Annotated in this window: 51 protein-coding genes, 1 tRNA gene and 4 pseudogenes (2 of these 56 only partly in view); 26 read left to right on the top strand and 30 right to left on the bottom strand. The window is 59.0% G+C overall.

The genetic code is table 11. The annotated features are described in order from the left end of the window. From AACL53_RS16960 to AACL53_RS16945, 4 genes are all read right to left on the bottom strand, one after another. On the bottom strand, positions 1–500 hold the 5' portion of the coding sequence (locus AACL53_RS16960) for a glycerol kinase (RefSeq protein WP_339085726.1). Its footprint begins 937 nt before the window's first position; only the first 500 of its 1,437 coding nucleotides appear in the window; the start codon lies at positions 498–500; its stop codon lies off the left edge, out of view. Next, on the bottom strand, positions 491–1,768 hold the full coding sequence (locus AACL53_RS16955; RefSeq protein WP_339085725.1) for an NAD(P)/FAD-dependent oxidoreductase: 1,278 nt from the start codon (positions 1,766–1,768) through the stop codon (positions 491–493). Before AACL53_RS16955 ends, AACL53_RS16960 begins: the two co-directional genes overlap by 10 nt. Continuing rightward, a complete protein-coding gene (locus AACL53_RS16950) occupies positions 1,768–3,147 on the bottom strand; it encodes an NAD(P)/FAD-dependent oxidoreductase (RefSeq protein ID WP_339085724.1) in 1,380 nt (459 codons plus the stop codon). The genes AACL53_RS16955 and AACL53_RS16950 overlap by 1 nt, the downstream gene beginning before the upstream one ends. Before the next feature lie 103 nt (positions 3,148–3,250). After that, complete coding sequence (locus AACL53_RS16945) at positions 3,251–4,837, bottom strand: amino acid permease (protein ID WP_339085723.1); 1,587 nt, start codon at positions 4,835–4,837, stop codon at positions 3,251–3,253. A 127-nt stretch (positions 4,838–4,964) separates the two neighbouring features. On the opposite strand from AACL53_RS16945, the gene AACL53_RS16940 reads away from it, so the two are divergent. Continuing rightward, complete coding sequence (locus tag AACL53_RS16940; protein ID WP_339085722.1) at positions 4,965–5,741, top strand: DeoR/GlpR family DNA-binding transcription regulator; 777 nt, start codon at positions 4,965–4,967, stop codon at positions 5,739–5,741. 25 nt (positions 5,742–5,766) lie between these two features. Here the strand turns inward: AACL53_RS16940 and AACL53_RS16935 are convergent, their stop codons facing one another. Together AACL53_RS16935 and AACL53_RS16930 are read right to left on the bottom strand one after the other, a co-directional pair. Next, the gene (locus tag AACL53_RS16935) at positions 5,767–6,309 is read right to left on the bottom strand and encodes a peroxiredoxin (protein WP_339085721.1); all 543 of its coding nucleotides are present in this window, start codon (positions 6,307–6,309) and stop codon (positions 5,767–5,769) included. A gap of 94 nt (positions 6,310–6,403) precedes the next feature. Further along, positions 6,404–9,175, bottom strand: coding sequence for a TonB-dependent receptor (locus AACL53_RS16930; protein ID WP_339085720.1), 2,772 nt, complete (start codon positions 9,173–9,175; stop codon positions 6,404–6,406). 610 nt (positions 9,176–9,785) lie between these two features. Here AACL53_RS16930 and AACL53_RS16925 point away from each other — a divergent pair. After that, positions 9,786–10,166 (top strand): hypothetical protein, encoded by a 381-nt coding sequence (locus tag AACL53_RS16925; protein ID WP_339085719.1) that lies wholly within the window; start codon positions 9,786–9,788, stop codon positions 10,164–10,166. Here AACL53_RS16925 and AACL53_RS16920 read toward each other — a convergent pair. The 3 genes and pseudogenes from AACL53_RS16920 to AACL53_RS16910 all read right to left on the bottom strand — a co-directional run. Further along, entirely contained in the window at positions 10,163–11,809 is a 1,647-nt protein-coding gene (locus AACL53_RS16920) for a B12-binding domain-containing radical SAM protein (protein ID WP_339085718.1), read from the bottom strand. The genes AACL53_RS16925 and AACL53_RS16920 overlap by 4 nt on opposite strands. A 79-nt stretch (positions 11,810–11,888) precedes the next feature. Further along, a complete protein-coding gene (locus tag AACL53_RS16915) occupies positions 11,889–12,956 on the bottom strand; it encodes an ROK family protein (protein ID WP_339086969.1) in 1,068 nt (355 codons plus the stop codon). Between the two features lie 306 nt (positions 12,957–13,262). After that, positions 13,263–15,308: pseudogene (locus AACL53_RS16910) on the bottom strand (catalase); the annotation flags it as partial. Positions 15,309–15,601: 293 nt separating this feature from the next. Here AACL53_RS16910 and AACL53_RS16905 point away from each other — a divergent pair. After that, positions 15,602–16,048, top strand: a pseudogene (locus tag AACL53_RS16905) (hypothetical protein); the annotation flags it as partial. A 156-nt stretch (positions 16,049–16,204) separates the two neighbouring features. On the opposite strand, the gene AACL53_RS16900 reads toward AACL53_RS16905, so the two are convergent. From AACL53_RS16900 to AACL53_RS16890, 3 genes are all read right to left on the bottom strand, one after another. Then, positions 16,205–16,816, bottom strand: coding sequence for a hypothetical protein (locus AACL53_RS16900; protein WP_339085717.1), 612 nt, complete (start codon positions 16,814–16,816; stop codon positions 16,205–16,207). A 152-nt stretch (positions 16,817–16,968) separates the two neighbouring features. After that, a complete protein-coding gene (locus tag AACL53_RS16895) occupies positions 16,969–17,862 on the bottom strand; it encodes a helix-turn-helix domain-containing protein (RefSeq protein ID WP_339085716.1) in 894 nt (297 codons plus the stop codon). Between the two features lie 485 nt (positions 17,863–18,347). Next, entirely contained in the window at positions 18,348–18,587 is a 240-nt protein-coding gene (locus AACL53_RS16890) for a hypothetical protein (protein ID WP_339085715.1), read from the bottom strand. Here AACL53_RS16890 and AACL53_RS16885 point away from each other — a divergent pair. From AACL53_RS16885 to AACL53_RS16855, 7 genes and pseudogenes are all read left to right on the top strand, one after another. Next, entirely contained in the window at positions 18,586–19,572 is a 987-nt protein-coding gene (locus tag AACL53_RS16885) for an HlyD family efflux transporter periplasmic adaptor subunit (protein WP_339085714.1), read from the top strand. The genes AACL53_RS16890 and AACL53_RS16885 overlap by 2 nt on opposite strands. Next, positions 19,569–22,340 carry a ribosome-associated ATPase/putative transporter RbbA gene (gene rbbA / locus AACL53_RS16880; protein WP_339085713.1) on the top strand — a complete coding sequence of 924 codons (2,772 nt, stop codon included), beginning with the start codon at positions 19,569–19,571 and terminating at the stop codon, positions 22,338–22,340. The genes AACL53_RS16885 and rbbA overlap by 4 nt, the downstream gene beginning before the upstream one ends. A 1-nt stretch (position 22,341) precedes the next feature. Next, complete coding sequence (locus AACL53_RS16875) at positions 22,342–23,562, top strand: ABC transporter permease (protein ID WP_339085712.1); 1,221 nt, start codon at positions 22,342–22,344, stop codon at positions 23,560–23,562. Positions 23,563–23,680: 118 nt separating this feature from the next. After that, entirely contained in the window at positions 23,681–24,589 is a 909-nt protein-coding gene (locus AACL53_RS16870; protein WP_339085711.1) for a PPK2 family polyphosphate kinase, read from the top strand. A 72-nt stretch (positions 24,590–24,661) separates the two neighbouring features. Beyond that, positions 24,662–24,754: pseudogene (locus AACL53_RS16865) on the top strand (flavin reductase); the annotation flags it as partial. Between the two features lie 345 nt (positions 24,755–25,099). Further along, positions 25,100–26,017 (top strand): response regulator, encoded by a 918-nt coding sequence (locus AACL53_RS16860; protein WP_339085710.1) that lies wholly within the window; start codon positions 25,100–25,102, stop codon positions 26,015–26,017. Positions 26,018–26,393: 376 nt separating this feature from the next. Next, positions 26,394–26,912, top strand: coding sequence for a heme-binding protein (locus AACL53_RS16855; RefSeq protein WP_339085709.1), 519 nt, complete (start codon positions 26,394–26,396; stop codon positions 26,910–26,912). A 260-nt stretch (positions 26,913–27,172) separates the two neighbouring features. On the opposite strand, the gene AACL53_RS16850 is transcribed toward AACL53_RS16855, so the two are convergent. Next, positions 27,173–27,526 (bottom strand): phosphoadenosine phosphosulfate reductase family protein, encoded by a 354-nt coding sequence (locus tag AACL53_RS16850; protein ID WP_339085708.1) that lies wholly within the window; start codon positions 27,524–27,526, stop codon positions 27,173–27,175. 900 nt (positions 27,527–28,426) lie between these two features. Continuing rightward, positions 28,427–29,278: a transposase gene (locus AACL53_RS16845; protein ID WP_339085707.1), complete on the bottom strand. Its 852-nt coding sequence runs from the start codon at positions 29,276–29,278 to the stop codon at positions 28,427–28,429. A gap of 175 nt (positions 29,279–29,453) precedes the next feature. Here AACL53_RS16845 and AACL53_RS16840 point away from each other — a divergent pair, with 175 nt between their 5' ends. The 8 genes from AACL53_RS16840 to AACL53_RS16805 all read left to right on the top strand — a co-directional run bounded on the left by AACL53_RS16840 (position 29,454) and on the right by AACL53_RS16805 (position 36,435). Continuing rightward, positions 29,454–29,816, top strand: coding sequence for a DUF2946 domain-containing protein (locus AACL53_RS16840; RefSeq protein WP_339085706.1), 363 nt, complete (start codon positions 29,454–29,456; stop codon positions 29,814–29,816). 121 nt (positions 29,817–29,937) lie between these two features. Continuing rightward, positions 29,938–32,268 (top strand): TonB-dependent receptor, encoded by a 2,331-nt coding sequence (locus tag AACL53_RS16835; protein WP_339085705.1) that lies wholly within the window; start codon positions 29,938–29,940, stop codon positions 32,266–32,268. Between the two features lie 429 nt (positions 32,269–32,697). Continuing rightward, positions 32,698–33,093: a hypothetical protein gene (locus AACL53_RS16830; protein WP_339085704.1), complete on the top strand. Its 396-nt coding sequence runs from the start codon at positions 32,698–32,700 to the stop codon at positions 33,091–33,093. Positions 33,094–33,202: 109 nt separating this feature from the next. Next, positions 33,203–33,604, top strand: coding sequence for a hypothetical protein (locus tag AACL53_RS16825; RefSeq protein ID WP_339085703.1), 402 nt, complete (start codon positions 33,203–33,205; stop codon positions 33,602–33,604). A 46-nt stretch (positions 33,605–33,650) separates the two neighbouring features. Next, the gene (locus AACL53_RS16820) at positions 33,651–34,589 is read left to right on the top strand and encodes a hypothetical protein (protein ID WP_339085702.1); all 939 of its coding nucleotides are present in this window, start codon (positions 33,651–33,653) and stop codon (positions 34,587–34,589) included. Positions 34,590–34,599: 10 nt separating this feature from the next. Next, positions 34,600–34,959, top strand: a complete 360-nt coding sequence (locus AACL53_RS16815) for a copper resistance protein CopC (RefSeq protein ID WP_339085701.1) — start codon at positions 34,600–34,602, stop codon at positions 34,957–34,959. A 12-nt stretch (positions 34,960–34,971) separates the two neighbouring features. Then, entirely contained in the window at positions 34,972–35,892 is a 921-nt protein-coding gene (gene copD / locus AACL53_RS16810) for a copper homeostasis membrane protein CopD (RefSeq protein WP_339085700.1), read from the top strand. 24 nt (positions 35,893–35,916) lie between these two features. After that, positions 35,917–36,435, top strand: coding sequence for a copper chaperone PCu(A)C (locus tag AACL53_RS16805; protein ID WP_339085698.1), 519 nt, complete (start codon positions 35,917–35,919; stop codon positions 36,433–36,435). A gap of 142 nt (positions 36,436–36,577) precedes the next feature. On the opposite strand, the gene AACL53_RS16800 is transcribed toward AACL53_RS16805, so the two are convergent. After that, positions 36,578–37,090 carry a PepSY domain-containing protein gene (locus tag AACL53_RS16800; RefSeq protein ID WP_339085696.1) on the bottom strand — a complete coding sequence of 171 codons (513 nt, stop codon included), beginning with the start codon at positions 37,088–37,090 and terminating at the stop codon, positions 36,578–36,580. 70 nt (positions 37,091–37,160) lie between these two features. On the opposite strand from AACL53_RS16800, the gene AACL53_RS16795 reads away from it, so the two are divergent. Both AACL53_RS16795 and AACL53_RS16790 read left to right on the top strand, forming a co-directional pair. Next, on the top strand, positions 37,161–37,787 hold the full coding sequence (locus AACL53_RS16795) for a hypothetical protein (RefSeq protein WP_339085695.1): 627 nt from the start codon (positions 37,161–37,163) through the stop codon (positions 37,785–37,787). A gap of 877 nt (positions 37,788–38,664) precedes the next feature. After that, positions 38,665–38,931, top strand: a complete 267-nt coding sequence (locus AACL53_RS16790) for a hypothetical protein (protein WP_339085694.1) — start codon at positions 38,665–38,667, stop codon at positions 38,929–38,931. A gap of 794 nt (positions 38,932–39,725) precedes the next feature. Here the strand turns inward: AACL53_RS16790 and AACL53_RS16785 are convergent. The 4 genes from AACL53_RS16785 to AACL53_RS16770 are packed head-to-tail and all read right to left on the bottom strand — an operon-like array spanning position 39,726 to position 43,229. Beyond that, positions 39,726–40,571 carry a metal ABC transporter permease gene (locus AACL53_RS16785; protein WP_339085692.1) on the bottom strand — a complete coding sequence of 282 codons (846 nt, stop codon included), beginning with the start codon at positions 40,569–40,571 and terminating at the stop codon, positions 39,726–39,728. Further along, positions 40,568–41,425, bottom strand: coding sequence for a metal ABC transporter permease (locus AACL53_RS16780; RefSeq protein WP_339085691.1), 858 nt, complete (start codon positions 41,423–41,425; stop codon positions 40,568–40,570). The genes AACL53_RS16785 and AACL53_RS16780 overlap by 4 nt, the downstream gene beginning before the upstream one ends. Then, complete coding sequence (locus AACL53_RS16775; RefSeq protein WP_339085690.1) at positions 41,425–42,324, bottom strand: manganese/iron ABC transporter ATP-binding protein; 900 nt, start codon at positions 42,322–42,324, stop codon at positions 41,425–41,427. Before AACL53_RS16775 ends, AACL53_RS16780 begins: the two co-directional genes overlap by 1 nt. Further along, positions 42,321–43,229 carry a metal ABC transporter substrate-binding protein gene (locus AACL53_RS16770; protein WP_339085688.1) on the bottom strand — a complete coding sequence of 303 codons (909 nt, stop codon included), beginning with the start codon at positions 43,227–43,229 and terminating at the stop codon, positions 42,321–42,323. The genes AACL53_RS16775 and AACL53_RS16770 overlap by 4 nt, the downstream gene beginning before the upstream one ends. A 503-nt stretch (positions 43,230–43,732) precedes the next feature. Here AACL53_RS16770 and AACL53_RS16765 point away from each other — a divergent pair. Together AACL53_RS16765 and AACL53_RS16760 are read left to right on the top strand one after the other, a co-directional pair. Further along, positions 43,733–45,161, top strand: a pseudogene (locus AACL53_RS16765) (IS1182 family transposase). A gap of 397 nt (positions 45,162–45,558) precedes the next feature. Continuing rightward, positions 45,559–45,744: a hypothetical protein gene (locus tag AACL53_RS16760; RefSeq protein ID WP_339085687.1), complete on the top strand. Its 186-nt coding sequence runs from the start codon at positions 45,559–45,561 to the stop codon at positions 45,742–45,744. 59 nt (positions 45,745–45,803) lie between these two features. Here the strand turns inward: AACL53_RS16760 and AACL53_RS16755 are convergent, their stop codons facing one another. The 4 genes from AACL53_RS16755 to AACL53_RS16740 all read right to left on the bottom strand — a co-directional run bounded on the left by AACL53_RS16755 (position 45,804) and on the right by AACL53_RS16740 (position 47,495). After that, entirely contained in the window at positions 45,804–46,193 is a 390-nt protein-coding gene (locus tag AACL53_RS16755) for a hypothetical protein (protein WP_339085686.1), read from the bottom strand. Positions 46,194–46,208: 15 nt separating this feature from the next. Further along, a complete protein-coding gene (locus AACL53_RS16750; RefSeq protein ID WP_339085685.1) occupies positions 46,209–46,649 on the bottom strand; it encodes a hypothetical protein in 441 nt (146 codons plus the stop codon). 282 nt (positions 46,650–46,931) lie between these two features. Beyond that, positions 46,932–47,008, bottom strand: a tRNA-Arg gene (locus tag AACL53_RS16745). 169 nt (positions 47,009–47,177) lie between these two features. Then, positions 47,178–47,495, bottom strand: coding sequence for a hypothetical protein (locus tag AACL53_RS16740; RefSeq protein ID WP_339085684.1), 318 nt, complete (start codon positions 47,493–47,495; stop codon positions 47,178–47,180). A 255-nt stretch (positions 47,496–47,750) separates the two neighbouring features. On the opposite strand from AACL53_RS16740, the gene polA reads away from it, so the two are divergent. Next, complete coding sequence (gene polA / locus AACL53_RS16735; RefSeq protein ID WP_339085683.1) at positions 47,751–50,735, top strand: DNA polymerase I; 2,985 nt, start codon at positions 47,751–47,753, stop codon at positions 50,733–50,735. Here polA and phaZ read toward each other — a convergent pair whose 3' ends face one another. Next, the gene (phaZ, locus tag AACL53_RS16730) at positions 50,736–52,220 is read right to left on the bottom strand and encodes a polyhydroxyalkanoate depolymerase (protein ID WP_339085682.1); all 1,485 of its coding nucleotides are present in this window, start codon (positions 52,218–52,220) and stop codon (positions 50,736–50,738) included. A gap of 186 nt (positions 52,221–52,406) precedes the next feature. Here phaZ and AACL53_RS16725 point away from each other — a divergent pair, with 186 nt between their 5' ends. After that, entirely contained in the window at positions 52,407–53,708 is a 1,302-nt protein-coding gene (locus AACL53_RS16725) for an NTP/NDP exchange transporter (RefSeq protein ID WP_339085680.1), read from the top strand. A 57-nt stretch (positions 53,709–53,765) separates the two neighbouring features. Here the strand turns inward: AACL53_RS16725 and infA are convergent, their stop codons facing one another. The 3 genes from infA to AACL53_RS16710 all read right to left on the bottom strand — a co-directional run bounded on the left by infA (position 53,766) and on the right by AACL53_RS16710 (position 55,111). Continuing rightward, complete coding sequence (infA, locus tag AACL53_RS16720) at positions 53,766–54,068, bottom strand: translation initiation factor IF-1 (RefSeq protein ID WP_339085679.1); 303 nt, start codon at positions 54,066–54,068, stop codon at positions 53,766–53,768. Positions 54,069–54,161: 93 nt separating this feature from the next. Beyond that, positions 54,162–54,368 carry a cold-shock protein gene (locus tag AACL53_RS16715; protein ID WP_013214405.1) on the bottom strand — a complete coding sequence of 69 codons (207 nt, stop codon included), beginning with the start codon at positions 54,366–54,368 and terminating at the stop codon, positions 54,162–54,164. Between the two features lie 284 nt (positions 54,369–54,652). After that, positions 54,653–55,111 (bottom strand): DUF882 domain-containing protein, encoded by a 459-nt coding sequence (locus AACL53_RS16710; protein ID WP_339085675.1) that lies wholly within the window; start codon positions 55,109–55,111, stop codon positions 54,653–54,655. A 412-nt stretch (positions 55,112–55,523) separates the two neighbouring features. Between AACL53_RS16710 and AACL53_RS16705 the strand changes: the two genes are divergently transcribed. Continuing rightward, a complete protein-coding gene (locus tag AACL53_RS16705; RefSeq protein WP_339085673.1) occupies positions 55,524–55,979 on the top strand; it encodes a hypothetical protein in 456 nt (151 codons plus the stop codon). A 319-nt stretch (positions 55,980–56,298) separates the two neighbouring features. Continuing rightward, positions 56,299–56,541, top strand: a complete 243-nt coding sequence (locus AACL53_RS16700; protein ID WP_339085671.1) for a hypothetical protein — start codon at positions 56,299–56,301, stop codon at positions 56,539–56,541. 33 nt (positions 56,542–56,574) lie between these two features. Here AACL53_RS16700 and AACL53_RS16695 read toward each other — a convergent pair whose 3' ends face one another. From AACL53_RS16695 to fumC, 3 genes are all read right to left on the bottom strand, one after another. Then, positions 56,575–56,805 (bottom strand): ribbon-helix-helix domain-containing protein, encoded by a 231-nt coding sequence (locus AACL53_RS16695; RefSeq protein ID WP_339085670.1) that lies wholly within the window; start codon positions 56,803–56,805, stop codon positions 56,575–56,577. After that, positions 56,806–57,033, bottom strand: a complete 228-nt coding sequence (locus tag AACL53_RS16690) for a DUF4169 family protein (protein WP_339085668.1) — start codon at positions 57,031–57,033, stop codon at positions 56,806–56,808. A 188-nt stretch (positions 57,034–57,221) separates the two neighbouring features. After that, positions 57,222–57,359, bottom strand: the 3' portion of a protein-coding gene (fumC, locus tag AACL53_RS16685) for a class II fumarate hydratase (protein WP_339085667.1). It continues 1,254 nt past the right edge of the window; the window shows 138 of its 1,392 coding nt (coding positions 1,255–1,392); its start codon lies off the right edge, out of view — the gene reads right to left on this strand; it ends in the stop codon at positions 57,222–57,224.

Genomic DNA, 57,359 nt, shown 5'->3' with positions numbered 1-57,359 from the left:
GCGAAGGTTCCGGTCAAGCGTTCGAGGAAGAACGCGTCCGTCGTGCCGAGCCGCAGATGCCCGGCCTCCATGGCGGCCTTCGCCGCCGGAAGCGTGTTGATGATCCAAGCGAGCTTCGAGGCGGAGAAATACGCATCCAACGGCAGCCCGGCCCGCGCGAGTGTCAATGCTTCGGCGCCGGCACCCTTCAGGCGCTCGACGACGTCGGCGGTACGATTGTCCTGCCACACGATGACGGGGGATAACGCCGCGCCTGTTCGCGCATCCCACGCGAGGCAGCTCTCGCCCTGATTGTCGATGCCGATCGCATCGACCGCGCCCGCAGCTTGGAGACAGGCGCGAATATTGCCCAGCAGCTCTTCAGGATCGTGCTCCACCCATCCGGGATGCGGATGGATCTGTTGATGAGTTATGGCGCACGCGATCTCTATCTTGCCGTCCGTGTCGGCGACGAGAACGCGCGTCGAAGTCGTGCCTTGATCGATCGCCGCTACACGCATGTCGCATCGCTCCGGGATGCCGTTGAACGGCTGTTGTCGAAACTGAAAGTGATATCTGTATCGGCCTGACGGAACGCGGCGAGCGGGGCCAAAATCCGGCGCTCGGGTCCCGACGTCATCGGTTGTGTTCTCAATCGCTGACCTTTGCTGTGTGCAACCAATGCGCCGGACACGTCGCCAGTCGCCCGCAATTGGATATGAGGCAATCCGCCAGGCCCACGCACAATGCGTTGCGGCACGACATAGCGGATCCCGTCTCCCGGCGTGAGCGTGATCGCGTTGTCCGGCGACGGCAGCCATCCGCCGAGATCGGCAGCAACGAAGTCCGCGACGCGCACGGCCTCTCGCCACGACCAACCAGCTGTCTCGACCGGATGCAGCACATTGCCCGCAGCGAAAATCCGCGGCTCGCTCGTCCGTGCAAATTGATCGATCGTCGGGCCGCCGGTGCGGCTATCGATGTCGAGCCCCGCGGCGCGGGCGAGCGGCGCGTCGGGCGTAAAACGGCCCGTAAAAAGCACGCCGTCGCATTCGATGTCTTGCCGCTTTCCATCAGCTCCCGATAACGTCACCGCCTCGACGCGGTGCATCCCCCGGATGTCGGTGATGCGAGTTCCGTAATGCACCGGCACGCCGAGCAGACGTGGCAAGCCCATGAAAAGCCGCCGCGTCGTCGGTCCGCTACCCTCCTCGATCATCGCGACCGGACGAGCACCGATCCTGCGGCACGTCAGCAGGCTCGAAAGCGAAACGAGTTCCGTGCCGACGATCACTGGCCTGCGAAAGGGCGCCAGATGTTGAAGATAAGCGTAAGCCTGCAAAGCGCCCGTATTCAGAACGCCGAGCGGCCGGTCGCCCGAAACGAGGCGCGCCGCGCGCGGCGTCTCGCGCACGCCAGTCGCCAGAATAATGCGTTTGGTTGCGATGCGGACGATGCCTTCGCTGCTCGCGCAAGTCGCGACCAAAGGTTTGCTCGTGTCGATCGCGACGACGGTATTGCCAAGCATCAGTTCGACGCCCGCGCGTCGTGCGGCATCCGTCAGGCGCCGCGCGTAAGCGGGTCCGGTCAAAACGCGTCCGAATTCGCGCATGCCGAATGGCGAATGCCCGCAGTGACGGGGAACGCCACCGGCTTCCAGCTCGCGATCGATGACGACTACGCGCGCAAGACCGAGACGCTTCAGTCGCGTCGCCGCCGCAAGGCCCGCAGGTCCGGCGCCGATGACGAGCGCGTCAACGCTCGCGGATCTCTCGGGAAGTACGGCCATCAGGCGGCGTCTCCGACAGCCAGAGGCGATGCAAAATGTCCGGCCGTGAGTTGCGCCAGCCGGGCGTTGCAATAGAAGCCCTGGCATCGGCCCATGCCGCATCGTGTGCGACGCCGGAGGCCACCGAAATTGCCGGGCGGCAGCGGACCCGAAAGAGCCTGCTCAATCTCTCGCAACGTCACCATCTCGCAGTGACAAACGATCTCGCCGTAACCCGCGGATTCCCAGTCGCGCGGTTCGTGCTCAGCGAGATTTGGAACGCGCGGCGTTGCCGGCTCCGCGACGGGCACGTGACGATGCCCCATCTCCTCGTACATTTTGTAAATGTGCTGCGCGATGCCGAGCGATGCGGTCATGCCCGTCGAGCGGATGCCGCCGACCGTGATCCAATTGCGATCTGGAAGCGCGGAGATTCGATAATGTTTCTCTTCTGTCGCGGGGCGAAGCCCTGCGTAAACGGCCGTGATGCCGGCATGCGCCAGTGCAGGTATCATTTCCACGGCGCGCGCGATCAAACCGCGAAGCGTGTCATCGACGACGGTCGCGCGTTCCCGATCCTGCTGCTCTTCGGCTGTCGGCCCGACGAGCAAGTTCCCGAAAGCGGTGCGCGCGAGAACGACGCCTTTGGTGCGTTCTGACGGAACAGGCAGGACGATGGTTCTGAGAAGCGCTGCCGCCGCCTTGTCGAAGACGACGAACTGACCTTTGCGCGGGCGAATTTGAAACGAAGCCGCGCCGAGGAGACGCGCATCGAGCCGGTCGCCAAAAAGTCCGGCGCAATTGATGACGGTCCGCGCCTGCCGCTCCCCGGTGCTCGTCTGCAGCGTCCAGATATCCCCGTCAAAGCTTCCGGAAATCACCTCTGTCGCAAATCGGATTTCGGCGCCGTGGGCCTTGGCTTGCAGCAGATAAGCCAGAAATGGCGACCATGGATCGATCACATGCTCGCCCGGAACCAGCAGAGCTTCGAGCGCACGAGGCGAAAGCTGCGGCTCGCGCGCGCGCATTTCGGACGCCGTCAGCCGCCGCACATCGTGGATGCCGTTTGCGCGCGCCTGCGCCTCGATCCCGTCGAGCGCCGCTTTCTCGGCGTCCGACCAGGCAACGACCATGGCTCCGGTTTCGAGCAACGGGAGATTGAAGCTCTCGCGTATCGCCTGGTATTCGGCATATCCGGCCTGCATACAGCTGAGTTCGACGCTGCCGGGCGGCGCATCGAAGCCGGTGTGCAAAATGGCGCTGTTGGCTTTGCTGGCCCCCGAGAGCAGGTCCGCGCCGCGTTCCAGAAGAACGACTTTTGCCCCCTCGAGAGCGAAACGTCTCGCCATCGCGCAGCCGACGACACCCGCGCCTACGATCGCGACATCTGCGATCGACATATTGCTTTAATCCTTTGCCATTCGGCGTTTTTTTGATTGTGAGCGTCGTAACGGAAACAAAAAGGCCGCGAGTGGTGAACTCGCGGCCTTCGTTATATGGGTCTTAAACGGCTTCGCCGACGGCGCGCTCGGCCGCAGCGATTTCAGCCTGTCGCTTCGTAATTTCGGCTCCGATCGGAGGCCCCTTGAAGCGACGCGATTCGATTCCGAACCACAGCACAACGAGGAGGGCGAGCAGGCCGAGCGCGTAGTTGATGAGAATATCGAATGGCGGCTGGATGCCCGCATACATCAGCACGAGGACGCCCAATATGGTAACGAGCGCCAATGGCTTCGACCAGATGCCGAGGCGGAAAGGCCCGAACTCGGTCCAGGTCTTTCCTTCAGCGAGGAGGCCCGCCGCGATTGGCATCGCGTACGATACGTAGAGGAACAACGCGCAGCCGGCAGCAAGAGCGGCAAAGGCCGGCGAGTAGAGCGTTGCGGCGACCGAAAGCACCGCCCCGAGCCAGATGGCCGGAACCGGCGTTCTCCACGTCGGGCTGACCCTCTTCCACACGCTCGATCCCGGCAGGCCGCCATCGCGGGCGAATGCGAAGATCATGCGCGAGGTCGAGGTGAGACCCGCGAGGGCGCAGATGAAGTTCGCGACCACGATCGAGATGGCAATCACGTCCTTCAGCACCTGCGGCGCAGGCAGGTTGTTAAAGAGGTTGAACCACGCGTTTGCGCCGTCTTTCGCCGTGGCCGCCATATCGGGGCTGGCAAGCACGAACGACAGCGCCATCACGAAGCCGAACACGAGTGACCAGAAGACCGAGTGGATCATGCCGCGCGGCACCGCATTGCGGGCATCGCGGGTTTCTTCAGACGTATGCGCCGACGCGTCGAAGCCCGTGATCGTGTAGAGCGGATAGAGCAGGCCGATGAGGAAGGCGATGAGTGCCGTGCGTGGCTCCGGCACATATCCACCGCCAGCCTCGCCCGTGTTGTTGACGAACGTCGTGACCCGCGAGAAATCCCAGCTCGCTCCCCAGATCAGGAACATTGCGGTCAAAACCACCGCGACGACGAGGATCAGGTAGCCGGAAAAATCCGTGAGTGCAGTGGTGAGCTTGATGCCGAAGTGGTTGCAAACAGCCTGACAAAACGTAATGAGACTGACTGCAATGACCTGAACCAGATAGGCATGGTTATTGTTGGCCGCGACTTGATCGGCCGTCATGCCGGCTGGCAGCGGGTCGGTCGACAGCGTGGTCCATGTCGTGACGTCCATGTGGAAAACGCCGGCGAGAACGAGGTCGCGAAACAGAAGCCATACGCCGACGTTGACCGACGCGACGACGAAGATCAGGCCGAGGAGATTGATCCAAGCCGTTGCCCAACCCCAACCGCGTCCGCCAAGGATGGATGACCAATGATAGAGACCACCAGCCGTCGGGTAGGCTGATGCGATCTGTCCGAGCGATGTCGCAACGACGAGGGCGAAGACGCCGCCCACGATCCAGCCGATGGTTGCCTGGAAACCGCCGCCCGTTCCCATTGCGAGCGGATATGAAGTGATGCCGCCAGCAAGGATGCAGATGATGGAAAACGAAATTGCGAAGTTCGAGAATGCACCCATGCGCCGCGACAGTTCCTGCGCGTAGCCCATCGAATGCAATACTTTGGTATCTTCGTCCTGACCCATTCCCAACCCCCAGTTGTTAACTCGGATCGCCAGCGTCTACATTTTGCCCGTATGGGCGAAATATCTGTGGCATGCTCCAATAGAATGGCTGAACAGTCAAATAAAATGACCGAACGGGCAGAATGCAATGCGGCCTAACATAAGGCGTGAACGGATTGAGCAGATGGTTCGCGAGCGCGAGCGGGTAACCGTCGACGCGCTGGCGGAACTCCTTGGAACTTCAAGAGAAACGATCCGCCGGGATCTGACGGACCTCGCGGAGCGCGGCCGCGTTCGCAAAATTCACGGGGGCGCGACCCTCGCCGAGCCTCGGGGGGCTCCCGAGGCGGACATCGAGGGATCGTTTCAGGGCCGCCTCCTGGAGCATGCCGAGGCCAAGCGCGCCATCGCCCGGCGCGCCATACAACTCTTCGAGCCCGGCGACACCCTGTTTGTCGACACCGGAACGACGACGTTACTGTTTGCGGAAGAACTCGCGATGGCAAGCGGTCTGACCGTCATCACCAATTCCGCGGCGATCGCGGCGCTGGCGGCGCGCGGCGCCTCCAACTCGACATTCCTGATCGGCGGCGAGTACCGTGCTGAAAGCACCGAGAATCTGGGCCCGATGGCCATCGACCAGATCAGCCAGTTTCACGCCATCCACGCAGTGCTTGCCGTCGGCTCGATCGAGACGGTGGGCATCCTCGATTTCGATTTGAGAGAAGCGGATGTCGCGCGCGCGATGATCACGCAATCGCGCTCCGTCACGGTGCTCGCCGACGCTTCGAAGTTCGGCCGTGGCGGCCTCATCAAGGTTGCGCCGCTGGAAGCAGTGCATCGCGTCGTCACCGAATCCGAGCCGCCTCAGGCGATCGCCGATGCCCTCGAAGATGCGGGCGTTTCGATGATCAAGGCCGGCTGAGAGCCAAGGACGAGAGAGCGCGCAACTACTCGTGCTTGGCCTTCCAGCTCTGGATTGCAGCCAGCGTATTTTTCACGTGGTCCGACGGATCGAGCGACGTGTACTCGTACGATATTCGCCCATCGGGCGTGATGACGTAGGATGTGCGGTTTGCATACGGCAGGAAACCCATCATCACGGAATCGTATGCCGTCATGATGTGCTGATCCTTATCGGCCGCGACCGGAAACTTGCTACGGCATTCCGATGTCGAAAACTTATTGAGCGTCGCGATGTCGTCGTTGCTGACGCCAATGACCGACGCGCCGAGGGCGTTGAATTTCGTCATCGCCTCCGCGAATTCGTGCGCTTCGATGGTGCAGCCTGACGTGAAGGCTTGCGGATAGAAATAGACGACTACCGGTCCCTTTTTCAGCGCCTCGGCAAGCGAGAACGTGAACTCCTTGCCGCCTTGTGAGGCATGCGCTTTGAACATCGGCGCCTTGTCGCCGGGCTTCAGCGCCGCCAAAGCCGGCTCGGCTCCACAAGAGAAGAGCATGGCAACGACCAAGATATATCGGGTCAGCATGTTGGGTCCCTCTTCGGCGGGCCGAACCCGTAAGCGGGAACGGCGTATGATCGAGTTCAACATATGACGCTGTTGCTCTGGACGCCATGGCGTCCTAGTTGAACTTGAATTTTATACCGCCGTACGCCGTGATGGGCGGAGCCGGTATAATTGTGCGTGGATCCGTAAAGGTTATGCTGCCGAGCGCCGCGCCGCTATCGTTGGTTTCCTCAACATCGAAAAAAGTTCCGTAAACGCCGTAGTGCCGGTCGAAGAGATTGTCCACGAGCCCGTAGATCTGAATGTTGTTGGTCACGTCGTAGGAGGTATGCAGGTTGACCTTTGCATAACCGCCGAGCGGCGCGTTCTGATTGGATGCATCGCCAAAGAAGATCTGATTGCTTGCGGCGATCAAGTCAGCTCCCGCTCTCCAGCGCGGCGTCAATCCATAGTCGAAGCCGGCTTTGAACTTGTGGGCCGGCACGCCCGGTATGCGATCTCCCGGGTGGACGAAGATATTTCCATCTGCATCGGCTGCAGGGTTGAAGGGCGAGGGAAGAGTCAGATCGTTCTGAAATGTAGCGTCGACGAAATTGTATCCCATATAGGTGAACAGACGTCCCGACCAGTAATTCACCTGCGCCTCGAGTCCCTGCCGCAGCGTTTCCCCAGCGTTGGCGAATGAGCTGCGCCCGATGATGGACGATGCGACCTCGGTGATGTCGTCGTTGTTGGTGGTCCGGAAATAACCCAGACTCCAGGTCAGCTTTTGGTGCGCCAGAATATTTGTGTTTTCCCCCCTGAAGCCCGCCTCCCACGTATTCGAGACGACCTGCTTCAACGGCGGATCGGACGTCAAGAAGCTCGGCAGAAGACAGGGTTGGTTCGGATCCGCGCAGGCGAGTTCTGCCGGAACCGGAGCGCGATTGGCCTCCGAATAGCCGGCGTAAACCGAAATCCCGTCGACGAGCTTATACGTTCCACCCGCCATTGGATTGAAGTGCGTATACGTCGGGGAACTGTTGAGGTCCGGGGCCAGACCGGTTTCATCATGGATACGGAGGTCGGCGATATTAAATCGACCGCCCACGGTTAGTGCCAATCGGTCCGTCGCGTCGAAAGTATCGGAAAAGAAAATACCATAGTAGGTGTTCGTCGTCGAAATATTGACTGGCCGAATCTCGGACAACGTGGGTGTTCCATTCGGAGTGCATCCGTCGCCCGGATCTCCCGATCCAGTGAGATCGCATCCCTGGCCGAACGGCCCGACAAACCCGGCGCCCCCTTTTATGACGAAATTCGGTTGGAAAAAGCCAAGCTCGGCGGAGGATTGAAACGACACGTTGCCGTGGTCGATGCTGGCTCCCACCAAGAACTGATTGTGATGATCGAACAGCCTCTCTTTGTTCACCGCCTGAACGGAACCGCCGAAGCTATTCGTATCGACCGACGTCCGGTCGATTTCGCCGAGACCTGTCAGGTCATTCGGCAGGATGATTGTATTTCCGTTGGTATCACCCAGCAGGATATTGGTGCCATCCAGGTTCTGAAAGCATGCTCCGGTCTGTGTACTTGAGGGCAAGATCGGACAAGGGCTCGCATTCGAAATGTTTCCGTCCACATGCTCTTGGTTGAAGTGACGATAGTAGGCAACGCCAGCAAGGTCCCAGTTGTCGGTGGCTTTTACCTTTCCGTTGACAGACACCATCTCCATTTGATTGGTCGTCGATTGCGGGGTTGAGAACGTTTTGTCCCAACCTTCCGCCAACAACTCGACAGGCGAAGCCGCCGCCACGCCGACGGTGTTATCGGCGCCGGTAAAGTTGATATGAAACTCGGAGCCATCGCCTCTCACTCCGAGATCGGCATACATCCGGCGAATATCCGACGTTCCGAATTCGCGGTATCCATCGTCGTGAATATCTTCGAGCGCGATGTAGGTCGCCCAGTTGCCAAATCGCATGCCGTCCTGAATCGAGCCCTGCGCCCGGCCGAAGGATCCGAAGCGCGCATCCGTCTCCAAACCCTGATAGGTGAATCCGTCCTTCATATCGAACGTCAGCGCGCCGCCTATCGCGTTCAAACCGTAGACCGGGTTGCCGCTCATGACCGTTATGCTGCTGATGGCGATGGCCGGCAGAAAGTCGTAGTTGACCGTATCTCCGAACGCTTCATTGATGCGGACACCGTTCTGGTAGACGGCAAGTCCTTGCGGTACGCCGTCGACCGGCGATGAAGTGAAGCCTCTGTAGTCGACGTTGTTCTGGAAGACGTTTCCTTGGACGTCGCTGAGGATCACGCCGGGGACGTAGTGAGCCAAGGCGTCTGGGACATAATCGGCCTTGAGCCGCGCGATCTCTCCAGCCGAGATGGTGCTGACGCCACCCGGCACTTTCTCGATCGGAATTTCACTGCCGCTGATCGGCGACATCTTGACGGTGCTCGGACCGGGAGCAACCTCGTACGGCACGCCTTGCGATACGCCTTCCGTATCGGATTCGACAGCCGGCGGCGGCTCGACGGGTGGCGGACCAGACGGCGGTGGAGCAGCTGGCGGTGGCGCAACCGCGGCCGCAACTGGTGCCGGCTTTTTCGCCGGCGGTTTGCTCACTTGCTCGGTGGCGCTCGGTTTTGCCTTCTTTGGCGCTTTGGTCACCTGTTTGGTAGGGGCCGGTTTCGGCTTTTTTTGCTGGATGATTTGCACTTCAGGAAGAGTCGTACCCGGCGTTGTGGCGCCGCCTGAAGGTGCTGGCGTCGATGTGGAAGGCGCCGGCGCGGTTGTGGGGGGCGCCGCCCCTCCCGCATCTTGCGCGATCGCCGGCCCCGCGGTTTTCGCCGTCGCGCCCAACGCGACCACAGTCGCCAAGGCGAAAGTGGAATACTTCATGCCGTCCCCATCCTGTCTGTCGGTATGTTCTTCCGAACAGGAGAACATCGCGCAGTGGCGCTATCGATTCTGTCCTTTGCCTTCCCCGATTTGTGGCAAACGAGAATCGACAATTCGACAGGTCAGTTTGGCAAACACGCAGAACGTGATGGGAGTGGAAAGATTTCCCGATTTTCGTTCGGAATGGATGTGGTTGCGGAGGAGCAACTGAATGCTCAGCACAGGGATTATAAGTTTACAGAACTGTAAGAATTCTGCTGAGCGTCAGCAATTGCTCCCGTTGGAATGAATTGCAGCGACCCTCATCGGCGCAATCTAATCAATGATATGGTAGCCGCCGTCGATGTAGAGCGTTTCGTCGGTGATCAACCTAGCTCCGTCCATGCCGAGGTGGCGGCCGCATTCCAAATCACCAATGCTGTCCTTCGTGCTTGCTTGTCGGGAAGGGAACCGGCCTCTGGCGTCCAAGTTGGATTGCGCGGCAGGCGCAGCAGCTAGTGGTTCGAACAAATGGTGAGGTCAGCGATGGTTTGGAGAGGCTTCCGAGTTCGGGGTCGCGACGCGCCTTGCCATTGGTACAAATCGCATTGATGCACGTAGGAGGTTTCCTATGATTGGCAATCGTATGAGCAACATCGCTCTGTTGGCTGCTTCCGCAATTATCTGTTCGGCGCTGCCCGCAAGTGCAGCCCGTTACGATGGATATTGGAGCATGGTCGCCGAGACGACCAACGGCCATTGCGGCTACATCGAGATTGGACTTGAGATAACCGGTGGCCGAATTTATTCGACGAGTGGATCTTTCGCTTTCTACCCAATTCAATTGGGCGGCCGCGTTTCGGACTCCGGGCAAGCCCGGATGAATGCAGTGGCTGGCCCGCGCATCGCCTACGGAACCGGCCGGTTCGGTGAATTTAGCGCCGGCGGGACTTGGAGGGGCACCGGTCCCTCGGGTCTGTGCTCCGGCGTTTGGAGCGCCGAGCGATCCTAATGCAGCGCCCGATTGCCGACTGTCGTAACCCGATCGGAAGTGTCGCGCGAGCGTGCGCGCGAAAAAGAGCGCACGGCCCCGGGAACCGGGCCGCCGGCTGAAGCCGAAAGGCTCTTCGCGATCGCATCGTAATGATAGTGCATCGCCGTTTTCACCGCGTAGGTGAAGAGCAATTGAGGCTCAAACTTGCGGGCGCGAAAGGCACGGAAAAGCTGCGTGCGATAACGGCGCGCCAAGCTTCTGTCCTCGACGCGGCGAACAAGACGGCTCGCCAGCACAAGGAACATGACGTAATTCTCGAAACAGCTTTTTGCCCACGCCAACCGATGGCTCTGCCAATACGGGAGCCGGTGCGCGGCGAATTTGAAGCCACCGTCGACGAACAGAGCATCGAGCCGCTGGAAGTATGCGTCCGCCGAATAGGAATTCTCCGTCACTCTGACCAAACCGTCGCGCAACATGCCCGGCGACATCCCGAGTGGAATGACGTTGGTGCCGAAAGTCTCGCTGCCTGCGGCGTCATTCAATCGGCCCGCGGATTTCAGGCGATCGAAGAGCGGCGTAGTCGGAATCGCATGTAGCAAACCGATGAGGGCGTTCGCGATTCGCGCTTCGGCTAGAAATCCCGGAAGAACATCGAAAGCCGCCGGCTTGTCGTTATCAAATCCGACGATCATCCCGCACCAGACGTCAATCCCGCTGTCTTGAATGCGTTTGACACGTTCAATGAGCGTGCCCGCTCTTTCACGCACGTTCTGAAGTTTCTTTGTTTCTTTGAGAGACGCCTCGTCAGGACTTTCAATGCCAATGAATACACTTTGAAAACCGGCCCGCCCCATAAGGCTCATCAACTCGTCGTCTTCAGCAAGGTCCAATGATGCTTCGGTGAAGAGGGTGAGCGCATAGGCATGGTCTTCCTGCCATTTAGCGATCTCGCGCAATGTCGGCTTGATGGCCTTCTTATTGCCGATCAAATTGTCGTCCACGACGAAGACGATTTTGATGCCTTCGCGATAGTAAGCGTCGAGTTCCGCCAGCACCTGCTGAGTGGATTTCAAACGCGGCTTTCGCCCAAAGGTAACGATGATGTCGCAAAACTCGCAGGTGAACGGGCACCCACGAGAGATCTGCATGCTTCCGAACATGTAGTATTGTGATTTGAGGAGATCGAGCCGGGGCGGCGGCAAGGTCGTCATGTCGGTCTTATCGTGTTGCTCGTAGCGGCATGCGTGGCGGCCGGCTTCCCACTCTTTGATGAACAGCGGCCAGGTAAGGTCAGCTTCGCCGATGAACATGACATCAGCGAGATCCTCGAGTTCTTCCGGCTCCACGGTGGCCATAGGGCCGCCAACGACAGTGAAGGCACCGCGCGCTCGAACCTCCTGTAGAATTTCCCGCATCCGGGTTCCCTGGACGGTCATGCCCGTGACGCACACCATGTCGGCCCGTCCGAGACGAGCGAAGTCGATGTCTTCGACGTTCTCGTCGATAATTGTCACGTCATGGTGCTTCGGAACGAGCGCCGCGAGCAAGGGGAGGCAGGCGACCGGGAGATTGGCTCGCTTGCCAAGCAGCCCCATACATTTCTCCATGCCCCAGAACGATGTGTTGAAGCGCGGATTGACGATTACAATATCGGCCATCACTCACCCTCAACTGTAAAATTGCCGAGGCATAGTCTTTCGCTTCAAACGAGATCGTATCAAGGCCGCGGGGCGACCCCTATTTTGCTTTCTTCACGTCGCGGTTGGTGAACCGCGCATTGCCGAGACCCGTTCCGATCGTCAGAACAGCCCAATGTTTCCGATCTTGCATATGGGGCAATTCGCTCAATCCCTGAACGACGGCGTCATTATGCATGACGATCATCGCTTCAGCTCCGCCGATCTTGCCAATCTTTTCCTTGATGCTCCCGGGAAGATGGAAGCTGCTGCTTTCCCAATTGCCGGGAAGATTCTGGCCGCCGCGATCGATCGAGCCATCCTCACGGATGATGCCTGGACAGCCAATGCCGATAACGGGCGCCAACGCGAGCTTCTCTTTGTCGTTCCAGCGAATTTGCTCCTCGAGCATCTTCACCAATCGGGCGACCGCGCCCGACCGGTCGGTCTCGTCCTTCGCATGACACCAGATCTCTGAGTTCGCCACTTTGGCTTTAACGAGGTCGCGTGATTTCCCGATGTTCAATTCGACCGTGCCGACGCGTATGTTGGTGCCGCCGATATCGACGGCAAGCATCGTATCGTGTCCCTTGAGCATCCAGGGCGGCAGCAAGTGGGCCGCGCCGATAAGACCGGCATCATCGGGATCGTTGTGAATCATTTCAAGGTCGACATTGATTTTCTCGGCCTTGAGAAGCAGCCCCGTCCGGCCCGCCACAAGCTCTCCCAGCCGGCTGCCGCGAAACCCGCCACCAATGACGATTGCTTCGGTATCTCGCCATTCTTTGGTCCGAAGAAACCGCCGGATGACATGGGCGAACTGCTGAGAGAATTCTTCGACCGCACTTTGGACGAGGCCGGCAGCTTCCGGATCACCCTTTTCCAGTTCTTCGACCAGCTGCTTCTTCGACAGCTCTTCCGTGGCCGTTTTTCCGAACGGGTCTTCGCCGGCCTTCCGCAGGGCCTTACGCCATTTCTCGACGATCTCCCAAAATGCGCCTTTGCTCGCTTTGTCGCCGACGAACCCGTCGTCATCGCGCACTTCGATATTGTAACTGTCGACCGTCACGCTGGGCAAAGTGGCGGCCCCGTGCGTGGGCAGTTCTAACGACGGGGATGGCTTGTCCATGACTGTCATTGCCGCCTGATTTCCAAGTTGTCGCGTGAATGGATGGCCCCCGAGCTGACGCTGCCATCCTCGCTATGTAGCCAGCATTGCAACGCACATCCCCGGCAATCGGTTGCGAGGCTGAGAACATCCGTTGCGCGCTAGGCGATACCAGGGCCAGGCGATACCAGGGAGTGTGCTCATGGATGCAGCAGGCGCGTCGTCTCCGACCTAGCGTTAACATCGCGCCTATGTACGGCCCGGCTGCCTTTTCCGCTTTGCGCGGCCGAGGGTCCGTAAAGCTTCATAGTGATCTGGCGCGTTTGGCTACGCGTCGAGGTCGACGCGGGCCTCGCGATCCCATATCCGAAGCTTGCCGCAAGCCTTGACGAATGCCGCCGCATTCGTCGGCGTCAGCTCTATGCATCCGTCATCGAGATCGTCGTCGGTTATACCGCACGTCTCCAGCAGCGGTTTCGCGTCAGACGTGAATGCGATGAACTTGCAGTGTGCAAAGGCGTCGCGCACGAAATCCTGGCTCGGCGCATCCTTTAGCAGCGGCTCGATGCCGTCCTCGCTCGTTAGAATAGCGACCGCATCGAAGAGAACCGAGGGCCCGCCATCTATCTTCTGCTTGGCGGCGAACTCGGTCCCGTCGGAAAGAGTGATGCCTGCAATCTTCGGAGCCACCAATTCGCATACCCCTCCTGCCTTTTCGACGGCACTAACGAGCGCCTTGAACGTCTTCGCGTCGGCACCGGACGTTGCAAGGATGCCGAGCTTCCGGCCGGCGAACGTGCCGGGCCCGCGTGCCACGATGCTCAAAGCTTCGGACGTTCCGGCATCGATCGGCTTCTTTGCGGGAACCGCAGGATCGGGAAGATCCAATCCGAGGCCTTCTCCGACTTTTCGACCCAGGGCTTTATCGATGGTCAGAAGATGCGCGACCATTCGCTCGCGAATATGCGGGTGCTCGACCTTACTCAACTCGAATACCACCGCGTCGGCGATATGCTTCTGCTCGGGTACAGTCTGGCTCCGATAGAACATGCGCGCTTGGCTATAGTGATCGGCAAAACTTTCCGGCCGTAACCGCTGCTTCGGACCATCGACCGGCTCGGCGAAACACCGAAATCCCAACGATGGAGTTTCGCGCGGTCCGCCTTCATCGCCCCAGCTGTTCGGCTCATAGTTGGCGCGCCCTTTTGGATTATGCATCGCCATGTGACCGTCTTGCTGGAAATGGGCAAACGGACAGCGCGGTGCGTTGACGGGGATATGAGTGAAGTTTGGGCTGCCCAAACGCTTCAATTGCGTATCGAGATAGGAAAAGTTGCGCCCTTGCAGCAACGGGTCGTCGCTGAAGTCGATGCCGGGCGGAATGTTCTGGGTGCAGAACGCGACCTGCTCCGTCTCGGCAAAGAAATTGTCGACGACCCGATCCAAGACGAGACGGCCGACGATTTGCACCGGAAGCACTTCCTCCGGAATGAGCTTTGTGGCGTCGAGAACGTCGAATGCAAACTTGTCCGCGAATTTTTGGTCGAATAGCTGAACACCAAGCTCCCATTCCGGAAAATTGCCGCTCGTAATCGCGTCCCAGAGATCGCGCCGGTGAAAGTCGGGATCCGCGCCGTTGATTTTGACGGCTTCGTTCCACATGACGGATTGCAAACCGAGTTTCGGCTTCCAATGGAACTTGACGAAGGTAGATCGCCCCTTTTCATCGAGAAAGCGGAACGTATGCACACCAAAGCCTTCCATGAACCTGAATGATCGCGGAATAGCCCTGTCAGACATGACCCACATGATCATGTGCATGCTTTCCGGGGTCAGCGAGATGAAATCCCAGAACGTATCGTGCGCCGATTGGGCTTGTGGAAACCCCCGGTCCGGCTCGGGCTTCACGGCATGAATGACATCGGGAAACTTGATGGCGTCTTGAATGAAGAACACGGGAATGTTGTTGCCGACGAGATCCCAGTTACCCTGTTTGGTATAGAGCTTGACAGCGAACCCGCGGACGTCGCGCGCCAAGTCGAAAGATCCCTTGCTACCGGCGACGGTCGAAAATCGAACGAATGCTTCTGTTTTCTCGCCAACCCGCTGGAAGAGGTCCGCGCGCGTCACATTCGAAAGAGATTTGGTGAGTTCGAAATATCCATGCGCACCGTAGCCGCGCGCGTGCACCACGCGCTCGGGAATGCGTTCATGATCAAAGTGAAAGATCTTTTCCCGAAAATGGAAGTCTTCAAGAAGTGTCGGACCGCGGCTACCGGCCCTCAGCGAATTCTGGTCGTCCGCAACCGGGATGCCTTGCTGGGTCGTAAGATAAACGTCCGGGCTGGTGGACTGTTGGTGAATCTCACCCCCTTTCGCAACGGCGGTCTTGTGCGGGCCTGTCGGATTGGACGCGAGCGTCAGGCCTTTTTGAGAAGGGCTTCTTTTGACGGGACGTTGCTTTGCGGGTGCCATACGCGCCTCCAAGTCGGAGAAGGTCGAACTCTCCGTTATACCGTTGCTATCGTGCAATGTGCCCAACAGCGCCAATGGAGATTCCGTTCCGGCCCGCTTTCCGGAATTTCAGACTGACCCTCCCGGTGAGATCTGATCGATTGTGAACTGCAAAGGCGTCTTGTCCGGCGCCTAACGCCGGACCTTCATTCGATCTCAAGCGCATGCACTGGGAAGGCCCGCAGGCGCTAACACCAGGTAAACATACCATCGAGTTCGACTTCAAATATGATGGGCTCGGCTTCGCCACCTTAGCGTTCAACGACATGAGCGGCATCGGGCGCGGCGGCACGGGCGTGCTCAAGATCGACGAGACGTTCGACGTCGGTTCCGACACCGGAACGCCGGTGGATGATGAAGACTACCAGGTACCGTTCCCGTTCACCGGCAAGATCGACAATCTGACGATCTCTGTCGAACCTCCCAAATTGACGCCGGAGGATGAGAAGAAGCTGCGGGATGCGTATCGCGCTGCTCAGGACGCCAATCAAAAGGGCGCGAACGTCGCGTCTCGTTCTGATGGTCGCTCTACAGATCGTAAGACCGGGAACGTCCGGAAGTCCGCCGTTCGTATTTCTGATGCGGGCGCAGTTCGGTGACTGCGGCCTTCCTGGCCATGTCGCCGGTCTTGCGCAAGGCTGTTACAGGCCACAGACCGACGACCGGCCCACCGAGGCTCGCGTGGTCTACATCTCAAGCAACGATGCGACGGCAGGCGTATTCAACCGCCGGAGTGCCCCCGGCCGAGGCCTGCTTCACGCTTGCCTCCCGCTAGCGCGCTTCAGCGCATCGTGAGCAGTCTGGTTTGCGCGGTCGAAAGCATTGCGCGACTCGGCAAGAGCGGCGCTCAACACGGCCCAGGATTCTTTGCCTGCCCGTTTGAACTCGTGTAGGCGCGCTTCGGCCGCAGATGCATCGCGTTTCATCTGTTCAACTGCCGCCTCGATGTCGGCACGTTGGTTCGCTCCCAGTTTGGCTGCATCGCTCCGAAACGTGGTGGCTGCCTCCTGCCAAGCCTTTATTTGCGCGGCGGCGACGTTTCCGAAGGTCGCCTGCTGCTGATCGATCTGCTTCCCCACGCTGTCTAGGTAAGCCTTCACGTCAGCTTCGAAGGCGCTCCATTCGGATTCCAACTGTGCCTTCGCACGCTCCCAGGCCGCTTCGCCTGCTTCGGCCTGCTTCTTGAGAGTGGCCTGAAACTGGTCGCGCCGCTGCTTCAGATCGACCACGAGCCTCTCGGCCTTCGCTTTGATGTCGGGCTGCAGATGGCTTGCCTTGGTTTCGATTGATGCCAATGTGGCATCCATCTCGTCGATCCGCTCTTTCGCCCAATTTAGATAGAAATGCATGCTGCTTTGCTCTGCCATGGCTTGCCTCCATGCCTGGAACACATCGAAAAGTGACATTCGTATTAGTCGTGCGACCGGGCACTCGCATGCCTCAGCGCGCCTGATGTTGGATGGGTGTGCCAGCCTTACCTGTCGGAAGCTGGGAGATGGCGGGATCCTCGAGGCGTTGTCTAACGCACATCGTCCTTGTTTGCGCTTCCAGATTCGAGCCACGAAGCTGGTCGGTATCTGCTCGGAGGAACGCCGAACTGCTCCTTGAAAAGCCGACTGAAATGGGAGGTACTGTTAAATCCCCAGGCGAAACAAATGTCGGTGATGGAGCGATGCGATTGCATGGGATCTCGTAGCTCGGCCGCGCAATGTCTGAGTCGTCTCTTCCAGACGTACTTCCAAACCGAGCCGGCCGCGTCGGCGGCGAAAACCCGATGAACACTTCGTACGGATGTCCTGCAAGCCTCCGCGATAGATTCAACGCAAAGATCCGGATCGGCCAGACAGGCCTCGATATGGCGCTTAAGTCGCGCGCACTGGATTTCGTGAACCCCCAGTGCCGCCGGCGCATCCAGCTGCTCGCGTACAGCATCCCAAGTCATTGCTGTTATGACTTTCCGCAAGCATCTTCCGCTGCGGCCTCCCAAGCGATTCATCTGTTGAAAGGCTTCGTCCAGGGTGGATCGCAGGACTCGCGACATACCCGCTTTGGAATCAAATCGGCGCGCCACTCCCTGCTCGAGCAAGGCGAGGATGTCAGGGGTGCAAGGCCGCTCAAGAACCAAAATCTGGTATTCGCTCAGATCGCCCAAGCTCGAGCCATCAAAGCGGTCGCCGGTATCTATGAGACACCAGTCTCCAGGATAGAGCGGGCAGGAGCGATCGTGCTGAGCCAAACATCCGCTCCCGCTCACTTGAAATAGGAGAAGCACCTGAGGCGGCAACGTCGGCGTCAGCGTTCGAAGCGAACGACTGAACTCGCAGGGCGGCACTTCGACTTTGGCGAGCACCACGCCAGCCTCGCAGCTGACGTCGGGATCCGTCCAAAATGTGTACTGAGCGCTTCCGACCATTGCGGCAGTTCCGCCGATATTTGTCGAGCTCGATAGCCTGACCCTTCGGCATGCTGGGCTCGTGAGTTTTTACAATGCCACGCGGCAATAACTGATCATTGATGCGAGTCAAAACTCCGAGCGGCGTTGTGTTAACAGATTGTTAGCCTTGCGTCCGGCACGAGCGATCAACCCTTGGCACTGTGAGGCATGCGATCGTTCGACGATTCCGTAGCATTTCTGCGACTCGGAGGGCGACGGAAGATGCCATGTCGCAAGCCATCAGTACCGCCGTTGCGCTCCAAGACCCGACGCCCCCCAGACCGGTAAGCTGAAGCCCGAAGGGCAGCGTCGCCTTAATCAGGTCCTCCCTCTGCTGGGTAACGAGTCTGGGTTCGACTTCGCCAAACACGGATGCTGCCGGAATAAGACACTGAATTAGGCATGAGCGGTGCCTGCCTCAGGCTATGGCGCGGACCGATTATTCAAAGGGCTTGAGGACGCGCTCAGAACAGAGCCCACGGATAAAGCGCCATAGGCATGAGATAGCTTCGGCGGTCCTCAAGAATCCGCTCGAGAATATCGCTGGAGAGAGCATCTATGTCGATGCTGACAACCTCATCGTCGGATGGAGCCAGGAGCGGCTGCGCGCCCAGGCCGATGCGTGTTCGGGCCGCTCTTTCTTTTATTGCCATCCTCATCATCAGCGGCGGCACACATGGATATTCGCTCAGCGCGCTGATCATGGGCACCGCACTCGCTCAATCCGCGCAGCCTGACCCGATCGAACGGGCTCGAACGCAACTGGAGACCCTGATTGCACGATTGCGCGGCCGCGATATGCCGGAAGGCATCGTGAAGTCGAATGGCCGCATCGAAGCGACCGAGGTTGACGTCGCAGCAAAATACCCTGGCCGTCTGGCGACACTTGTCGTGGATGAAGGCGACGAGGTCAGGGCTGGGCAGGTGGTCGGCACCATCTCGTCGCCCGAAACCGAGGCCCAGCTGCGCGGGGCGCAAGAGCAAATTCTCAAAGCCAAGGAGGATCTAGCGGCAGCCGTCGCGGAAATCGCGCAGCGCGAGAGCGATTTGACCTTCGCCAGGAACGATTACGATCGTGGAAAAACGCTAGTCAAGCAAGGATGGATGACGCAGCAAGTATTTGACCAGCGCCGCAACAAGTTGGACTCGGCTCAGGCAGCGCTTACTTCAGCCCACGCGAAGCGTGATGGGGCCCAGGCGTCGATCAAATCGTACGAAGCTGATGCCGACCGATTGCAAGCCATCCTTGCGGACCTCGTGCTTATCTCGCCTCGGAGCGGACGCGTGCAATATCGGCTAGCCCGCGCTGGCGAGGTGATTGCCGCGGGACAGCGCGTCCTGACCATCCTCGATCTCAAAGACATCTACATGACGATCTATCTCCCCGCGGATGTGGCCGGGAGGCTCACAATTGGCGACGAGGCGCGCACCATCCTCGATCCTGTTCCGCAATACGTCCTCCCGAACACCATTAGCTTCGTGGCGACTGAGGCCCAGTTCACGCCCAAGAGCGTTGAGACGACCGAGGAGCGGGAGAAGCTGATGTTCCGCGTGAAACTCCAGGGTGACCCTGCAGTGCTGGATAAATACCATCGTGCTGTGAAGACGGGCGTCCGCGGCCTCGGCTTCGTGCGCATTGATCCCAAAATCCCTTGGCCTAAAGAGCTTCAAGTGAAACTTCCTCAATGACCAATGCAGCCGTCGCCAGCATCGAACGCATCACCCACCGCTACGGCAAAACGTTCGCGCTCAACGACCTGACCCTTAATATTCCCGCGAAGCGCATGGCGGGGCTGATCGGGCCCGACGGCGTCGGCAAGTCCACTTTGCTCGCGCTGATCTCCGGCGTGCGCAAGATTCAAACCGGCAAGGTCACGGCGCTCGGCGGAGACATGGCGGACGAGCACCATCGCCGGGCAAGCTACGGCCGCATTGCCTACATGCCCCAGGGGCTTGGCCGCAATCTCTATCCGACGCTGAGCGTGTACGACAACATCGACTTCTTCGGCCGTTTGTTCGGACAGGGCGCGGCCGAGCGGCGCGCGCGCATCGACGAGCTTCTGAAAGCCACCGGGCTCGACCCGTTTCCGAATCGGCCATGCGGCAAGCTCTCGGGCGGAATGAAGCAGAAGGTCAGCCTGTGCTGCTCGCTGATGCACGATCCTGATCTGCTCATTCTCGACGAGCCGACCACGGGCGTTGATCCGCTCTCACGCCGGCAGTTCTGGGAGCTGATCGATTCGATCCGCGCGCGACGGCCGGAAATGAGCGTGATCGTCGCAACCGCGTACATGGACGAGGCCAGGCGGTTCGATTGGCTCGCGGGAATGGACGACGGCAAGGTCATTGCGCAGGGCACCCCGCAGGAGATCCTCGAGCGGGCGCAAAAGACCACCCTCGACGACGCCTTCATCGCGCTGCTTCCGCCGGAAAAGCGCAGCCAGCATCAGGAGGTCATCGTGCGGCCACGCGCCGAAAGCGATGACAAGACGCCGGCAATCGAGGCCGAAGGGCTGACGCGCCGGTTCGGCGATTTCGTCGCCGTCGATCACGTGAGCTTTCGTATCGGACGCGGTGAGATTTTCGGCTTCCTCGGCTCGAACGGCTGCGGAAAAACGACGACGATGAAAATGATGACGGGGCTCCTGCCGGTCACCGAAGGCTCGGCGAAATTGTTCGGCAAGCCAATGGCCGCCGACGACATGGAGGCACGTCAGAACGTCGGTTACATGTCGCAGGCTTTCTCCCTCTATAGCGAGCTTACCTTGCGGCAGAACCTTGAGCTGCATGCGGATCTTTACCACCTCCCCGCAAATGAGATCGAAAGTCGTATCCAGGAATTATTGGAAGGATATGATCTCAAAGCTGTTGCCGACGCCAAGCCGGAGAGCCTGCCGCTTGGCGTGAAGCAGAGGTTGCAACTTGCCGTCGCTGTCTTGCACCGGCCGCTTATGCTTATTCTGGACGAGCCGACGTCGGGGGTCGATCCGGTCGCGCGCGACCAGTTCTGGCGCGCACTGATCGATCTCTCGCGCAACGACGGCGTCACCATCTTTCTCTCGACCCACTTCATGAACGAGGCGGAGCGCTGCGACCGCATCTCGCTGATGCATGCGGGCAAGGTGCTCGCCGTCGGCACCCCCAGGGAGCTCGTCAAGGAGCGCGGCTGCGCATCTCTCGAAGATGCCTTCATCTCCTATCTGGAAGAAGCAGGCGGAGCCGAGAAGGAAAAGAAGGCCGCGCCACTCCAGTCGGAGGCATCGCCGGAGAAACCCGCGGCATCGCCCGGGATATCCGCTGCATCGCGCACTTCCAAGCGCTTCGATCCCGGACGACTATGGGCCTATGCCCGGCGCGAGACCGCGGAGCTCCTGCGCGATCCCTTCCGGATCGCATTCGCGTTCATCGGCCCGGTGATTTTGATGCTGGCCTGCGGTTACGGCATCACGTTCGATGTCGAGAATCTGAAATACGCGGCCTTCGACCAGGACCAGACGCCGGAGAGCCGCCGGTTGCTCGAAAGCTTCTCGGGCTCGCATTATTTCTCCGAACAACGTCCGATCGGCTCAGCAGAGGAACTGGAGCGGCGCATGCGGAGCGGAGAGCTGGCTGTCGCTGTTGAAATTCCAGCCGGCTACGGCCGGGATCTGGCGAACCTGCGTTCGCCTGAGGCCGCCTTCTGGGTTGACGGCTCCATGCCGTTCCGTGGTGAGACGATCAGAGGCTACGTCAGCGGCTTGCTGCAGCGTTACATGCAGGATCTCGTCGTCGAGCGCCTCGGCCCCAATCCGGTATCGAACGTCTATGCCGGGAGTGTGAATATCGAAAACCGCTTCCGCTACAACCAAGCTTTCAAGAGCATCTTCTCCATGGTTCCGACCGTCGTCGTGATCATGTTGATCATGATCCCGGCGATCATGGCGTCGATTTCCGTCGTCCGGGAGGTGGAGACCGGATCGATGGCTAACTTTCGCTCCACTCCCATCAGCAAACTTGAATTCCTCACGGGCAAGCAGGCCCCCTATGTCGTCGTCGGAATGCTGACATTCTTCCTTATGCTGCTGATGGCGATTTTCATTTTCCACGTGCCGGTGAAGGGCTCTTTCGCGGCTCTGGTGCTGGGAGCGTTCGTCTATCTTTTGTCAACGTGCGGTTTCGGGCAACTGGTCTCTGTGATCACCCGGACGCAGGTCGCAGCAGTCTTTGCAACCACGGTTATCGCCATGATCCCCACGGTGAACTTTTCGGGTCTCCTCGTGCCCGTGTCGTCCCTCACCGGCGCGGGACGGGCGATCGGCCTCGGTTTTCCAGCCGCCTGGTTTCAGCCGATCAGCGTCGGCACCTTCACCAAGGGACTCGGGTTTTCCGATCTGTGGTCCAATGCGGTCGTTCTTGCAGCGTTTGCCGTCGCCTACCTCATTGCCGCTCACGTCATACTGCAAAAGCAGGAGAAGTGAGATGTCGCTGGCGAGCAAGACGGCAGATGCACGCGAACAGGGGGCGCCGCATGCCGTAGCGGAGGCGAAGCGGCCCGGCAATCGATGGGGCAGGCTGCGGCTGCACCTGACCAACATCTACAGGCTGTTAATAAAGGAGCTGCGCAGCATCCGCTCCGACCCGATCATGCTGCTGCTTGTCGGCTATGCCTTCACCGTTGCGATCTACGCCTCAGCTACCGGCGCCTCGACCGAAGCGACCAATCTGGCTATTGCCATCGTCGATGAGGATCATTCGGATCTTTCACGCCGCATTGCGGATGGCCTCACCCCACCCACTTTCAAACCGGCAGTGCAGATTGCATCGACGGAAATCGACCCGGCGATGAATGCGCAACGGTTCCTTTTCGTCATCGAGATTCCGCCCAAGTTCCAGTCGGATACTCTCGCCGGGCGGCAGCCTTCGATTCAAATCGATATCGATGCCACCGCGGTCGCCCACGCCTTCAATGGCATGACGGAGGTCCAAACCGTTATCCTCAAATATGTAACCGAATTCATGACGAAACGCGAAGGATTGCCCGGTCCACCGCTCAAGATGGTCACGCGGGTCAAGTTCAATCCGAACTTGAAATCGAGCTGGTTCACATCGGTGATGCAGATTATCAGCAATCTCACCATGATCACCGTGATCCTCACCGGCGCTGCGCTCATTCGCGAGCGCGAGCAGGGTACGGTCGAGCATCTTCTGGTAATGCCTGTAGTGCCCTCCGAGATCATGCTGTCGAAGATCTTGGCCAATGGCCTCGTCATCGTGCTCGCAACCGCATTGTCCCTGTGGCTTGTGGTCGAGTGGTGGCTGCAGGTGCCGGTTGCCGGATCGCGCCTGCTTTTCCTGGCCGGTGCATGCGTTTATGTTTTCGCGGTCGCAGCCCTTGGCATTGCGCTCGGCACCATCGCTTCCACGATGGCGCAGTTCGGCCTGCTGTGCATCCCGGTGTTGCTGGTGATGATGTTGCTTTCCGGCAGCACGACCCCGCTGGAAAGCATGCCGGTGTGGTTGAAGGACATTATGATGGTGATCAGCCCGACGCCGCATTTCGTCATTTTCGCCCAGGATATACTTTTTCGTGGGGCAGATTTTGCCATCGTCTGGCCGGAGATCCTGGCCACAGCCGCCATCGGGAGTGTTTATTTCGGCTTCGCGCTCTATCGGTTCCGCCGGGTTATCTTCAGCGGCTGAGTGTGCGGCGAAAGAAGGACCGCGATCTCAGCGACGCGGGAAATGGCGACATGTTTTAGCTGAGACATAGAAATCACGATCGCGGGAAGTTAGATCGAACTTCGAAAACGGAGGCGGCATGCCCCGGAAAGAAATTGACGAGCTTACAGGCAGGTATCTCGCCCCCTTTCGCATAGCAAAAGGCAAGGGCTTCAAGCTGAAGAAATTTGATCCCAGTGATACGTGCGGCCTCGAGCTCGAAAAAGGTCAGGCGCGCGAACTCCTTCAACGCGGCACGGAACGGCTGGCAGAGCAGCAGGACAAACTCTTCGCCCAGGACCGCTGGTCTGTCCTTCTAATCTTTCAAGCTATGGATGCGGCGGGAAAAGACAGTACGATTAAGCACGTCATGTCGGGGGTCAATCCTCAAGGATGCCAGGTGGTCTCATTCAAGCAGCCATCGTCAGAGGAACTCGACCACGACTTCATGTGGCGGTATGCAAGGTGGCTACCCGAGCGTGGACGCATAGGTATTTTCAACCGCTCGTACTACGAGGAAGTGCTCGTGGTGCGCGTGCACCGCGAGATTCTGAATCAGCAAAAATTACCCTCCCGCTTAGTGAGCGACGCCATCTGGGACGAGCGGCTCGCCGACATCGCGCAATTTGAGGACTATCTCACGCGACAGGGAACCAAGATTCTCAAGTTCTTCCTCAACGTATCGCACAAAGAACAGAAGAAGCGCTTCATGGAGCGTCTTGATGAACCGGAGAAGCATTGGAAGTTCTCAGCGTCCGATGTGCGGGAGCGGGAGTTCTGGAGCGATTACATGCGAGCGTTCGAAGAGGCGATCCAGGCGACCGCGTCGAAGCACGCGCCGTGGTTCGTTGTGCCTGCCGACAACAAGTGGTTCACTCGCCTCGTCGTCGCCGCAGCTGTCGTGGAGGCACTGGAGAACTTAGACCTCGCCTACCCCAAGATCGACGCTGCCAAGAAGAAGGAACTGGACGGTGCGCGTGAAGCACTCTCCCGTGAACGGTCGAGCTAAGCAGGGGCACGAACGCGAAGGCAAATGTGAGCAGTCCTAGCGCCGTTCGATAGGGAGGCCAGGCGTATCCAGGGCGGGACCATATCGCGCGCAGACGTGGCGCGCTTCGTGTTGGATCAAGTGCGTGACGACACATGGCTGCATCGTTCACCGCTGATCACATGGCAGCCAAAGCCGCCGCAAGCATCTAGACGGATAGCTGATGCGCTCGAGATCGCAGAGAAATCTACCTACGCCTGATGACCCCATAACCTTCGCTAGCGGACTCGGTTTGTGTTCTCCGAAGGGGCGCCGACCGTGGTGAGACCAATGCCGCCAGTGAGACCGGCTTTTTGGACAGAGCGCGGCCGGCCAGGAACGCGCGGACGCAGCAGCGGTTCCTGCACCCGGCATGAAAGGATTTGCGCAACGAACGAAATGTCGAGAAATCCCGCCCGCAACTCGGGAACTCCCTGGCACGAACAGTGTTTGGGGTTAGGGCGGCGGTGGCCGAACCATGAGGGGCGGATTATGGAGGCGATGCCTGAGAATGGGGCTGTCGGGGATGAGAGGCCCCGCATTCTCATTGTCGAAGACGAAGTTCTTATCCGGATCCATATGGGCGAGGAACTGCGCGCCGCGGGGTTCACCGTCGTCGAGGCGATGAGCGCGGAAGAGGCGCTGTCGGTGTTAGCCGCAGACCCGGATTTCGATGTCGTGATCACTAACATCCGGATGGAGGGCAAAACAGAGGGGCTCACGCTCGCGAACCGGATTCGCGGCCATGTGCCGAGCATTAAGGTGGCGATTGCTTCAGGTCACATCGAGATCGTGGATCTAGAATACGATGCTGTTTTCGCGAAACCATACGACATCCCGCTGATCGTCTCGAAGCTCCGTCAAATGCTCCCCCTGGAACTCCCAGCGGAGGCCACAGGCGAAATTACGTACACCCTGGATGCGAATGATGTGATCGTTGACATCCAGCCACGATCCTCCGAGTGGCTCACGTCAGTTCTCGTCGAAACAATCATCGGCACGCCGTTGCTGTCTTATGTGAGCGGCGTATCCGCCGCCGCCTTCCTTCGCGGAATACTGGATGCCGCGCGCCGGGGCAACTTAGTCAAGGTTCCGTATCGTTGCGATACGCCGGATCGAAAGAGATCATGGACGATGGAGCTTAAACTGGAGGAACAGGGCCGCCTCAGCATTGTCCATCGTCTTGTGGAGGACGCGCCATTTCTTTCCCCCGTCGTGTTCCGCACCGCTACTTTAGATCTCGTCGATGCCATCCCTCGATGCAGCGTGTGCAACCGTATCTTCACCAACTCTGCCTGGCGCGACGCGGATCATCAGTCTCCTCACAACAGCGGTCGCAGTAGCATCAATGTTTTTTATGATATCTGCTCTGCGTGTAACTTCCTGGCGTGGAGCGCGCTGAATGCCTGAGACGCCGAGATTTGTGTAGCCTTAAGTGATGCTCGGGTCGAAGCGGCCGCCCTTCCTGCCTCTTCGGTCACGCCCGCCAACTCTGCCTTGGCGCCCATATCGTGGTCGGCACGCTCGGACGCCTGCGGGACCACTTAGCAAAATTACGAACGTTTTGGTTGGGTCATCGAGAGCACGGATTGGCGATCCGAACGCGTTCAGGATCCGTACAATGAAAGTGTACACTTAGAATTACGTGATCGCATCATGCTTGATGCGGAGCTCAGATGTCACTTTTTCTTCGGCCAGGATGTTGATGTCACGCCGGAAGCGGTATTCGTGGGTTTTGGCGTTTATTGGTTTGGTTTTCGTGGCCGTTGCCGCGGCAGGACCTATCATGAGCGACGTAGAACAACCCAAATTCACAACTTTACTCGCAGAAGGCCCAATCGAGATCCGCAAATATGCTCCCCAGGTTGCCGCCGAGGTAACTGTTACGGGAGAACGCTCTGCGGCTATTCGAAATGGGTTTCGTATCATCGCAGCCTACATATTCGGCGCCAACAAGCCGCACACGAAGATCGCGATGACGGCGCCCGTCCTTCAGCTGGGGAATGGCGCCCACTGGACGGTACGCTTTATCATGCCGGCCGAATGGACGACAGAGACGTTGCCTGAGCCTTCGGATGCTCGCGTTAGGCTCGTTCCAGTCCAGGAGAGGCGTATGCTCGCTATCCGCTTCTCGGGGCGAGCGACCGACGCGTTGATCTCGACCAAAATCGCGGAGCTTCGTGAGTTCGCTTTAAAGCACAAGCTCGATCTGCGCGGGGACCCCGTTTTGGCGTTCTACAATCCGCCCTGGACGTTGCCATTTCTCCGCAGAAACGAGGTCATGTTTGAGCTTTCGGCTTTTTGACCAGTTGAACATTCCAGAGAGTAAGAGACAATCCTCAGAGGTGCTCTGTGCGCACTCCTTTATAGTTACAAAAATTGGTTTGCGGTGAGAGGCACCGCAAACCACCGCCCGCGGGGGAAGGGAAGAATATCCCCACATCGGACGGCTAAGAAGATACGCGGCGTCGAGCATCTTGGTTCACCGGCAGAAACTGCTGCGATGACGCTTTTGAACATCAGAAGTAGCCCGCGCGCTTTTTTGCTTCCATGGCGCCGATCTCATCATGATCGATAAAGGCGGCCTCGTCTCTCGGACGACCTTGACTGTATGAGTTCGCCCAACAGTTCTTCCACGTTGCTCGCGTCTGAGATCTCAGCTGCGGTATTGGGCCAGCATCCAAGAGTGCGGAATCGAACTTTGCGGTGTTGGATTTCCTCTTCGGGCCGAAGCACCATGCCTGGCCCATCAATTGCGAGGATTTGACCGTCTCGAATAAGAGTCGGACGCACCGATGCGAAGTAGAGCGGGACGACATCGAGTTGTTCGCGTCCGATGTAGAACCACACGTCGCGTTCCGTCCAATTCGAGAGTGGGAATACGCGCACCGTCTCTTCACGGCCAGCTTGCCGGGCCATATCGGACGCCAGCGCTTCAACACAAAAAATGATCGTTGCCGATCCCACGCTCAGGATAAGGGCGTAGACATTGGCCGAGGGCAAAGCGGGAGCTAGCGTTACGAGCTTAGGAATTAGCCGGCCGGGCTTGGGGCCAGCAAGCGACAGACCTGTGAAGTCGCGCAGCTGGCTGGCGCTCGGCGAGGCATAGTAATTCAGTCAGCGAATTCATGACGCGTGCGCCCGTGAATTGCCAGAATTGGCGGCGCGTTGTGGGCTGCTTGCTGCGCTGTTCGGCAACGCCGGCTTAACGTTGACTTCCTCCAAACTCTGCCTATCTTGAGCAGCATGTTACAGCTTCCCACCCTCTCTATCGCTCGGCGCTTCATCAAACATGTCTTGGCCCGGGCCGTTGTTACTGCCGCCTTGACCAAGCAGTAAGCGACCAGACCCGGGACGTCCTCACATACATCGACGAGTGGACTGTGTGGCCGCATAAAGCGAACGCACAGCGGAGCTATGCTTGTGGGTTTCAGTGCGATACCTGCCAGCTCCTTCCATGAAACATCAACAGCAGACGTTCGCCTTCTTCATCGATGCTTGCCAAGCCGCAGCTCGAGCGAAGCCTGAAGAGGCGACAAGATCAGAAAGCTAAAGGAAACCGAGATGGCCAAGCGCAAAAGTAAAGGCCGCAATCTGCCTGTTCCCGCCCGCAATTATGCCTATGAAGGTCGCAAAAACAGCAAGCGTGAGAAGAAAAAGATATCAGGATAGGCGAGTCTTCAAAGCTGTACAGCGAGTACAAACTGGCACGTAAAAACTGATCACGGCGGCGCAGCGGACTGCAAACGTCGTCCGCCCGCTGCGCCGCATCTCTGCGGTCACGCAAGTTGTACCGTGATCGTGACGGCTTTCACGCGCTCAAGTCCTCTCGTCAGGGAAGTGCGTGTAACCCATCCACGCTTTGATCGTGCCGAACGTGTGCTCGACTGTTCTCCGGCGAACCGTCATAGCGTTGCCCGCATCGAGCCGCCTCTGCATCTCCTCGATGACGCCCTCATGCTCCCAGCGATTCACGCGGCGCTCTTTGCTGGTCGTACACTTCGCCTGCAAGGGACAGTTACCACACTTGTTCGTCCAATAGCTGTGCAGCGTTCGGCCTTCCTCGACGCGCGTGTATAGATATGAGAGGGCCTCTCCTGCCGGGCAGCGATAGGCGTTCTGGTCGGCAAGATAGACGAAGTCATCCTTGCCGAACCGACCCGCCGCTTTCGCATTCGACATAAGTGGCTTGGGCACGTGCGGAGTTGCACCGATGGCCTCGCAGGCGAGAACCTCCACACCGCTGAAGTAGCCGCGATCGGCCAGAATATCGATCTTCTCGACAGACATCGCCTCTTTTGCCAGACGCGCCATGGAAGACAGTAACGTGCGGTCCACGAGAATGTTAGTGACGTCATGGGCGACGATCAGATGATTCTCAGTGTCGACAGCCGTCTGAACGTTATAGCCAACAACGCCCGCGCCGCGCATGCTCGTCGCCATTGCTCGCGCGTCGGGATCCGTCAAAGAGATCTGCTGATCGGGTACATCTAGAATGGCCGTCTCCAGCCGCTTGAGCTCAGCAAGCTTCGCCTTCATCGCTGTGATCTTGTCTCTCAATCGCGTGGCTTTCGCCTCCGCGTTCTCGCCCTCCTGAAGGTCGGCGGCCTCCAACGAAGCGAGGTAACGCTCGATGCTCGCTTCAACCTGCTCGACACTCGGCGATGGCAATTGACCTAAGCGGGCGCTTTAAATTTTGGAACTCGCAATCGGCCCTGCCAGCTTCCCGGCAATAGCGGACATCGGCTTCATTCGCGGGGCCGCGCCGGCAAGGCAAGTTTGAAACTAACCGGTTGACGCCCTTCATCTCCAGCCTTACCGTTTTCTTATGGTGGGGATCTGGAGAATGAGCGAAATTCGTGTCGCCTGGGCGGCTTTGGCGCTGCTGGGCGTCGTGAACTTTGCTGCGCTTCTTCCGAACCATCTTATTTCCGAACTCAGGCATTTCCTATTTGTCGCAGACTTCGGCAGCTTCGCCGATGTCATTTGCGAGAGCGGCAAATCCCGGTCAGAGCAGCCGGGTGGCAAAACATCGAATTGTCCTTTCTGCAAAGGCCTCGCCGCGTTTCAGCTTGCGATCACCGCAGGCTCGCCGACGGTCAATCCGGTATCCTCGCTTGGGCAGAAAGTCGAAGCGAGCGAAGCGGCAATTCTTGCGCTCGTCTTTTTCGTAAAAGCGCGCAGTCGCGGTCCGCCCGCCTACGCTTGATGACGATTTTGATTGTCCGCTTTTGCGGGTGATCCGCCATATCTCAATCAAATCATCCAAGAGCTGATCAGACGGCGTCCCATTCGCGCGCGCCGATCGCGGTCATGTGGGGAAATGCATTATGTATCGCACTCGGCGAACTCAGCTGCTCGGCGCAGCTGCGACGACAGTTGTTGTCTTGAGCAGTCACGGAAAAATAACTGCTGCGCAGGAGGTTCCAAAGACGGCCACGATGCCACCGGTCGTCGTTCAGCAGGACCGTAAAAGCCAAGCACCCAAAAAGGCAGATAAGAAAAAGATCCAGTCTTTCGCACCTTCAAACGCGGATTTCGAAAATGCCGAGCAGGCGCCTCCGCAATCCTCACCGCCCGATGGACAACCGGCATCCGAGACCGCTGGCGTTGGAGCGAAGGGGCTCGCTGTGCCTCTCACGACCACCCGTCTTTCCGGACAGGCAATCCAGTCGCAGCGGCCGAATACCAGCGACACGGCCCAACTTCTGACCCAAGTGCCGGGCGTCAGCGTCTACTCCTCGGGCGGGATTTCGAGCCTTCCGGCGATCAACGGCCTCAACGGCGACAGGGTCAAGGTGTTGGTCAACGGTATGGTCATCTCGCCGGCCTGCACCAATCAAATGAATCCGCCGCTGTCATATATCGATCCGTCTCAGGTCGCCCGCGCTGACGTAATTGCGGGCGTGACACCTGTAAGCAAAGGCGGCGACAGCCTTGCCGGGACGATCAACGTCGAATCCCGCCCTCCGGAGTTTGCAGATCTCGGTGAAGGCGTTCGAACATCAGGCAGTATTTCTGCCTTCTACCGCAGCAACGGCGACGGCATCGCGACGTCAGCGCATGCCGAAGCCGCAACACAGAATATCAGTCTTGGTTATACAGGCGCGTGGGCGAAGGCCGACGATTATGCGCGAGGGGACGACGGCCCCATCGTCCGGTCGACGCTCTATCAGGCCTATAATCATGCCTTGTCGGTGGGAATTAAGAACGGTGCCGACCTCTTCACGTTCCAAGGCGTCTATGCCTCGGTTCCCTACCAGGGGTTCGTCAATCAGCGCATGGATATGGTCGACAATGACGCGTGGCTTTTTAATGCGCGCTATCTCACGCACTTCGATTGGGGCACGCTCGACTTTCGCGCCTACTATCATCAGACGAAGCATCGGATGGATATGCTCGCGGATAAGTCCGGCGCAATGCCGATGAGCGTCGACGGAACGGACGCCGGTTATTCGGTGAAAGCCGAAATACCAATGACTACTGTGGACGTCCTGCGCATCGGCAACGAGTTCCATCGCCAAACGCTGAATGACTGGTGGCCGCCGGTCGCAGGAATGGATCCAATGATGGGGCCCGACACGTTCGTCGACATCAATCACGGCACCCGCCAGCGCCTCGGAACCTTTGCAGAGTGGGAACATCGTTGGGACCGCGCCTGGAGCACGCTTATTGGCGTTCGCAACGACATGGTCTGGATGAATACCGGCGACGTTACCGGATACAGCTCGATGTATGCGGATGACGCGGCGGCATTCAACGCGCGGAACCATGCGCGCACCGACGCCAACTTCGATGTTACGGCGCTCACCCGCTATGAGCCATCGGCCAACGAGACATACGAAATCGGCTACGCGCGAAAAACCCGCTCGCCAAACCTCTACGAACGGTATGCCTGGAGCACGGGAGCCATGGCCGCAGATATGATCGGCTGGTATGGCGATGCCAACGGCTACGTCGGCAATCTCGATCTCAAACCAGAGATTGGAAATACAGTGAGCTTTACGGCTGGCTGGCATGATAGTGCCCGCCGTACGTGGGAGATCAAGGTCACGCCGTATTACACCTACGTGCGGGACTACATCGATGCGAACTTCCTGGAATCGCAGTCCGGCATGGACATGGGCGGGATGGACGCGATGGACATGTCGTCATCCGAGTTCGTCACCCTTCAGTTTGCCAATCATGCCGCGCAGCTTTACGGCGTCAACGTTTCGGGAAGTCTCAACCTCTGGGAAAGCCCAGTCTACGGCCAGTTCGGCATCTCCGGCATTATCGGCTATGTCAACGGTGAGAACCTGGATACGGGTGACACACTGTATCACATGATGCCGCTCAACGCGCAGCTGACGCTCAATCACCGGCTTGGCAACTGGTCGAATGCCGTGCAGCTGACAATGGTTAGTACCAAGGACGACGTCAACGAATTGCGCCATGAACCGACCACGCCCGGCTATGCACTTGTCGATTTGCGATCCAGCTATCAATTGCAGAACGTGCGCTTTGACTTCGGCATCACGAACCTATTCGACAAGCTCTATTACCCGCCGCTCGGCGGTGTCGACTGGGCAGACTATGCGGCTGCCGGAGCAGATGGACTGATATCGCCTGTTCCCGGCCAGGGACGTTCGTTCAACGCGGGCGTGACCGTTACGTTTTAAAACACGGTCGAAGCGTGGCCGAAGGGGAAATTCTTGTCGGCCACGCACGAATCCTATCGCGACTTAAGCTCTACAGGGAATCGCTGCGTTGAAAACGCAAGCGAGTTGTGGGGGTGTACATTTAGGAATAACTGACGTCGGCAGACGCTACGGTCAATGTGTGAGCGGGGAGCCCCCTTGTACCGATTGAAAGAACAAATTGCGGCAACGCGACTCACATCGTTGTTGTGGATCGCTATGGCGTTTTGCGCGTGCTTGCTCGCCTTGAGTGCACCGGCGGACGCCCATCATCAGCGGAAAAACCAAAACAACTCGGGCCTTTCAATTCCCAATCTGACGCATGGGCAGTTGCGAGTGATGGCGGAGTACCGGAGTGCGATCCTCCAATTAGGCAGCCGGCAGATCAGTCCAGATCTCGAGACTCGAACATTGCAGAATTTCGTCAACCTGCAGTTCACCTATTGCCTATGGGGATTAGTGCCCGGAAGTCTCACGAACGAAAACAACCCCTTCAACGATTGCTCACATGCGTATCTCGCGGCGACCAAAGCCCTACTCGATCGGCTGCAGCGCAAATCCGATAATCCGGCGGCCGCTCGCGAATTGGCAATGCGAATTGATACGGACATGCTTCGTGCTCAATCCGCGCTCGAAATCTGCATTCACAGCGTGGAACCGTTCAACACCGCCGAAATCATCATGCCTGAGTGGGCCGGGGTCGTGTTCAATCCCTTCGTTCTACTTGTTTACGCCATTAGCCTAGTGGCGGTGGCGGCCCTATTCGCCGTTGAATTTTGGCCCCGAAAACCCAAGAAAGCAGTCTGATCGATTGGCCTTGCGGGCGCCTACGTTGTTGACGCCTACTGCCTATTCTCCGAATTTTGCGACCCTGTATCCTCCGGGGTATTGCTCCGCCCTCCCGGAAGTGCTGCTAGTGGCAGCCATGAAGATAGCCAGGGCCCGTCGGTTTAGGCAGCTTGTAAGCGCCCTTGCGGTTCTGGGCGCGATTCTCAATGCCTGGGTTTTGACTGTCCACATTACATCTGTCGCCGTGACACAGCTTGAACAGAGCGGCGGAGACATCGTCATCTGCCATAAAGGCAGTCTCAAATACTTCGCAGACGTGGGCACGCCGGGAGAGAAACCGGAATCCCAGAAAAGCTGCCCAATCTGCTCCGGCTTAGCCAGCCTCGACATCGGTATGGCAAGCGAGCCATCGCTGCACGTAGCGCCGGTCGCACTTGGCCACATTCAAATCGGCAGCACGTGTGCCGAACTCGTGGCCGATCATCGTCCGGAGCAAATCTTCAACCGAGGCCCCCCTCGCTTCGTCTGATTGTAGCCTGCGCTTTAGATCAGTCGTTTGAACAGGAGAGTGGTCCATGTCTTGCACACATGTGCGGACGGTCGCATTCGTGGCCGTTACCGCTTTCATTCCGATATCTCACGCGTCCGCGCACTGCTTCGTCGGCAACCGGTTTTTTCCGGCTACCCTGAACGTAGATGACCCTTGTGTCGCCGACGAGCTTTCTCTTCCGACGGTCGCCGCGTTCCGCAATGGAGATGATCCGTCCGCACGCGAAGTCGATATCTCGGCTGAAATCTCCAAAAGAATAACCGAAAACTTCGGCATCTCCGTGGGCGACACATGGATTCATCTCAAAGAGCGCGGCGGACTCACGGCTAGCGGATTCGACAATCTTGAAACGAGCTTCAAATTTCAATTTGTGACCGATCCTACCGATGAGTTCGTCATGTCGGCGGCTGTCGACGTTGATTGGGGAGGCACCGGCAGCAGCGCAATCGGCGCCGAACGCTTTACAACTTTCGCTCCAACCCTCTTTGTCGGCAAAGGTTTCGGATTTCTTCCTGACGAGTTGAAGTACCTGAAGCCGCTCGCAATCACCGGTCAAGTCGGCTACGCAATTCCGACTGAATCAACGACGATCGAAGACGGCGAGACAACGTTCAACGCACGCTCCATCGTATGGGGCGGGTCGCTTCAATACAGCATGCCCTATCTGAAATCGGCCGTTGAAGACGCAGGCTTGCCGGATTTCATCAACCGTCTGATCCCCCTTGTGGAGTGGAACTTGTCAACGGAAACCGGCCGTTTCGCGGAAGGCGAACGGACGACGGGAACGTTAAATCCTGGGATCATTTACGTGGGTGACAAGTTTCAGATCAGCGGCGAAGCAATCATTCCGGTCAATCGTGCAAGCGGAGATGGCGCCGGCGGAATAGGCCAGATCCACTTCTATCTCGATGATATTTTTCCGAAGACCTACGGGCAGCCGCTCTTTGCTGACTCGAACCAATGAGGAGTCACCGATGAAAATCTCCAATCACGCCGTCCTCGCCGCGCTTACTTTGTCGGTCGCGATCTTTGCCTCAGGAGCGGAAGCTCACGCACGGCTTGATAGTGCGAGCCCTGCAGTGGGTAGCACGGTCAGTTCCTCTCCGAGTCAAGTCGATCTCCATTTTACCGAGGCACTTGAGCCGAAGTTCAGCGGAGCAACGGTGCATGCAGCCTCGGGAGCCCGTGTAGACACCGGCAGCAGCGCATCGGGATCAACTATTCATGTCGGAGTCAAAAGTCTTGGAGCAGGCTCCTACACCGTGAATTGGCACGCATTGTCAGTCGATACGCACAAAACCCAAGGCAGCTTTTCTTTCCACGTCGGAAAATGATCTGAGGCTCAGGTGGACGCAACGCTCATCTTTTGGCGCGTGCTGCATTTCGCGGCAACCGCCCAAGCCGTGGGCGTTGTCTTTTTTGTTTCCCTCGTTCTTCGAGGGTTAGAACGGCAATTCCCTTTACGACAGTTTAGCTCGCTATTCTGGGCCAGCATGGCGGTCGCGTTGGCTTCGGGAGCGGCGTGGTTCATCGCCGTCACCAGCGCAATTGCTGACGCTCCTTGGACGACGGCGATCGCCGACGGCACGGCGGGGACGGTGTTAACAAATACCCAATTCGGCCGGGTATGGATTTTTCGATTTGCGGCTGGCGTATTGCTTGCGGCTGTGACGCTTCTTTGGAAAGCCGAGAGTACCGCAGCGCTGATAGTGCGGAATTTGCTGTCAATCTTTTTCATCGGCGGCTTGGCATTCGCGGGTCATGCCGGAAGCGCACCTGGGACGAAGGGACGGCTGCACCTTGCCTCTGACGTCCTGCATCTCATCGCGATCGGCGTGTGGGTTGGCGGTCTGCTGCCATTCGCGCTTTGCCTTCGAGCGCCGCCCAAAGATGGCGTACCACAATCAATCGATAGCATTCGAGAAATAACTCGTCGATTTTCCAATCTCGGAGTTGCCGCAGTTGTGACCATCGCGGCGACGGGGGTCGTCAATACCTGGAACCTCGTCGGAAGCGTCGAACTTCTCACAACTACGGAATATGGAAGGCTGCTCTTGATCAAGATCGCGATCTTTCTTTCGATGGTGATCGTAGCCGCTATCAACCGCTTCGGTCTTATGCCTGGCCTCAACGAGCCGCAAACGATTCAGGCCATGCGCCGCAACGCGCTCATCGAAACGGCGTTCGGGTTGATCATTTTATCCATTGTCGCGGCATTGGGGACGATGCCGCCAGCGCTATTAGATCACTCGGCAATGCATCACTGATAAGTTTAAATTTTGGAGGAAAGAATGAAACAGCTGCTCTTGGCATTTACCACGCTCATCGCAGCGACGGGGTTCGTCGCTGCTCACCAGTTCGAGAAGAGCGGTTTGCTTGTCCTCCATCCATGGACACGAGCAACGCCCGAGGGCGCGACCGTCGGCGCCGGTTATCTCACCATCACCAACAATGGCAAGGAAACCGACAGGCTGACCGGAGGCGCTTTCGAGGGCGCAGACCACGTTGAGATTCACGAGATGAAAATGGACGGCGATAAGATGACGATGCGTCAACTCAAGGATGGTATCGAAATCCGACCAGGCGCCACGGTGAAGTTCAACCCGGGATCGTACCACCTGATGTTGATGGGCTTGAAAAATCCGATTGCCAAAGGACCCAATATCAAAGGGTCTTTGACCTTCGAAAAGGCTGGCAGCGTCGACATCGATTACAAGGTCGAGGATATCGGTGCTATGGACAGCTCTGATGCCGGGATGGGCGAGATGAAGATGGACGATTCCAAAATGATGCATGACCATATGCAATAGCCGCGCGCGACTCCTGGCTCACTGGCCCTCGACGCCCGGGCAATGAGACCGCCAGGGGCGTCGAGGCTTTAGCTGGGATTATTCAGCACGTCTCAATGATCTCTTGATTGAACTTCCTCGAACTGTCCATCTCCAACAGTCTTCATGCGCTAGCCATCTCGTCGGGCCGCAATCCGAGCCAACGGTTCACAGCCTTCAATCTCCGAAGACAGAAGGCCTCGACGACGAGCACGAGAACAAGCGTCAGCGCGAACATCGGCATGTAGATGGCGAGTAGAAGAACCGTGGTGAAAAGCGCTGCTCCGCCGCGAGGACGGTTTAATGGCACAGGAGCACCAAGCACTCCCGCCGGACGCCGCTTCCACCACATCACGATGCCCGAAACGGACAGGATGATGAGAAAGAGCGCCGTCAGCGTACCGAGTATCTGGTTGGCTAATCCGAACAATTGGCCCTCATGTGCGGCAATGCCGTAGCCGATGGTTTGATCGATCCAATGCCGCCCTGAAAAATCAGTCCGCTCGATCAGATGTCCTGTTGCGCCGTCGATTATCAAATCGCTGCGTAGCGGCCGATTGGGAGATTCCGATGCGACGAGCCATGGAGCGCCGACTGCCTCCGGCGGTTTGATCGATACGGGTGGAGAAAGATTCAAAGGCCTGACCGTTGCGATAACACGCTCAAGCTCGCCAGCGAGACCAGCAGGCGAAGAATTGCCGCCCGCTATGTCCGAAAAGAACTACAAGCAGCTTATCGAATTGGCTGAGACGTCCACGGTTCGCGAACTGACGCTTCTTAGCGAGAGGTCCGGCGGTTTATCGAGTCTGGGGATCTTAAAAGCCATAGATTCGGTCGCGCAGTGCGCATCGCGCGGCAAGACATCCTGCTCTTCGAACTTAGGTGTTGCTGAGTCCGCAACTGTCCCTTCCAGACAGGCCAAATATCTCAGTCTGCCGCTGCTCGTGAAACTCCCAGGCCCGATTTTCAACAAAGATAGAGCCTGGGCCTTTCACCAAATCAGCGCTCCGTCATCACCTGTCTTCTGCCGCCTCAGCGTGGAGTTCACAATGCCCGCGCCAAATCACCTAACGCCCACACTCCAAAAGCTTCTAGATCACATCAAAGACCACCCGCAGCTGCCGGCGAATATGAAAACGGAGATTGGCTCGGCGGTTCGGCGCTTTGCTGAAATCACCGGAAAGCATCCCGCCGACATCATCGCCGATCCCGTGGTCGTTCGGCTGCTTGCTGACAAGGCCAGCTGGCAACTCGCGGGGTTGTCGAAAGAGTCGTGGGCAAACCTTGAAAAGCAAGCTCACCCGCGCGATGAAGATCGCCGGCATCAAGGTTGAGCGGCGTCGCCGAAACTTCAGGCGCATCCCGGTGATTACGAAAGCGTCCGGCAAATGCTCGGACACAAGAACATCGCTACCACGATCGAGGTCTACGCTGGCGAGCAGCCAAAAATATTACAATCAGGCCGCTAGCGTCAGGGCCTTGGGACGATGGGAAGACGTTTTGTCGAGCTTGATCGAGGACTGATGCGACTGGAGAATGGGCGAATCTGCCCCGTATTGCCAAAGGCCAACAGACCTTCGACAGCGGCGAGTTTGAGGCAATCTAGCTGCTTTGCCCAGAAAGCGGATATTTCAGGAGCGGTAAGAAGCGCTGATCGCATCTGCTGGGACGATGTCGCAATCCGCCGACGACCTGACGGGGCGATTTCTTCTGTGTTGCGCCATGAGCTGACCTTCACTGCGCGTTGCGTCTGCTTTTCCGCAAGAGGGGCATTTGGGGATTACGTCTCGTGTGGCGTCCATGGCGAAGTAACAGGGATTTCTGATTTCTCCTTCTGCGGTCTTGCGAAAATAGAGCGCGCGCGCCCGTTCGAAGACCATTCCTTCTATTCGATCTTCGCCCTCACCCACGTGCTTCTTCAACCACGTGGGAATAGATGATGGCGCGCTGCCCGCAAACGGGCCCGCGCCCGCGCACAATACGACGATGACAGCGAAAATCGGCGATGCCAAATGCACTGAACCAATTCTCCCGAACTGAAATGACGTCTCGTTGCTTGGTCGCGCGGTGGAATTAGTTCAGAAACGACCGGCAAAGCGCTCAATTCTTAACGATTTCCAGCGGGCCGTGATCGTCGCAATGGTCCCCATGAGGATGATGGAGATGACCGTTGACTAGGTAGTCAATGTGATCGCCGTGCGGAACAGCTTCGTGTCCGCAACCCTTTCCATGGACGTGCATCTTATCATGCCCGCCACATTGATGATCCGGCGTGCAGCGATCGGGATTTTTTTCTGTAACCTCGATCACGTGTTCATCCACATGATCCCCATGTGGATGATCCAGATGGGCATCGTGGAGATAATCGATGTGACCCTTATGCCGGACGGCTATGTGACCGCAACCGGGTCCGTGGACATGAGATTAATTGGTGTGGTCGGGAAGGTTACTGTTGGTCATGGTAATCTCTCCATCTAAAAATTGACCTACTCGGATCTCGGCGTGCTCGCCGCCATTGCGCTCTAGCCAGCCAAAAGAGATATGCGTGCGCGGCGCGCCAGATCGGCCAACGTCTTTCTGATTGTGACCGGTTTCTTCCAAAGTGCGAGGCTTCAGCAGCACGAAGGCTATGCTATGCTATTATCTTGCCCGAACGGTGGCGCAACGACCATGCTTTGACTCTTGCTGGATCACCGAACGTCCAGCCCTTACAAATTCGTGAGTTTGCGATGAGGTCCGCGTGGTTGACATTCCCGATATGAGCCGAGCGTTACCGTAAGTGAGGGTTGGGCAATATCCACGTCTTCATCTCGGGATTCGGCCGACGTGCGTGAAGCGCCTATGGTTCACCATCAGATAGCGCTCAATTGTTCCACGCTTTTTTGCTCTTTTGCGCGCTGACAGAAGCGATGATCGCTAATGTCCGCTTTGGGTCAGGTCCGGCAATCGCTAGACAGGTCTGAAGGTAGGGTCGTCCTCCTTGAGCGGACATAATCTGGCAGCGCGGAATCACGCGCCCAGGTGAGTTCGCTGATGTCTGCGTATGGGATCGACCGTCGATCGACCTTCAGCCCTCCGCTTTATCGCGACAGACTGAAAGCTGCTATCAGCCTCTCGACGCTCAGGGCCACAAGCGCACATCCGTCGTCATCCCGGAAGACCTGCTTTAACAATCGCTGCACCAACCGGCATCGCGGAATGAACTTGCCCAGCGGATGCATTCGGGACACGAATCTTCCGCCGTCTGTGCCTTTCGATCGGATAACACGGAATCAAGTCGCCTCGCGCACTTCGATCCGAGCCGCCTTGCGCGTCGCTTGAACGAAGGCCGCGATGAAGACGATCGTCAGCAGCACCACGATTGTCGGCGCCGGGGCACTGTCGATGAAGAAGGACAAATAGACTCCGAAGAAGGACGCCAGCACAGCAATGGCGACCGAAAGGACGAGCATCCTGCTGAAGGTGCGGGCGAGCAGGAAGGCGATGGCGCCGGGCGCGATCAGCATGGCGATGGCGAGAATGATGCCGACGGCCTTGAGCGCCCCGACGATCGTCAGCGACAGGATCGACAGCAGGCCATAGTGCAGCAATCGGACCGGCAGTCCGACAGCCCTCGCCTGTGCCGGATCGAAGGCGTGCAGCAGCAGGTCGCGCCACTTGACGAGGATGATGCCGCTCGCCAGCGCGGCGATGATGCCCGTCTCGACGATGTCGCGCCAGTTCACGCCCAGCATGTCGCCGAACAGGATGTGGTCGAGGTGCACGTCCGTCTCGATCTTGACGTAGAGCACCATGCCGAGACCGAACATGCCTGAAAAGACGACACCCATGACGGTGTCCTGCTTGATGCGGCTGTTTTCCTTGAGAAAGCCGGTGGCGAGCGCGCAGGTCATGCCGGCAGCGAAGGCGCCGAGCGCCAGCGGCAGGTTGACGATATAGGCCAGCACCACGCCGGGCAGGATGGCGTGGCTGATCGCGTCTCCCATCAGCGACCAGCCCTTGAGGACGAGGAAGCAGGACAGGAGTGCGGCGGGCACGGCCACCAGCACCGAGATGATCAGGGCATTGACCATGAACCCGAACTGGAAGGGCGTCAGTAGTGTCTCCAGGAAGCTCACAGCCCTGCCTCCAATGCCTGGGCGGCGCGACATCGGGCGGCAAGCATGCCGTGCTTGGGCGCGAGGAAGAACACGGCAAGGAAGATTGCTGTCTGCAGCACGACGATGACGCCGCCGGTCGCGCCGTCGAGGAAATAGCTGACATAGGCGCCGATGAAGCTGGTGACGGCACCGATGACGATGGCGATGACGAGCAGCCGTTGGAAACGGTCGGTCAGCAGATAGGCGGTGGCGCCCGGCGTCACCACCATGCAGATGACCAGGAATGCTCCGACCGTCTGCAGCGCCGCCACCGTCGATGCGGAGAGCAGCGTGACGAACATGATCTTGAGCAGCGGCGGATTGAGGCCAATCGAGCGCGCGTGGCTCTCGTCGAAGAATACGACCATAAGGTCTTTCCATTTGAGCAGAAGGATGGCGAGCGAAACGAAGCCGATGATGGCAAGCTGGAGCGTGTCCTCCGGTGTGATGGCCAGGATGTTGCCGAGTACGATGGTTTGGATGTTCACCGATGCGGGCGACAGCGACACCATGAACAGTCCAAGCCCGAAGAAAGACGAGAAGATCAGCCCAATGATGGCGTCTTCCTTCAACTTGGTACGCTGGTTGAGGAAGAGCATCGCCGCCGCGGCGAGGCCGCCCGAGAAGAAGGCACCGATGGAGAACGGAAGCCCCAGCATGTAGGCGCCGGCCACACCCGGAACGATCGCGTGTGAGAGTGCGTCGCCGATCAGCGACCAGCCCTTCAGCATCAGATAGGCCGACAGGAAGGCGCAGACGCCTCCGACCAGTGCCGAAACCCACATGGCGTTCAGCATGTAGCCGTAGCCGAACGGCTCGAGCATGACGGACATCACCTACGACCTCCATTGAGGCCTGCCGATTGCGCTGACGTCGCGGGCCTGTCGCCGCGCAGGACCAGTGGGCGCTCGTCGTCGGTTATGACGCCGACGGACTGGGACCTGTCCGCCTCGTTCAGCACGAAATGGCGCAGCACGCCGCCGAAGGTCTGTTCGAGATTGGCCTGGGTGAAGATCTCCGCGGTCCGGCCATGGGCGAGCACTGTGCGGTTCAGAAGCACGGTGCGGTCGCAGAACTCCGGCACGGAGCCCAGATTGTGCGTGGAGACCAACATCACCCGGCCCTCATCGCGCATCGAACGCAGGAGCTTAATGATGGCGTCCTCGGTTTTGACGTCGACGCCGGTGAAGGGCTCGTCGAGCAGGATGACGCGGCCGTCCTGCGCCAGCGCGCGGGCAAGGAAGACACGCTTCTTCTGCCCGCCCGACAGTTCGCCGATCTGGCGCTTGCGGAAGTCGCTCATGTTGACGCGGGCAAGCGCGGCCGACACCGCCTCATGATCGGCGCGGCGCGGGATGCGCATCATGCCCATATGGCCGTAGCGCCCCATCATCACCACGTCCTCGACCAGAACGGGGAAGTTCCAGTCGACGTCTTCGCTCTGCGGGACATAGGCGACGTGGTTCTGCTTCAGCGCCCGATCGACCGGCTGGCCGAGAATGGAGATGTCGCCCTGCGCCAGCCGGACGAAGCCCATGATGGCCTTGAACAGCGTCGACTTGCCCGAGCCGTTGATGCCGACCAGCGCTGCGATGGTCCCGGTGGGGATCGCGAAGCTGGCGTCGCGCAGTGCGGTGTGGCCGTTGCGATAGGTGACCGTCGCGTTCCTTACCGCGAGGCCGGCCCCCGCATCTTTCGACGCGGGGGCGAAGGTGGCTGCACGCATGTTCATTGCGCCAGCCCCTTGGCGACCGTGCCGGAAGTCACGCGCAGAAGGTCGATGTAGGTGGGCACCGGCCCGTCGGCTTCGGTCAGCGAATCGACATAGAGCACGCCGCCATAGTTCGCGCCGGTCTCGCGCGCCACCTGCCTGGCAGGCTTGTCGGAGATGGTGCTTTCCGAGAAGACGACGGTGATGCCCTTCTTCCTGACGGCGTCGATCACCTTGCGCACCTGCTGCGGGGTGCCCTGCTGGTCGGCATTGATCGGCCAGAGATAAAGCTCCTTCAGCCCGAAATCGCGAGCCAGATAACTGAAGGCGCCTTCGCTTGAAACCAGCCAGCGCTTGTCCTCGGGAATGGCGGAAAGCTCGGCCCGGATCGGATCGATGGCGGCATTGATCCTGGCCTTGTAGGCCTCTGCATTGGCCTTGTAGGTCTCAGCATTGGCCGGGTCGTATTTTGCGAAGGCGTCGCGGATGTTGTCGACATAGATCAGCGCTGCCGAGGGCGACATCCAGGCGTGCGGGTTGGGCTTGCCGGTATAGGGGCCCTCGACAATGCTCATGGGCTCAACGCCCTCGGAGACGACCGCCCCCGGAACATCCGTCAGATTCTGGAAGAACTTTTCGAACCAGAGCTCGAGGTTGAGGCCGTTGCGCAGGATCAGCTGCGCGCCTTGCGCCTTCTGGATGTCGCCCGGAGTGGGCTGGTAGTTGTGGATCTCGGCGCCGGGCTTGGTGATCGATTCAACGATTGCGGCATCTCCGGCCACGTTCTGCGCCATGTCGGCGATGACGGTGAAGGTGGTCACTGCCTTGAATTTCTCCTGGGCCGTTGCCGGTGCAGCCATGAGTACGGCGGCAAGGGCGCTTCCCACCATGCCGGCGAGAACCGAGCGCCTGAGCTTGTCGAACATCTAAGAAGATCCTTTTTGCAACTGCTTCTTATTTGCATAAAGCAGAGTAATGTAGCCTGATAATGCAATTAAGAATTAGTTGCAACTAGACGCGTCATCCGGCTGCTACACCCACCGCAGTCCAAACTTGCCGGCCCACGCAACGATTGGCCGGAATAACAATTGGTCGTACGCCAGAATGACAACGAGCATTGCATGCGGAACCCTGAGCGCTGACGAATGTACGCTTGGACAACGCTCAAGCCCCATTGTCACAAAGGCCAGGTACCAAGGCTGTTTTGGTTTCTCACCACAGGGCGTAGGGCGTGACCAAAGTCCGCTATGGGGCATTAGCTGTCGTTTTGAGATAGCAGTCGAAGTCTGCCATCCATCGCTATGCGGACATCATCGCTGTAGTGGCCGGTGTGAACGCTCGCGTTCCGCCGAATGTCGGCATTTGGGAGTGGCTGTGTGAAAAGAGCAGATCAGTCCATGCTTTGCGCCAACCGACCGGGGAGGCTTGGATGGGCCGATTTGTGGAAGGAGAAAGCCGGCGTCAGCAGACGATGTTGCCAGTTTGCCTCGAAGACTACATTGCCGAAGATAATCCGATCCGCGTGGTCGATGCCTTCGTAGAGGAGCTCGACTTAGCCGCTCTTGGGTTCGAGCGCATTCAGCCAGCGGCGACCGGTCGTCCAGCCTATCATCCAGCGACGCTTCTGAAGATCTATCTTTACGGCTATCTCAATCGCATCCAGTCGAGCCGTCGGCTGGAGCGCGAGGCCGCTCGCAACGTCGAGCTGATGTGGCTAACCGGTCGCCTTGCACCCGACTTCAAGACCATCGCCGACTTTCGAGAAGCGAATGGCATTGCCATCCGCGCGGCCTGCGCACGCTTCATCGTGATCTGCGGCCGGCTCGGTCTCTTCTCGCATGCGGTTGCCGCCATCGACGGCGCCAAGCTCAAGGCCGTCAACTCTCGCGGTCGCAACTTCACGAGGGGCAAGCTCAAGCGGCGCCTAGAGCAGGTTGAAGCGAGCATCGAGCGTTACCTCGCTTCGTTGGAGGCCGCCGACCTTCAGGAGGGCGAGAACGCGGAGGCGAAAGCCACGCGATTGAGAGACAAGATCACAGCGATGAAGGCGAAGCTTGCTGAGCTCAAGCGGCTGGAGACGGCCATTCTAGATGTACCCGATCAGCAGATCTCTTTGACGGATCCCGACGTGCGAGCAATGGCGACGAGCATGCGCGGTGCGGGCGTTGTTGGCTATAACGTTCAGGCGGCTGTCGACACTGAGAATCATCTGATCGTCGCCCATGACGTCACTAACATTCTCGTGGACCGCACGTTACTGTCTTCCATGGCGCGTCTGGCAAAAGAGGCGATGGCTGTCGAGAAGATCGATATTCTGGCCGATCGCGGCTACTTCAGCGGTGTGGAGGTTCTCGCCTGCGAGGCCATCGGCGCAACTCCGCACGTGCCCAAGCCGCTTACGTCGAATGCGAAAGCGGCGGGTCGGTTCGGCAAGGATGACTTCGTCTATCTTGCCGACCAGAACGCCTATCGCTGCCCCGCAGGAGAGACCCTCTCATATCGATACACGCGCGTCGAGGAAGGCCGAACGCTGCACGTGGACGAACAAGTGTGGTAACTGTCCCTTGCAGGCGAAGTGTACGACCAGCAAAGAGCGCCGCGTGAACCGCTGGAAGCATGAGGGCGTCATCGAAGCCATGCAGAAGCGGCTGGATGCGGGCAACGCTATGACGGTTCGCCGGAGAACAGTCGAGCACACGTTCGGCACGATCAAAGCGTGGATGGACTACACGCACTTCCTGACGAGAGGACTTGAGCGCGTGAAAGCCGAGATGAGCCTCTGCGTCCTGGCCTACAACATCAAGCGGATGATCTCGATCCTGGGCGTTCACCCGCTCATCACAGCGATGCGCGGGTGAGGTCAGAACGGTGAACACGTCAGCTTCACCGAGCGACCTTCACGCCGGAGTTCTCACATAGCCACGGGATTTTGCGAGTTCGTCCTTTCTCAATCCGTGACCAGACGCGCGCTTCAGTTGCCTGCTGCCGCGCTCGGCTTCGTGCAATTAATTGCAAATTTCGTAGGCTGACGTTTTTGAACGCGAGGCGGAATGGTGCGGTTCGTTGTCTAGTGTTCAGAAATATATAAAAAATATGATGTTCGTCTAGAGCGGTTCTCGCGGGAGGTGGGTCGCAAACGAACCACCCCTCGGCATTCGATCTAGTGGCTGTGAGCGACTGCCCGTAGAGAATTGGAGGTGGAACAGTCACCTCGCCAGATCTCGAACCAGAATGCTTCGGAGAGCGCGCCTCTCGATGCGGAGACGTGCGCGTCCGCAGGCCTCCGCCCCGTCACTGCTCCAAGACGGTTTGGCGGTCTGGGACGACCTGCCGCGAACACTTTCGATTACAAGCGAAGAGGTCGCGTTGCTGCGGGCATTCCTCGCCGTCGAACTCACCGCTATCCTCGATGGACAGGACGATGTGAGTGAGAAAGCATGACGGTCAGAGCAGCGATCTACATTCGTGTTTCAACCAGCCGTCAGGCCGAACGCGATCTCTCACTTCCCGATCAGGTCGCCCAATGCCGCGCCTATTGCGAACAGCGCAGTTGGCAGGTGGCCGAGGTTTTCTCTGAGCCCGGGGCCTCGGCGCTCGACGACGATCGCCCCGCCTTCCAGGAGATGATCTTTAAAGCGACGCGGATCGAGCGGCCGTTCGATTATATCGTCGTTCATTCCTTGAGTCGTTTCAGCCGCGATGCGCTGCACTCCGAACTCTACGTGCGTCAGCTGCGGAAGTTCGGCGTCGAACTGATCTCGATCACGCAAGATATCGGTCAGGATGCAAGTGGCGAGTTCATCCGCAAGGTTCTCAACGTCTTTGACGAACATCAGTCCCGCGAGAACGCCAAGCACGTCCATCGGGCCATGCTGGAGAACGCGCGCCAAGGCTTCTGGAACAGTTCACGGCCGCCCTTCGGCCACGCCGTCTCCGTGCAGGAACGGCGAGGGACGAAGGACAAGAAAGTGCTTGTCATCCGTGACGACGAAGCCCGGGTAATGCGACTGATCTTCGACCTCGCGTCCGGTGCTCATGGTCGGCCGCTCGGCGTCAAGGCCATCGCCACCTATCTCAACGAACGTGGTATCACCCGCCGCGGCCGTCGCTTCTCGACCGGCGGGGTGCATGATCTGCTGACGTCGTCGACGTATTGCGGCAAACATCACTTCAACCGCTTCGACAGCCGGAGCGCTCGGCGACGGCCGCCATCGCAGTGGGTCGCATTCGAGGTGCCTGCTATCGTCGATGAGCAGACCTTCAATGCCGTCCAGGCCCTGCTGCAAAGCCGAAGCCCCAAGCGGCTGGCGCCTCGCGTTGATGCCGAAGCCGCCATTACCCGTCATTTGACCCTGGTCGAGCAGGGGATCATGGCGGCTGAAGACCTGAGCCTTCGCGAGCGTCTCGTTGGTCTCAAGGTGCAGCGCGACGAGCTTGCCGAGCTGCAGAAGAGCATTTCGAATGGTGAGCCAACGATCACGCCGGAAAAGATCGCCCGGCTCGCGGTCCGCGAAGTTACGGTCACGGACAAGGACATCCGCATATCCGGCTCGAAGGCCGTCCTGGCCAAAGCCGCATCGCAGGGCCTCGATCAGACGGCGCCCGCAGTTCTCTCTTTTGTTTGGAAATGGCGCACCCGGCAGGATTCGAACCTGCGACCTTCGCCTTCGGAGGGCGACACTCTATCCAGCTGAGCTACGGGTGCTTCGGCGAGACTGATAGACCATTCATCGGCGCGCCGCAAATGCAGACGCCTGCGGCGCGGTAACTGTTCGAAAATAAAGGTGAGACTTCGCGCCTCACCTTACGTTTTCTTTCGTTTTGCTCGTCAGCCCGCGCCCGCGCTTCCCAGGAAGCCTTGGGCGCTAAGGCGCTCAATAACGGCAGGGCTTGGCGACGACGACGCATTTCGCGAGCAGGATCGCGCCCTTCTTGCAGTCCCACTGCTTGCCCTGTGCATTCCAGAAGTCGGCGTAGCGGGGACCATAGAGGTTGCGCACCGTGCTCTTCCAGTTCTCGCGGGCTTCGATCCGGGCCTTCTCCGAACCCGTTCCCAGAATGCCGGTTGCGGTCGCAACGCCTTCGACGGGTGCGCGGCAGCGAGGCAGCGCTTGGGCTTCGATGGCCCCAAAAGCAGAAGTTATCGCCGCAACGGCGGCGACGCTGGCCATGAATTTGACGGTTGTGCGCATGACAAATAGTCTCCCCAAAGTGACGGTTTGCAACTTCCCCAGCCGGCACCCTACATAGGTGTTGGCGGACATCAGCCACGGGGCAGAGGGCGCTGTCAACGGACCGGCCGGCACGATTGGCAGATTGGTCCGCCAGCGTGCGATAATGGCCGCGATTTCGTCGAGGAACGTGCCTTCCCGCGGTTTTGAGAATAGCCGCGATTGTCTCCAGTCGCCCCGTGCCTAACCGCCCGAGACATGGCCAAAAGAGCAAAGATGCAGCAGAACAAAATTGAGCAGACTTCAGTCATTGGCGCGGCGGAACTGGTCCCGATCGTCAAGGGAAGCCACGTCTATCTGATTGACGGCTCAGGCTATATTTTCCGGGCTTTCCACGCCCTTCCGCCGCTGACGCGCCCTTCCGACGGGTTGCCCGTGGGTGCGGTGCACGGCTTCTGCGCGATGCTTTGGAAGCTTTTGCGCGAGTCGAAAGCGTCCGAAGCGCCGACCCATATTGCCGTGATTTTCGACGCCGGCCGGGAGACGTTCCGGAACGACATCTATCCCCAGTACAAGGCGCACCGCCCGCCGCCGCCGGAGGAACTTCTTCCGCAATTTCCCCTGATCCGGGACGCTGTAAAAGCGTTCAATGTCGCCTGCATCGAACTCGACCGCTACGAGGCCGACGATCTGATCGCGACATACGCCAGAGAGGCCGTGAACGCCGGCGGCGATGTCACGATCGTGTCCTCCGACAAGGATCTTATGCAACTCGTGCGCCCCGGCGTTACGATGTTCGACGGCATGAAAGCCAAGCGCATTGGCCGCGATGAGGTGATTGAGAAGTTCGGTGTCCCGCCCGAAAAAGTCATCGACGTACAGGCGCTCTCGGGCGACTCGGTCGACAACGTGCCGGGTGTTCCCGGCATCGGCATCAAGACAGCGGCGGAACTCATTTCGACTTACGGCGATCTCGAAACGCTCTTGGCGCGCGCCGGCGAAATCAAACAACCGAAACGGCGTGGAAAGCTCATCGAATTTGCCGAGCAGGCGCGCATCTCGCGTCAGCTCGTGCTGTTGAAAGACGATGTGCCGCTCGAGATTACAATCGATGCGTTGGGCGTTCGCGATCCCGAGATCGATGCGCTTCTCGGCTTCCTGCGCACGATGGAATTCAGCACGCTCACGAAGCGCATCGCGGAAGGCTTGGGAGCGGAAGCCCCACCGCCGCTCGCGATCTCGGTCGGCGCGAGCCTAAAATCCAAAGCGCAATCGACGTCGGATAAAATCGAGGCGCTTGGCGAAGAAGCGGCATTCGAGGATGCCACTCCGGCAGCGGCCGTTGCAGCCGGAACGGCGATCGCGCGCGCCAAGGCGATCGACCGGAGTAAGTACGAAACGATCACGACGCGAACGCGCCTGGAGGAATGGGTCAGGAAGGCTGGTCAAACGGGCTACGTCGCGTTCGACACCGAGACGACGGACCTCGACGCGACGCGCGCCGACCTCGTCGGCATTTCGCTTGCCGTCGCACCGGGTGAAGCGTGCTACGTGCCGCTCGGCCACACGGGGCCAAGCAACGATCTCTTTGGCGGCGCCGACAATCGGCCGCCGCAGCTTCCGATCACTGAAGCGTTGGACGTCCTCAGGCCGCTGCTCGAAGATCCATCTGTCCTGAAGATTGGCCAGAACATCAAGTATGATGCGCTGGTGATGAAGCGTTACGGCGTCGACGTCACGCCATTCGACGACACGATGCTGATTTCCTACGCGCTCGACGGCGGGCGCAATGCGCACGGCATGGATGTGCTCGCCGAGCGCCACCTCGGCCACGCCTGCATGACGTTTGCGCAAGCGATGGGGCAAGCGCCGGGCGCCAAAAAGTCCGAGAAGACCTTCGCCGCGATGCCGCTCGATAAGGCGACCGAATACGCGGCCGAAGATGCGGACGTGACGTTCAGGCTCTGGAAAGTCCTGAAGCCTCGTCTCGCGGCGGAACACGTGACGACTGTCTACGAAACGCTGGAGCGGCCGCTCGTTCCGGTCATCGTCGCGATGGAGCACGCCGGTATAAAGGTCGATCGCGATATCCTCGCGCGGCTGTCGAGTGCGTTCGCGCAGCGCGCCGTCAGGCTCGAGGAAGAGATCAACGGCCTGGTCGGCCACAAGTTCAATCTTGGCTCGCCGAAGCAACTCGGAGAGCTTCTGTTCGATCGTCTGAAACTACCCGGCGGCAAGAAGACGAAGTCCGGCCAATGGGAAACCCGCGCCAACCTTCTGGACGAACTCGCGGCGAACGAGGAACTCGATGGCGATGCCCGCCGCCTGATCAATACGATGCTGGAATGGCGGCAGATCTCGAAACTTCGCTCGACCTACACCGACGCGCTGCCCGAATACATCGATCCTTCGACGGGCCGCATCCATACGAGCTATGCGCTAGCGTCGACGACGACCGGCCGTCTCGCGTCCTCCGATCCGAATTTGCAGAACATTCCGATCCGCACGAAAGAGGGCCGGGAAATCCGCACAGCCTTCATCGCCGATAACGGCATGAAGCTCGTCTCGGCCGACTATTCGCAGATCGAGCTGCGTGTTCTCGCTCACGTCGCCGATATTCCTCAGCTCAAGAAGGCCTTCGCCGACGGCCTCGACATCCACGCGATGACGGCGTCGGAAATGTTCGGCGTGCCGGTCAAGGATATGCCGGGCGAGGTGCGCCGCCGCGCCAAGGCGATCAACTTCGGTATCATCTATGGCATCTCGGCGTTCGGCCTCGCAAACCAGCTGAGCATCAGTCGCGAGGAAGCGAGCGATTACATCAAGACGTATTTCCAGCGGTTCCCCGGCATCCGCGACTACATGGAAGCAACGAAGAAATTTGCGCATGCGCACGGCCATGTCGAGACGATCTTCGGACGGAAAATCCACTATCCCGAGATCAACACGAAGAACCCGTCGATGCGCGGTTTCCTCGAGCGCGCCGCGATCAACGCGCCGATACAAGGCTCAGCAGCCGACATCATCCGCCGCGCCATGATCCGTATGCCGGAAGCCATCGAAAAGGCCAAGCTGGACTCGGCCCGCATGCTTCTGCAGGTTCACGACGAACTCGTGTTCGAAGTGGCCGAAGCGGATGCGCAGAAGCTTATCGACGTCGCGCGGCGTGTGATGGAGACGGCGGGCGAACCAGCCGTCAAGCTATCGGTGCCGATCCACGTCGATGCGAAAGCCGCCTACAACTGGGATGAGGCGCACTAATTATTCGCCGGCGGCGGACGGCGGATGTTTGCCGTTGACGCCGTTGAGCGCGCCGTTCGGTGTCGAGCGCCAATCGGGAGCGACGTCCGGAGCATCCTTCAGCACCCGGTACGGCTTCGGCATGCGGGTCGTCTGATTGCCGGTCAGCCGTTTGTAATTGATCGTCCGGATGAATTCGCGGATGCGCGGCTGAATCTCCGTGCGCCAGCGCGTCCCGTTGAACACGCCGTAATGGCCGACGCCCTGTTGCACGTAGTGCACTTTCTCGTCGTGTGGGATGCCGACGCAGAGATCGTGCGCGGCTTCCGTTTGGCCGAGGCCGCAAATATCGTCGCGCTCGCCTTCGACGGTCATGAGAGCGGTGTTGCGGATCGCCGAGCAATCGACGAGTTCGTTCCGGTGCATCAGCTTCTTATCGGGAAGCAGGTGCTCCTGGAAAACCGTTTGGACGGTCTGCAGATAGAACTCCGCAGTGAGGTCCATGACCGCGAGATATTCCTCGTAGAACGTCTGATGCTGGTTGACGCTGTCGCAATCGCCTTTGACGAGATTGTTGAACAGATCGACGTGAGCGTTCATGTGCCGCTCGAGGTTCATCGTCATGAAGCCCGTGAGCTGCATGAACCCCGGATAAACCGGACGCATGAATCCCGCATGCGGAAATGGGACGGTCGAGATGACGTTGGATTCGAACCACGAGATTGATCTCTCCGCGGCGAGATCGTTGACCTTGGTGGGATTACGGCGCGTGTCGATCGGGCCGCCCATCAACACAAGGGACGCCGGCTGACAGGTTTCGTTCCGCGAAGCCATCAGCGCGGCCGCGACAAGCGCCGGCACAGCCGGCTGGCATACCGCGATGACGTGCGTGTTCGTCCCGATGAAACGCATGAAGTCGATCAGGTAATCGACGAAATCATCGAAATCGAATCGGCCCGCCGCAATCGGCACGTTGCGAGCGTCGGCCCAGTCGGTGATGTAGACGTCGTGTTCGGGAAGCATGGATTCGACCGTGCCCCTGAGCAGCGTCGCGTAGTGCCCCGACATCGGCGCGATGATCAGAACTTTCGGATCGTAACGCTTGCCGGTCTCGGCTTGGCCGCGATCGAAATGAATAAGATTGCAGAACGGCTTGGCGAGAACGATCTCCTCGCGGATCGGAAGCGTGAGCCCCGCGAGCTGCACGCTTTTGATGCCGAACTCGGGCTTCCCGTAACGGCGCGTGATGTTCTCGAACACATCGCACGCGGCGATCATGTTCTTGCCCGCTGCCGTGTAGCTCATCGGGTTGAGAGGCCAGCCGAGCGTCTGACGCAGAGCCTGGACACCGAATCGGACAGGGGACATGAACGCATGGGCCATTTCATAGGCGTAGTAGTTCATATCTGTCGCAAGTCCTTGTGTTGATAAGGATTTCCCGCTGACTGCCAACTCACCGGACAGCTTGTTGTTGCTGCACTGCGTCAGTATAGAACGATTGGTCATAGTCACAATCTAGAAAACGTTTGCTTGCCTAACGATAAGGCACACCCGTGCATTAAAGGTACACTGCCAAACAGCGTCTCCGCCGGGCACTTCTCCGCTGCATCGCGTCAATCACGATGACGCGCGCTCGCCGCTGTTAGTTCCGGGAAGACAATAAGCGAGATTGCTGCGAGAACTCCGGCCAGCATGGCATCAGAACGATCCCCCTCATCGACGACCTCTTCCGGCTCGTGGTTACGGCGCTTTGTTGATGTCGCGCCCGGAGAGATCGCAGCACTCCTCGCGTCGTTCGCGATGTTCTTCGCGCTGCTGTCCGCCTACTACATCATCCGTCCGGTTCGCGATGAAATCGGCGTCTCGCTGGGCAAGGATTCGCTCCGCGAACTTTTCACTGTCGTCTTCATCGTGATGCTCGCCCTCGTGCCGCTTTTCGGATTTGTCGCGACACGCTTTCCGCGCCGTTATGTGCTTCCGTCGATTTACAGCTTCTTCTCGGCGAACCTCGTCGTCTTCTGGCTCGTGCTCAAAGTGTCGCCTGATGATCATTGGGTGGCCGGATCGTTCTTCGTCTGGGCAAGCGTCTTTAATCTCTTCGTTGTGTCCCTCTTCTGGAGTTTGATGTCGGAACTCTGGTCGCACGAGGAAGCGAAGCGGCTCTACGGCTTCATCTCGGCAGGCGGCACCGCGGGCGCACTCGCTGGGCCATTGCTCACGCAAGGATTGGTCAGAGTATTGCCACCCGTCGATCTCTTGGCTGTCTCGGCTGCACTGCTGATCGCCTCGATGTTGGCGAGCTTGCAATTGCGCCGACTTAGACCGGCGGAAGCCAAGACGGCGTCCGAGCCCGCTGGCGGCGGCATACTCGACGGCGCGATAAAGGTCTTCACGACACCGATGTTCGCGCGCATCGCGCTTTTCATCTTCATCACGAACATCATCGGAACGTTCTTTTACCTGGAGCAGGCACGCCTCGTCGCGGCATCGATAGACAACAGCGCTGACCGCGTGCTGTTCTTTTCCGGCCGCGACCTTGCCGTCAGCGTCGTAACGTTCCTGATCGAAGTCTTCGGAACGGCGCGCGTTCTCCGCCGTTTCGGCGTAACGGGAGCGTTGCTTGCTTTGCCCCTGACAGGCGCGCTGGGCGTGCTCCTGCTGACGTTCGACGCGGCGCTCTGGATCGTCGCCGCCGTTATGGTTGCCGAACGGATCGTTTCGTTCGCGCTCGCAAATCCCGCGATAAAGGTGATCTACACGCTCGCCACGCCAGCCGATAAATACAAGGTGCAGAACTTCATCGACACGGTCGTATTTCGCGGCGGCGATGCGACGTCGGGGTGGCTTTTTTCGCTCGTCGGAGGCGGGCTCGGATTTGCTGGAGGAGCAACGGGAGCAATCGCCATTCCGCTGGTGGTCGCTTGGCTCTGGACCGCCGAGCGCCTCGGCGCCAATCACAAGCAGCGCGCCGCCGAACTTTCCGTTAGTGACTAAAACCCGTTAACTCGCGGGAGAGCACTGCGGTTGAAGGCAGCGCGCAGTCCGTCGTGATTAGCGTCCGCCGCCGCGACGAGGAGGGCCGCCGCTCGAGCGTGCCGTGCCTGCAGGTTCGCCGCCGCCACTGCCGGGACGACCGTCTTTGTGACGGAAGTTGATGCGGCCCTTGGTCAAATCATAAGGGGTCATCTCGACCGTCACACGGTCACCGGCGAGAATGCGGATGCGGTTCTTCTTCATGCGCCCCGAGGTGTAGGCAATGACTTCATGCCCATTGTCGAGCTTCACGCGACAGCGGGCGTCGGGCAGAACTTCGTCCACCACGCCCTCGAACTCGAGCATCTCTTCTTTCGCCATTCGATCTCCCGAACTTCCTTTTTTGATAACCGGATAAGAAAAGCGGGGAGCAGCCGAGCTGCTCCCCGCATGAGTGGAGTGGCCTCGAAAACCTTAGAGCGGACGGAGGTTTACGGCAGCGATCTTGCCGTTACGCCCACGCTCGGTTTCAAAGTAGATCTTTTGGCCTTCGCGGAGCGACTGAAGGCCTGCTCTCTCAACTGCAGAGATGTGAACGAAAACATCGTTCCCACCTTCTTCAGGCTGAATAAAGCCGTAACCCTTCTGACCGTTGAACCACTTCACAGTCCCGTTCGACATCAATTGCCTCCAAAGCAAACATGCATTCCCCGGCAGAATGTCCGGAGATAATCAAATCGCGCGATGGAGACGTCTTAGGGCAGGCGGTAGCGCTGTCGAAGAGTAAGCCAAGGCGTGTTCGATGGCGACTTTATGCCTTGCTCCTTCAAGAAAGGCAAGATCGTCGCAGGCGGCACGGAGGCCTCCAGGATGCGCCACAGAGCCCTGAAATGCATGCCGTTTCAGCATCCCGTGGACAACGCCTGATTGAAATTGAGGCGGGCTGCACTGCCCGCCTCCAAACTTCAGGTACGGCCGCTCGGACGGTTAAGAGCGACGAAGCGGGCGCCGACGTCGACATGAACATGATCCATATCGTTATAGGTCATGATGCCGCCGTTCTTGTAATTGGCGATCAACCAGCGGACGACTTCGGCTTTGCGGCCCGGTACGCGGAAATCGATCGCCTGTCCCGAAGCATGCTTTGAGGGATAGTTCGTCCCGGCGATCTTTGCACCCGGCCGGCAGGTCGAGACGATTTGAACGTTGTTGAATTGGCCCCGGATACGCGCGAGCAGGTTGCGTGCTTCCGACGTCAGGCAGGCGGTCGATGTGCCCGACAGACTGGATATCCGGCGGCTGGTCATCGCGCGATCTTTGAAGCCGTAGCCGTTGCCCTTGTACGATTTAGCATCGGCCAGGCTCGGCGCGACGAACGCGGCAAGTGCCAGAGAAAGCACAGCAATAGTCGATCCCTTACTCATGGGAAGTCCCTCGTGTTCAATGATGGGAGAAGGTCGAATCGCACCGCCCGCTGCTTCCCCGTGAAGCGGCTATGACGAGCCCGAAGGCCCGCGCTGCGGAGCATTGGATTGGGCAGGGGACCGCGAGCGCCAGCCCCCCGGTGCGCCTCACGACCGTGATCTCAACGAGACCGGAGGTGCCCTGTCACGAAAGACGAGTGCACCGTTTTGTGCGGCGTGTACTGAAAGCCTTACGCGATGGGCCAAAATAAGGCGAGTTGTAATGCCATCGCGTCCGTTGCGTCCCGCGAACAGCCTTCAGTCGAAATCTGTAAATTGAGCAACAGGCATGGAATAGTTCACGCAAGCAGAGTAGCAAGAAGGGCGCGGGGCACATCGCGCAAAAGGGGACAGCAGGGAAGGGGACACCACCATGAATGCCTTGAGAAGTCTTTTGATGGGCTTCGTCGCCGGGATGATTGCGGCGCTCATCGCCCAAGAAGGGATCAGCTGGCTATTCGTGAAATATTGGACCGGCTGGAACGCGATGCCCTGGAGCACGGACCCTGTGCCGAGCCTGCTTGTGCCGTCGATCGAGCTGCCCTGGATCATTGGCAACACGTTGACTGGCGGCCTCTGGGGCGCACTTTTTGGCCTGATCCTCGGCTGGAAGCCTCAGGGCATGATGACCATTCGCGGCGCCATCCTCGGCCTCTTCGGACCGGGCCTCATCAGCGCGTTTATCGTGATGCCCCATCTCGCGCAGCGGCCCTCGCCGCTGATCGAAGGCAACGTCAGCGAGATCGTACCCATCCTGTGCATCGCTGCCGGTTTCGGCGCAGTAGCGGCTTGGCTTTACGGTCTATTCAGCTGGGGTCGTCTGCCTTAACGGCGAAAGGCCCGGGGACCTGACGGGCGCACATCTCGAAATCAGTACGGCGGCGGGGCGGCATTTTCCAAGTCCCCCTCCGTCTTTTCGGTGTCGATGGAACCGTCACGCATTTCCTTAAACGTAACCCCGTCGGCAAGATGATCGGCGAGGCCGCGACCCTCGTGATAATCGGGAAGGCGGGACCTCGGCGACCTCCGGCAGCGTGGCCTTCGCTTGGCATCAGCAACTTTAGGTGGGCTGGCAACCACGATGTCCGATGCCTACGTTCCGGAAGCAAACCCTGAACGTCGGGCACCACGCTCGCGAAGGAACTGTCTTGAAAGCATATTTGATCGGAATTTGCCTGGCGCTCGCCGCGGTCGGCCCAGCCTCCGGAGCGCTGGCGAACCACACGAGAGCGAAGCCGAAGGCGCAGCCGTGGTACGAGAAACCCGTCGAACGTGACTGCACGCCGATCAATGGCCGCTACGGCTATTACGGCAATCCGTGGTGCGACACCGGGTCGACCCGCCCGCCGGATATGAAATATCGCGAGCGAGAAAGGGCTAGGTACTGGTAAACCCCTCGCCTGCCGCGCGACGGCTGGCCGCCGCTAATCGCTCGCCTTTACCTGCGCGCGCGCTTTCAGGCGGTCGAGCAGCCAGACGCGAACGGCGCTCGAGAGGCCAGCATCCCCGCGTCCTCTGTCGATGGAATTGATCAAGCTCGCGAGCGTAATGCCGTCTTCGGCGGCAGCTTCCTTGAGAGCAATCCAGAACGCTTTCTCGAGCGAAACCGACGTTCTGTGGCCCTGAATCGAGAACGAGCGCTTTTCGGGCCTCATTTACGAGGCGGTATTGGGATCGATATCGTCGGCGTCTTCATCGGCGCGATTGTCTTCCCGTCGTGCCCCGTCGATCTCGGACTGAGACTTGCGATGCTGCGCGTCAACAAGGCCCCGCTCCGACTTCGATTGCCCGTATTTGAGCCGGTTTTCATGCGCCTCCCGTTCCCGGTCAGCGCGCTCGCGGGCTTTACGGACCTTGTTGAGATTGATGATCTCGGCGGTCATAAAATGCACTCCGCAAAGGATGCAAATCACATCCTGAGTTTCAGCCATTTTATCTGCAGCAACGCAAATCCGTCAAACGGCGACATAGCACTTGATGTTGAAAGTGCCGTTCGGTCGCAATGCAGCTGTTATGCAAGTCTGTCCGCGAACGTCGCAAAGTTGCGAGGATCAGCGCGAGACCGCCGATGTCACTCGGGCCCGATCATCTTTTCCGGCCGCACGATTTCATCGAACTCCTTGTCCGTCACATAGCCGCCGCCCACGGCTTCGTCGCGAAGCGTCGTGCCCTTCTTGTGCGCGGTCTTCGCGATTTTAGCGGCGTTGTC

Origin of the sequence: Hyphomicrobium sp. ghe19, assembly GCF_902712875.1 — a bacterium.
GTDB lineage: Bacteria > Pseudomonadota > Alphaproteobacteria > Rhizobiales > Hyphomicrobiaceae > Hyphomicrobium_B.
This window is presented reverse-complemented; position numbering and strand designations above follow the sequence as displayed.

Coding starts and splice junctions, on each gene's coding strand:
- AACL53_RS16870 (WP_339085711.1), top strand. CDS start 23,681: ATGCCCCGGAAAGAAATTGACGAGCTTACAGGCAGGTATCTCGCCCCC.
- AACL53_RS16775 (WP_339085690.1), bottom strand. CDS start 42,324: ATGAACATGCGTGCAGCCACCTTCGCCCCCGCGTCGAAAGATGCGGGG.
- AACL53_RS16815 (WP_339085701.1), top strand. CDS start 34,600: ATGAAAATCTCCAATCACGCCGTCCTCGCCGCGCTTACTTTGTCGGTC.
- AACL53_RS16855 (WP_339085709.1), top strand. CDS start 26,394: ATGAGCGACGTAGAACAACCCAAATTCACAACTTTACTCGCAGAAGGC.
- AACL53_RS16840 (WP_339085706.1), top strand. CDS start 29,454: ATGAGCGAAATTCGTGTCGCCTGGGCGGCTTTGGCGCTGCTGGGCGTC.
- AACL53_RS16750 (WP_339085685.1), bottom strand. CDS start 46,649: ATGACGGGTAATGGCGGCTTCGGCATCAACGCGAGGCGCCAGCCGCTT.
- AACL53_RS16795 (WP_339085695.1), top strand. CDS start 37,161: ATGTCCGAAAAGAACTACAAGCAGCTTATCGAATTGGCTGAGACGTCC.
- AACL53_RS16930 (WP_339085720.1), bottom strand. CDS start 9,175: ATGAAGTATTCCACTTTCGCCTTGGCGACTGTGGTCGCGTTGGGCGCG.
- AACL53_RS16725 (WP_339085680.1), top strand. CDS start 52,407: ATGGCATCAGAACGATCCCCCTCATCGACGACCTCTTCCGGCTCGTGG.
- AACL53_RS16805 (WP_339085698.1), top strand. CDS start 35,917: ATGAAACAGCTGCTCTTGGCATTTACCACGCTCATCGCAGCGACGGGG.
- AACL53_RS16780 (WP_339085691.1), bottom strand. CDS start 41,425: ATGTCCGTCATGCTCGAGCCGTTCGGCTACGGCTACATGCTGAACGCC.
- AACL53_RS16875 (WP_339085712.1), top strand. CDS start 22,342: ATGTCGCTGGCGAGCAAGACGGCAGATGCACGCGAACAGGGGGCGCCG.
- infA (WP_339085679.1), bottom strand. CDS start 54,068: ATGGCGAAAGAAGAGATGCTCGAGTTCGAGGGCGTGGTGGACGAAGTT.
- AACL53_RS16945 (WP_339085723.1), bottom strand. CDS start 4,837: ATGGGTCAGGACGAAGATACCAAAGTATTGCATTCGATGGGCTACGCG.
- AACL53_RS16715 (WP_013214405.1), bottom strand. CDS start 54,368: ATGTCGAACGGGACTGTGAAGTGGTTCAACGGTCAGAAGGGTTACGGC.
- phaZ (WP_339085682.1), bottom strand. CDS start 52,220: ATGACCAATCGTTCTATACTGACGCAGTGCAGCAACAACAAGCTGTCC.
- AACL53_RS16710 (WP_339085675.1), bottom strand. CDS start 55,111: ATGAGTAAGGGATCGACTATTGCTGTGCTTTCTCTGGCACTTGCCGCG.
- AACL53_RS16890 (WP_339085715.1), bottom strand. CDS start 18,587: ATGATCAGCGCGCTGAGCGAATATCCATGTGTGCCGCCGCTGATGATG.
- AACL53_RS16760 (WP_339085687.1), top strand. CDS start 45,559: ATGCGGAGACGTGCGCGTCCGCAGGCCTCCGCCCCGTCACTGCTCCAA.
- rbbA (WP_339085713.1), top strand. CDS start 19,569: ATGACCAATGCAGCCGTCGCCAGCATCGAACGCATCACCCACCGCTAC.
- polA (WP_339085683.1), top strand. CDS start 47,751: ATGCAGCAGAACAAAATTGAGCAGACTTCAGTCATTGGCGCGGCGGAA.
- AACL53_RS16695 (WP_339085670.1), bottom strand. CDS start 56,805: ATGAGGCCCGAAAAGCGCTCGTTCTCGATTCAGGGCCACAGAACGTCG.
- AACL53_RS16895 (WP_339085716.1), bottom strand. CDS start 17,862: ATGGTCGGAAGCGCTCAGTACACATTTTGGACGGATCCCGACGTCAGC.
- AACL53_RS16820 (WP_339085702.1), top strand. CDS start 33,651: ATGTCTTGCACACATGTGCGGACGGTCGCATTCGTGGCCGTTACCGCT.
- AACL53_RS16955 (WP_339085725.1), bottom strand. CDS start 1,768: ATGGCCGTACTTCCCGAGAGATCCGCGAGCGTTGACGCGCTCGTCATC.
- AACL53_RS16885 (WP_339085714.1), top strand. CDS start 18,586: ATGGGCACCGCACTCGCTCAATCCGCGCAGCCTGACCCGATCGAACGG.
- AACL53_RS16850 (WP_339085708.1), bottom strand. CDS start 27,526: ATGGCCCGGCAAGCTGGCCGTGAAGAGACGGTGCGCGTATTCCCACTC.
- AACL53_RS16940 (WP_339085722.1), top strand. CDS start 4,965: ATGCGGCCTAACATAAGGCGTGAACGGATTGAGCAGATGGTTCGCGAG.
- AACL53_RS16770 (WP_339085688.1), bottom strand. CDS start 43,229: ATGTTCGACAAGCTCAGGCGCTCGGTTCTCGCCGGCATGGTGGGAAGC.
- AACL53_RS16835 (WP_339085705.1), top strand. CDS start 29,938: ATGTATCGCACTCGGCGAACTCAGCTGCTCGGCGCAGCTGCGACGACA.
- AACL53_RS16950 (WP_339085724.1), bottom strand. CDS start 3,147: ATGTCGATCGCAGATGTCGCGATCGTAGGCGCGGGTGTCGTCGGCTGC.
- AACL53_RS16915 (WP_339086969.1), bottom strand. CDS start 12,956: ATGGACAAGCCATCCCCGTCGTTAGAACTGCCCACGCACGGGGCCGCC.
- AACL53_RS16740 (WP_339085684.1), bottom strand. CDS start 47,495: ATGCGCACAACCGTCAAATTCATGGCCAGCGTCGCCGCCGTTGCGGCG.
- AACL53_RS16935 (WP_339085721.1), bottom strand. CDS start 6,309: ATGCTGACCCGATATATCTTGGTCGTTGCCATGCTCTTCTCTTGTGGA.
- AACL53_RS16900 (WP_339085717.1), bottom strand. CDS start 16,816: ATGGCAGAGCAAAGCAGCATGCATTTCTATCTAAATTGGGCGAAAGAG.
- AACL53_RS16705 (WP_339085673.1), top strand. CDS start 55,524: ATGAATGCCTTGAGAAGTCTTTTGATGGGCTTCGTCGCCGGGATGATT.
- AACL53_RS16925 (WP_339085719.1), top strand. CDS start 9,786: ATGATTGGCAATCGTATGAGCAACATCGCTCTGTTGGCTGCTTCCGCA.
- AACL53_RS16860 (WP_339085710.1), top strand. CDS start 25,100: ATGGAGGCGATGCCTGAGAATGGGGCTGTCGGGGATGAGAGGCCCCGC.
- AACL53_RS16920 (WP_339085718.1), bottom strand. CDS start 11,809: ATGGCCGATATTGTAATCGTCAATCCGCGCTTCAACACATCGTTCTGG.
- AACL53_RS16690 (WP_339085668.1), bottom strand. CDS start 57,033: ATGACCGCCGAGATCATCAATCTCAACAAGGTCCGTAAAGCCCGCGAG.